This is a genomic window from Actinosynnema sp. ALI-1.44, from assembly GCF_001984155.1.
GTDB lineage: Bacteria > Actinomycetota > Actinomycetes > Mycobacteriales > Pseudonocardiaceae > Kibdelosporangium.
In genome coordinates this window covers 805,750-863,420 of the sequence record NZ_MTQO01000054.1, presented here as the reverse complement: position 1 = coordinate 863,420, position 57,671 = coordinate 805,750, and the positions used below count along the sequence as shown (strand labels likewise).

The 57,671-nt window shown below is 67.2% G+C and carries 42 protein-coding genes (2 of these 42 only partly in view); 18 read left to right on the top strand and 24 right to left on the bottom strand.

Annotation, left to right across the window (positions count from 1 at the left end; all coding sequences use genetic code 11):
* The 9 genes from ALI144C_RS50875 to ALI144C_RS50835 all read right to left on the bottom strand — a co-directional run.
* On the bottom strand, window positions 1–2,014 hold the 5' portion of the coding sequence (locus tag ALI144C_RS50875) for a DEAD/DEAH box helicase (protein WP_076994469.1). 92 nt of this gene lie to the left of the window's left edge; 2,014 of the gene's 2,106 nt are visible here — the first part of the coding sequence; it begins with the start codon at window positions 2,012–2,014; the stop codon falls past the left edge of the window.
* On the bottom strand, window positions 2,011–3,330 hold the full coding sequence (brxD, locus tag ALI144C_RS50870) for a BREX system ATP-binding protein BrxD (RefSeq protein WP_076994468.1): 1,320 nt from the start codon (window positions 3,328–3,330) through the stop codon (window positions 2,011–2,013). The genes ALI144C_RS50875 and brxD overlap by 4 nt, the downstream gene beginning before the upstream one ends.
* Window positions 3,327–6,008 (bottom strand): BREX-2 system phosphatase PglZ, encoded by a 2,682-nt coding sequence (pglZ, locus tag ALI144C_RS50865; protein WP_076994467.1) that lies wholly within the window; start codon window positions 6,006–6,008, stop codon window positions 3,327–3,329. The genes brxD and pglZ overlap by 4 nt, the downstream gene beginning before the upstream one ends.
* Window positions 6,005–9,868 carry a PglY protein gene (locus ALI144C_RS50860; protein WP_076994466.1) on the bottom strand — a complete coding sequence of 1,288 codons (3,864 nt, stop codon included), beginning with the start codon at window positions 9,866–9,868 and terminating at the stop codon, window positions 6,005–6,007. Before ALI144C_RS50860 ends, pglZ begins: the two co-directional genes overlap by 4 nt.
* A complete protein-coding gene (gene pglX / locus ALI144C_RS50855) occupies window positions 9,811–13,428 on the bottom strand; it encodes a BREX-2 system adenine-specific DNA-methyltransferase PglX (protein WP_076994465.1) in 3,618 nt (1,205 codons plus the stop codon). Before pglX ends, ALI144C_RS50860 begins: the two co-directional genes overlap by 58 nt.
* 26 nt (window positions 13,429–13,454) lie before the next feature.
* Window positions 13,455–17,795, bottom strand: a complete 4,341-nt coding sequence (gene pglW, locus ALI144C_RS50850) for a BREX system serine/threonine kinase PglW (protein WP_076994464.1) — start codon at window positions 17,793–17,795, stop codon at window positions 13,455–13,457.
* Between the two features lie 545 nt (window positions 17,796–18,340).
* Window positions 18,341–19,498, bottom strand: coding sequence for a hypothetical protein (locus ALI144C_RS50845; RefSeq protein ID WP_168211547.1), 1,158 nt, complete (start codon window positions 19,496–19,498; stop codon window positions 18,341–18,343).
* 220 nt (window positions 19,499–19,718) lie between these two features.
* Window positions 19,719–19,916 (bottom strand): DUF397 domain-containing protein, encoded by a 198-nt coding sequence (locus ALI144C_RS50840; RefSeq protein WP_076994462.1) that lies wholly within the window; start codon window positions 19,914–19,916, stop codon window positions 19,719–19,721.
* Window positions 19,913–20,764: a helix-turn-helix domain-containing protein gene (locus tag ALI144C_RS50835; RefSeq protein WP_076994461.1), complete on the bottom strand. Its 852-nt coding sequence runs from the start codon at window positions 20,762–20,764 to the stop codon at window positions 19,913–19,915. The genes ALI144C_RS50840 and ALI144C_RS50835 overlap by 4 nt, the downstream gene beginning before the upstream one ends.
* 136 nt (window positions 20,765–20,900) lie before the next feature.
* On the opposite strand from ALI144C_RS50835, the gene ALI144C_RS50830 reads away from it, so the two are divergent.
* The 8 genes from ALI144C_RS50830 to guaB all read left to right on the top strand — a co-directional run bounded on the left by ALI144C_RS50830 (window position 20,901) and on the right by guaB (window position 30,149).
* On the top strand, window positions 20,901–21,134 hold the full coding sequence (locus ALI144C_RS50830) for a hypothetical protein (RefSeq protein WP_076994460.1): 234 nt from the start codon (window positions 20,901–20,903) through the stop codon (window positions 21,132–21,134).
* A gap of 251 nt (window positions 21,135–21,385) precedes the next feature.
* Window positions 21,386–21,820: a hypothetical protein gene (locus ALI144C_RS50825; RefSeq protein ID WP_076994459.1), complete on the top strand. Its 435-nt coding sequence runs from the start codon at window positions 21,386–21,388 to the stop codon at window positions 21,818–21,820.
* Entirely contained in the window at window positions 21,820–23,190 is a 1,371-nt protein-coding gene (locus ALI144C_RS50820; RefSeq protein WP_076994458.1) for a putative T7SS-secreted protein, read from the top strand. The genes ALI144C_RS50825 and ALI144C_RS50820 overlap by 1 nt, the downstream gene beginning before the upstream one ends.
* A gap of 21 nt (window positions 23,191–23,211) precedes the next feature.
* Window positions 23,212–23,721 carry a hypothetical protein gene (locus ALI144C_RS50815; RefSeq protein WP_076994457.1) on the top strand — a complete coding sequence of 170 codons (510 nt, stop codon included), beginning with the start codon at window positions 23,212–23,214 and terminating at the stop codon, window positions 23,719–23,721.
* Window positions 23,721–24,203 carry a YbaB/EbfC family nucleoid-associated protein gene (locus ALI144C_RS50810; RefSeq protein ID WP_076994456.1) on the top strand — a complete coding sequence of 161 codons (483 nt, stop codon included), beginning with the start codon at window positions 23,721–23,723 and terminating at the stop codon, window positions 24,201–24,203. The genes ALI144C_RS50815 and ALI144C_RS50810 overlap by 1 nt, the downstream gene beginning before the upstream one ends.
* A complete protein-coding gene (locus tag ALI144C_RS50805; protein WP_076994455.1) occupies window positions 24,200–24,940 on the top strand; it encodes a hypothetical protein in 741 nt (246 codons plus the stop codon). Before ALI144C_RS50810 ends, ALI144C_RS50805 begins: the two co-directional genes overlap by 4 nt.
* 186 nt (window positions 24,941–25,126) lie before the next feature.
* Window positions 25,127–28,573 (top strand): TM0106 family RecB-like putative nuclease, encoded by a 3,447-nt coding sequence (locus tag ALI144C_RS50800; RefSeq protein ID WP_076994887.1) that lies wholly within the window; start codon window positions 25,127–25,129, stop codon window positions 28,571–28,573.
* A 70-nt stretch (window positions 28,574–28,643) separates the two neighbouring features.
* Window positions 28,644–30,149 carry an IMP dehydrogenase gene (guaB, locus tag ALI144C_RS50795; protein WP_076994454.1) on the top strand — a complete coding sequence of 502 codons (1,506 nt, stop codon included), beginning with the start codon at window positions 28,644–28,646 and terminating at the stop codon, window positions 30,147–30,149.
* On the opposite strand, the gene ALI144C_RS50790 is transcribed toward guaB, so the two are convergent.
* Entirely contained in the window at window positions 30,134–31,267 is a 1,134-nt protein-coding gene (locus tag ALI144C_RS50790) for a macrolide family glycosyltransferase (RefSeq protein ID WP_076994453.1), read from the bottom strand. The genes guaB and ALI144C_RS50790 overlap by 16 nt on opposite strands.
* A gap of 96 nt (window positions 31,268–31,363) precedes the next feature.
* Between ALI144C_RS50790 and ALI144C_RS50785 the strand changes: the two genes are divergently transcribed.
* On the top strand, window positions 31,364–32,050 hold the full coding sequence (locus ALI144C_RS50785) for a helix-turn-helix transcriptional regulator (RefSeq protein WP_076994452.1): 687 nt from the start codon (window positions 31,364–31,366) through the stop codon (window positions 32,048–32,050).
* A gap of 185 nt (window positions 32,051–32,235) precedes the next feature.
* On the opposite strand, the gene ALI144C_RS50780 is transcribed toward ALI144C_RS50785, so the two are convergent.
* Both ALI144C_RS50780 and ALI144C_RS50775 read right to left on the bottom strand, forming a co-directional pair.
* Window positions 32,236–33,024 (bottom strand): DUF2382 domain-containing protein, encoded by a 789-nt coding sequence (locus ALI144C_RS50780; RefSeq protein ID WP_076994451.1) that lies wholly within the window; start codon window positions 33,022–33,024, stop codon window positions 32,236–32,238.
* A 252-nt stretch (window positions 33,025–33,276) separates the two neighbouring features.
* A complete protein-coding gene (locus tag ALI144C_RS50775; RefSeq protein ID WP_076994450.1) occupies window positions 33,277–34,260 on the bottom strand; it encodes an ArsR/SmtB family transcription factor in 984 nt (327 codons plus the stop codon).
* A gap of 266 nt (window positions 34,261–34,526) precedes the next feature.
* On the opposite strand from ALI144C_RS50775, the gene ALI144C_RS50770 reads away from it, so the two are divergent.
* Window positions 34,527–35,348 carry an alpha/beta fold hydrolase gene (locus ALI144C_RS50770; protein WP_202819235.1) on the top strand — a complete coding sequence of 274 codons (822 nt, stop codon included), beginning with the start codon at window positions 34,527–34,529 and terminating at the stop codon, window positions 35,346–35,348.
* On the opposite strand, the gene ALI144C_RS50765 is transcribed toward ALI144C_RS50770, so the two are convergent.
* Entirely contained in the window at window positions 35,336–35,779 is a 444-nt protein-coding gene (locus tag ALI144C_RS50765; RefSeq protein WP_076994448.1) for a hypothetical protein, read from the bottom strand. The genes ALI144C_RS50770 and ALI144C_RS50765 overlap by 13 nt on opposite strands.
* Before the next feature lie 96 nt (window positions 35,780–35,875).
* Between ALI144C_RS50765 and ALI144C_RS50760 the strand changes: the two genes are divergently transcribed.
* Complete coding sequence (locus ALI144C_RS50760; protein WP_076994886.1) at window positions 35,876–36,601, top strand: MerR family transcriptional regulator; 726 nt, start codon at window positions 35,876–35,878, stop codon at window positions 36,599–36,601.
* The gene (locus tag ALI144C_RS50755; protein WP_076994447.1) at window positions 36,598–37,167 is read left to right on the top strand and encodes a hypothetical protein; all 570 of its coding nucleotides are present in this window, start codon (window positions 36,598–36,600) and stop codon (window positions 37,165–37,167) included. Before ALI144C_RS50760 ends, ALI144C_RS50755 begins: the two co-directional genes overlap by 4 nt.
* Here ALI144C_RS50755 and ALI144C_RS50750 read toward each other — a convergent pair.
* Entirely contained in the window at window positions 37,138–37,632 is a 495-nt protein-coding gene (locus tag ALI144C_RS50750) for a DinB family protein (protein ID WP_083754092.1), read from the bottom strand. The two genes, ALI144C_RS50755 and ALI144C_RS50750, sit on opposite strands and share 30 nt — an antisense overlap.
* A 16-nt stretch (window positions 37,633–37,648) precedes the next feature.
* Window positions 37,649–38,830: a glycoside hydrolase family 64 protein gene (locus ALI144C_RS50745; RefSeq protein ID WP_237774698.1), complete on the bottom strand. Its 1,182-nt coding sequence runs from the start codon at window positions 38,828–38,830 to the stop codon at window positions 37,649–37,651.
* A gap of 242 nt (window positions 38,831–39,072) precedes the next feature.
* Here ALI144C_RS50745 and ALI144C_RS50740 point away from each other — a divergent pair, with 242 nt between their 5' ends.
* Together ALI144C_RS50740 and ALI144C_RS50735 are read left to right on the top strand one after the other, a co-directional pair.
* Window positions 39,073–41,349: a tetratricopeptide repeat protein gene (locus ALI144C_RS50740; protein ID WP_168211546.1), complete on the top strand. Its 2,277-nt coding sequence runs from the start codon at window positions 39,073–39,075 to the stop codon at window positions 41,347–41,349.
* Window positions 41,346–44,435, top strand: coding sequence for an AfsR/SARP family transcriptional regulator (locus ALI144C_RS50735; RefSeq protein WP_237774697.1), 3,090 nt, complete (start codon window positions 41,346–41,348; stop codon window positions 44,433–44,435). Before ALI144C_RS50740 ends, ALI144C_RS50735 begins: the two co-directional genes overlap by 4 nt.
* Window positions 44,436–44,500: 65 nt before the next feature.
* Here ALI144C_RS50735 and ALI144C_RS50730 read toward each other — a convergent pair whose 3' ends face one another.
* Window positions 44,501–44,968: a hypothetical protein gene (locus ALI144C_RS50730; protein ID WP_076994445.1), complete on the bottom strand. Its 468-nt coding sequence runs from the start codon at window positions 44,966–44,968 to the stop codon at window positions 44,501–44,503.
* 22 nt (window positions 44,969–44,990) lie between these two features.
* Window positions 44,991–46,514: a BTAD domain-containing putative transcriptional regulator gene (locus ALI144C_RS50725; protein ID WP_076994444.1), complete on the bottom strand. Its 1,524-nt coding sequence runs from the start codon at window positions 46,512–46,514 to the stop codon at window positions 44,991–44,993.
* A gap of 195 nt (window positions 46,515–46,709) precedes the next feature.
* Between ALI144C_RS50725 and ALI144C_RS50720 the strand changes: the two genes are divergently transcribed.
* Window positions 46,710–47,330, top strand: coding sequence for a response regulator transcription factor (locus ALI144C_RS50720; RefSeq protein WP_076994443.1), 621 nt, complete (start codon window positions 46,710–46,712; stop codon window positions 47,328–47,330).
* On the opposite strand, the gene ALI144C_RS50715 is transcribed toward ALI144C_RS50720, so the two are convergent.
* The 5 genes from ALI144C_RS50715 to ALI144C_RS57010 all read right to left on the bottom strand — a co-directional run bounded on the left by ALI144C_RS50715 (window position 47,327) and on the right by ALI144C_RS57010 (window position 52,812).
* Complete coding sequence (locus tag ALI144C_RS50715; protein ID WP_076994442.1) at window positions 47,327–50,899, bottom strand: BTAD domain-containing putative transcriptional regulator; 3,573 nt, start codon at window positions 50,897–50,899, stop codon at window positions 47,327–47,329. The genes ALI144C_RS50720 and ALI144C_RS50715 overlap by 4 nt on opposite strands.
* 143 nt (window positions 50,900–51,042) lie before the next feature.
* On the bottom strand, window positions 51,043–51,603 hold the full coding sequence (locus ALI144C_RS50710; RefSeq protein WP_076994441.1) for a superoxide dismutase: 561 nt from the start codon (window positions 51,601–51,603) through the stop codon (window positions 51,043–51,045).
* 84 nt (window positions 51,604–51,687) lie between these two features.
* A complete protein-coding gene (locus tag ALI144C_RS50705; RefSeq protein WP_076994440.1) occupies window positions 51,688–52,278 on the bottom strand; it encodes a nitrile hydratase subunit alpha in 591 nt (196 codons plus the stop codon).
* Window positions 52,275–52,538, bottom strand: a complete 264-nt coding sequence (locus tag ALI144C_RS57015; RefSeq protein WP_076994439.1) for an SH3-like domain-containing protein — start codon at window positions 52,536–52,538, stop codon at window positions 52,275–52,277. Before ALI144C_RS57015 ends, ALI144C_RS50705 begins: the two co-directional genes overlap by 4 nt.
* Complete coding sequence (locus tag ALI144C_RS57010) at window positions 52,519–52,812, bottom strand: SH3-like domain-containing protein (protein ID WP_076994438.1); 294 nt, start codon at window positions 52,810–52,812, stop codon at window positions 52,519–52,521. The genes ALI144C_RS57015 and ALI144C_RS57010 overlap by 20 nt, the downstream gene beginning before the upstream one ends.
* A gap of 67 nt (window positions 52,813–52,879) precedes the next feature.
* Here ALI144C_RS57010 and ALI144C_RS50690 point away from each other — a divergent pair, with 67 nt between their 5' ends.
* Entirely contained in the window at window positions 52,880–53,065 is a 186-nt protein-coding gene (locus ALI144C_RS50690) for a hypothetical protein (protein WP_076994437.1), read from the top strand.
* A gap of 38 nt (window positions 53,066–53,103) precedes the next feature.
* Entirely contained in the window at window positions 53,104–53,871 is a 768-nt protein-coding gene (locus ALI144C_RS50685) for a potassium channel family protein (RefSeq protein WP_076994436.1), read from the top strand.
* Here the strand turns inward: ALI144C_RS50685 and ALI144C_RS50680 are convergent.
* Complete coding sequence (locus ALI144C_RS50680) at window positions 53,838–54,995, bottom strand: acyl-CoA dehydrogenase family protein (RefSeq protein ID WP_076994435.1); 1,158 nt, start codon at window positions 54,993–54,995, stop codon at window positions 53,838–53,840. The two genes, ALI144C_RS50685 and ALI144C_RS50680, sit on opposite strands and share 34 nt — an antisense overlap.
* Complete coding sequence (locus tag ALI144C_RS50675) at window positions 54,992–56,158, bottom strand: CaiB/BaiF CoA transferase family protein (RefSeq protein WP_076994434.1); 1,167 nt, start codon at window positions 56,156–56,158, stop codon at window positions 54,992–54,994. Before ALI144C_RS50675 ends, ALI144C_RS50680 begins: the two co-directional genes overlap by 4 nt.
* Window positions 56,159–56,301: 143 nt before the next feature.
* Here ALI144C_RS50675 and ALI144C_RS50670 point away from each other — a divergent pair, with 143 nt between their 5' ends.
* Window positions 56,302–57,671: the 5' portion of a serine/threonine-protein kinase gene (locus tag ALI144C_RS50670; protein WP_168211545.1), read on the top strand. 415 nt of this gene lie beyond the right edge of the window; the window shows 1,370 of its 1,785 coding nt (coding positions 1–1,370); it begins with the start codon at window positions 56,302–56,304; the stop codon falls past the right edge of the window.

The following is a 57,671-nucleotide window of genomic DNA, read 5'->3' as shown; positions in this document are numbered from 1 at the left end:
GGGGCGGCAGGGCCTCGGAGAACTTCAACCCGGCCAGTGCACGCTCATCGATCTCTGGCAGGCACAGTCGGTCGGGTGCTTCCTGCACGCCGGCACGCCACAACTCATGAGTCAAGTCGTCCCTCAGCCGGACTGATACGTCGTCGAACCGCTGTTTCCCGTCGACAAGCCCGTTCAGCGTTGCGGCGAGCGTGGCGTTTGCTCTGAACCCGGCCCAGGTCCACCAACGCACGTCAGCGCCGTCGCGAGTGATCACAGTTCCCGCAGGATGAACGGTGCGATACCGCTCGGCTCGCAAGTCAGCCAACACCTTCTGTGCCCGCTGCGACAACTGAACGGATGGGTCCTCCCCAAGAAGGACATCACGTGCAGCTCGGGCGAGCTCGAAGGTTGTGCCGCCAATACCCGGTGTCAACCACCGCGCTCGGCCACCGGAATCAGCCGACTCGACAAAGCAGCGCCGCCGCTTCCAGTCGATCCAGGTCACCTTCCAGCTTCGGCCGCCCAGCAGCAGCAATCGGGGACCGTCCACCTTCTCGGTCAGCAGCGCGGGATCGGTGCGTCCGATCTCCCGCCGCCCCTCGAACACGGTGAACTGGGGCGGCGCGGTGAACACCGCGGTCATGTCCATGAAATGCCGATGCCCGAATCTGCGCTCGGCCTCCGGCCCGACGAACATGTGCGGACCGTCGCGTTCGATGAACCCGTTGTCCAGCAAATGCCGAAGGATCGGCTCTGCCCGCTGGTCGAAGGGCGCCAGATCGTTCCATGCCCGCGCCCAGGATTGCTCATCCACCGCGCGCTCCTGCAGACACAACGCGAGGATCTGCTGGGCAACGATGTGACGTGGCTCCGGCGGCGCGGTGACCGGTTCGACATAACCTCGTCCCCATAGCACGAGCAATGCCGCGGCCCACAGCAACGAGTCTTCACGAATCGCCAGGAAGAGACAGTTGCGAGTGCTTCCTGGGCGGCGTCCACTGCGCCCCAGGCGCTGTAGAAACGATGCCACCGAAGTGGGCGCGTTGATCTGAATGACGCGGTCGAGATCACCTACGTCGATTCCGAGCTCGAGTGTCGATGTCGACACGATGACGCAGTCGCGGGCGTCGGCGAACGCCTGCTCGGCTTGGCGTCGTTCGTCGACCGACAACGAGGCATGAGATAGGAAAGTAGTCACGCCGCGAAAGCGAAGGGCTGCGCCGATCTCTTCGACCAGTTGCCGCGAGTCACAGAACACCAGGCGCTTCTCGCCGCGGTGCAAGGCAGCGATCACGGTCGCGGCATTGTCCACCGAGCCCACGTAGTCCAGTTCGATCTCGCCCGGCGGCGGGATGCCGACCACGCTCTCGACTCCCGGTGCGACGACTACCCCTGGCCGAACCACCCGGCCCGATCCCTGCAACCAGTCCAGCAGCTCCGGCGGATTGCCCACTGTCGCGGACAATCCGATCCGCTGGATCGACTGCCCGGTAATCCGGCTCAGTCGTTCAAGGACGGCAAGGAGATGCCAACCGCGGTCGTCTCCAGCGAAGGCGTGCACTTCGTCGACCACGATGGCACGTACCCCTGCCAAGAACTGCGCGTGATCCACGTTGACGCTCACCAGCATCGCCTCCAGCGATTCCGGCGTGGTCAGCAGGACGTCAGGGGAATCGCGCAGGATCCGCTGTCGCGCTGATCCCGTCAGGTCACCGTGCCAGAGTGCTACTCGCCGCCCCAACCACGCGGCATACCCCTCAAGGCGAGGAAGCAGGTTGTTCAGCAACGCTTTCAGTGGACAGACATACAGCACCGACAGACTTGTCCACTTCTGCTCCTCCATCTCGGTGAGGACAGGGAAGAACGCCGCCTCAGTCTTGCCACCGGCGGTGGGGGCGAGGAGCAACGCATCGTTGCCGTCGGCGATCGGACCGATCGCTTCCTGCTGCAGCGGGCGAAGCGTCCGCCAGCCCAGGGTGTTGACGACGTGATGCACGAGGACGGGGTGCAGCCGGTTGACCGCTCCGGTCACGGCAGATCCAGGTCGACTTCACCCGCGCTGGTGGCCACGGCGCGCTCTCCCGCAGTCAATTCGCTCGCGGTCACGGTCAGAGCATAGTCCTCACGCGGATTGAAGTCAGGGAAGTCGTCCACCCGGTCGAGGACGTCGGCGACCAGCTTGCGGAGGAAGATGCGCGGGGCCACACCGACCCTGCCGCCGAGCTCCCCGGTCAGTGCTCGCGCAAGCACGTCGATGTACGAATCGTCGACCAGAGCAGTGACCCGGTCCGGATGACGCGCTGCGCCGACGTACAGATCGCGAACTTTCCGCCCCAGCTCGCTGAGCCGGTCGACATCGAATCCGGGTAGCCGCAGTTGGACCGCTCGTGGCGAGTCGAACCGTGCGTCGGTGGTGAAGTCGGTCGCCAGTCGCTGCGCAAGGGGAGGCAGTCGCTGAACGCCTTGCTGGCCGTCGAAAAACGCGGGAGTGCCTGTCAGGATGAGGAAGAGTCCGGGAAACCTGCCTGCGTCGATCTCGTCGAGCAGTTGGCGCAGCGCGTTGAGTCCCTTCTCCCGAACATCGCCGCGGACACGCTGGAGTGTTTCCGTCTCGTCCAGTACGAGCAGAAGTCCCGGATGACCACAGTCTCTCAGTACGGCGAGCAATCCCTCGAGGAAGCCCAACGCTGCGAAATGATCGAGGTCCCCGCGAACCCCTGCGGCACGTCGAGCGGAAGCCGCTACCGATTTCTGTCCACCGAGCCAGGCGATGATCGCCTCGGCGGTCGCGCTGTCACCCGCGTCGACCGCCTGCCGGTAGCCGCGCAGAGCTGCGGCGAAAGCAGGTGTGGTACGAGCCACTTCCGCCAGTCGCTGCTCAAGCAGAGCGTCCACCGCGACCGCCAGACCGGCTTGGTCGTCAGCCTCGACCTCCCCTGCTTCGAGGACCTGCTCCTCCAGGGTGTACAACCACGAGTCGACGACGGCCCGCAGCGCGCTCGGGCGATGAGTCGCCGTGGCCAGCCGTTCGGTGAGCCGCCGGTACACGGTTTCCAACCGGTGTAGTGGAGTTTCCGTCTCTGAAATCTGGATTTCCGAAGTCGCCAGACCACGCCGTTTCGCGTGTTCCGCGAGCCAGCGGGCGAAAAACGTCTTGCCCGCTCCGTACTCGCCACGCACCGCGTGGAACGCCGCTCCACCGCGGGCAACAGTCGCCAGGTCGTCGCCCATCGCCGTATCGAATCGTTCGAGCCCGACGGCAAGCAGGTCCAGGCCGTTCTGAGGTACGGTTCCGCGCCGTAGGGCGTCGATCACCTCACGGCGTCGAACCTCGCTGACCACGGTCATTTCGCCCGCACTCCAAACTGCACCAACAGGACTTCCCGATCCAGCTTGACCCGGCTGCCGCCGTCCAGCAAGGACAATACGGGGTACCCATCGACGTTGAGCAACCGTTGCAACGTCGCCGCGAAATACTCGGGACGACGGGCGCCGCGGCCTGCCACTGCGGCGACTGCGGCGAGCGTGAGCACACCATCAGCTTCCAGCAGAGCATCGATGATCGCGGCGACGATCGGCCGTTCCGGAGGATTCCGAACGAAGCCGCGTTGCGCACCGTATACGTCTGTTGCGACCACTTGCGTTCCGAGAGAGTCGGCTGAGGTGCCCGGCGACTCCACAGTGAACAGCGGAACAGCGTCGACTTCCGGTTTGGGCTTGCGATCCTTCACGGGCTTCGGCACGGCCAGCACAGGTACCGGACGAGGACTCCACCATTCCGGCTCGGCATTTTCCTTGGGCAGAACGTGCCAGCCTATCGGAAGTTGTTCCAGTGAAGGGAGAATCACCATGACAGGAACGGTCATCTCGGCAAGTGACGCACCACCGTGATAGCCCGCTTTGCGTGCCGTATACCGGATGTCCTCACGCCATGGCATCACGAGTTCACCATTGCCGTATACCGCGCGAGGACCGGTGACTGCGATCTCACCCGCGCCCGGAACCCCGGTTCGCCATCGAGCGGACTCGATTCCGGTCGCGGAGGTCGAGCTGTTGCCGGGTCGGTCCAACACATGTCCATGATCGGACACGAGGACCACCGGTCGCCCGTATGCCCGGGCAGCGTCAAGCAACTCCGGCAAGAAGGTGACGGCGTTGAGGGACCAACCCGCGCGGTCCCCTTCCTGTCCATGGTCCAGTGCGTCGTCGATCGTGTTGAGGACGACACCGACCACGATCTCGCTCTCGGACAGCGCGGCCACCACCTGGTCAGCCAACCGGTGACCGGCATTGCCAGTGAGGTCGCCCTTGTGGAAAAGCACGGCACCCGGACGGCGTCGTTTGCGCCAAAGGCCGGCGAACCCTTCCTTTTCCCTGGCTTGATCCGCAGCCTGAGCCTCACCGGTGAGCAGGCTGGCACGACTGACCCTGGTCACCGAAGGCAGTGCTGCGACGGCGGCAACTCGCCGACCAGCCACCGGCGTCACCTCAGTCCACACTCGACCAGTCAACTGCTCACCCAGCTCCACGGCAACCGCGGCGCTCATCCCGTCCAGGACGACGACCAGAGGCGCTGCCTTTCCCGCGACCGGAACCGCGATCTCGGTCAGCACCTGTTCGACCAGTAGACACTCACCGCTGTTCGTGGCAGTCGCGTGCTTGGCCCAACTCGCCAAGCGATGTGCGAACTGCTCATCCAGTTCGTCTCGGCGAGCGCGCACCGCGTCGTGCAAGCCGCGATACGCCTGCCCGATGGCGGGGTCGCTCTCGGGATCGCCAACCGACAGAGTCGTCAGCGCTCTGTCGACCCAGGCCCAGATCGTCATCTGCCATTCCACGCCCGCGGAAACCGAATCGATCGCGGGCGTCGGCATGCGCCACCATCGAGCCAGCCGGACTGCCATTTCAGCCGCGGATACTCGCTGGTTCTCCAATCTGGCGAGTACGTGATCCCGAACAGCGGAAAGGGCGGACTCAAGATCGTCGTCTCCGTGCCGAGAAGAGCCGGGCAGAGCGGCAGCAAGCGTTCTCAGCCGACTCATGAAAGTTGAGGGCAGGAACCGGTTGTCGACGAGTGCATCGGTGAGGTGGGCCTCGGCGGCAATCCGATCGGCGCGACGCAGAACCTCGAAAACACGATGGCGAGCGGCTTCGTCGTTCCGGTTCGCCGCTTCGCTCACCCACCGTTCCAACGCCCCGGACACGGCATCGGTGAAGGTTCGAAGCTCCTCGCCACGGGTGCCACCGAGCAAACTACCGAAGGCGAACGCGGTGTCCACGGAAGCACCTGGAGCTGTCACGGCCGAGCCGACGATCCCAAGCGGCACCGCATCGCTCGCGCGTCCGTCGGCGACCAGGCGCATGACCACAGCGGCTACCTCACCGACCGTGTCGACCAGCCACTGCACCAGACCGTCCCGCTCGGCATCCGCCAGAGACTTGAACCGGCTCGGTCCGTCGGGGTCGCGGGACCATTCAAGCAATGCGCCCGCGTCCAGGGCGCCCTCAGCGGGGACGCGACCACCGAGCCGGGCGCCGATGAGCGCGCGAACTGCGCTGTCTCGTGTCAGGATCGAGCCGTTTCGCGGCCAACCGTCGGATGGCTCGGCGTCCAGGAGTGCATCCACCAGCCATGTGTCCCGCCGAATGCGGGCGTCAACATCCTTCGCGCCGAATCGCTGAGCCACGATCTTCGCCCTGTCGACCGTGCGAGTGGAGCGCCCGATCGCATAGGCACGCAAATCCCAGCCGAGTTGGTCGTCGGGCACGGTCGTCGTGACGACCAGCAGATCCTCGTCGTCAACGTGTCGCCGTTCGTGCTCCTGCCAGGCCTCGACCAGACCGAGCACCGAATGCTGGTCCGCGACGTGAACGCGGCGACGCCGTGCCCCGGCAAGGACTGGAAATTCCGTCACGGTGTCGACATAACGGCCGTACACCAGCAAGAGCCTGCGTTCACCAGCGTGCGGCAGCCAGTCCTCCACCATGGCTTCGACGATCCGGCGATCCACCGGCGGCACGTTCATCCGGCGGTATCCTCTCCGGCACCGTCGTCGCTCACCACTGACCAGGTCACCTCGAATTCAGTGCCAGGGTGTTGCTGGGCATAGGCACGGATCTCGCCGTCCATGTCGGCAATGAGTCGAGCCAACGCCTGGTCAACCGCACTTGCGCTGATCCTTGCCCTGCCGTTGCCTGCAGGGCCGCCATGCCCTGCGGTGGTCGCCACCACCGTGGAGCCCTGCCCCGTCGCGCTCGGCAGGGGCCCCCGCTCAGTCGTGGACTCCGGTTCCCGTGTGGTCGGTGTAGCCACGGCAGCCAGCCGAGCAGCTTCGTTGACCAGCGCCACCGCCCGGCGGCCGAGACCGTCCAGCACCGGAACGAGATCGCGGGTGAACTGGTCTGCCGCCGCTGTGGCGGCCAGGTCGTCGACCAGGCTTTCGGCTCGGTTACCGACCATATCGCCGCGGCCGGTGAACGCCCGTACGGAATCGAGCAGCGTCCATTCGACCCGTTCCAGTGCGTCGAGAACGGCCGGAGCGGAACTGATCGTGGCGGCCAGCACCTCGTCGGTCGTGTCGTAGTCGGCCGCGACAAGCTCCTGCACCAGCCCAGTGGAGTCACGCGCTGCGGTCAGCCTGGCGAGCAGGTCGGCCGCATCGCGCCCCGAGGTGACGCGTGGCACCTCCGTTTGCTCGGCGATGCCCAGTGCCGCGCCGTGTCGATCCATCGCACGCCGGACACCGGTGCATGCGCCCTCCAACTCCGCGGCCTTCTCACGTATCTCGTCCGCCAACCGGTTTACGTTCCTGGTGAACAACGTCTCCGGAATGTGCAGTCCGAAAAGGACTGAGGCACGCATGCGTGCCGTCGCGAACTCGTCCGCGGTGGGCAGTTCCTGCGCGCGCAGCGCATGGCCAGAGCCGATCTTGTCCAGATCAGGAGCCTCCCGCAGCGGCGAACCGTGCAGTATCCAGGCTCGGTCGGCGAGCAACGCGTAGGTCGCGATGATCAGGTTCGAAACTGCCTTGTCCAGCCCGGTGTAACCAAGCTCTTCGACCCAGACGCGAATGTCCTCGACGCGGTAGTCGCCGGTCACTCCGCGCTGAGTGGCCGCCTGCTCGATGCGCCGACGCCACTCGGTGGACACGTTGAGTGGACCGTCGGACACCTCGCCCAGTTCGAGCGGATGCACGATTCGCTTGACGAGCGGGAGCAGGGTCTTGTCGACGACGACTCGGCGCTGCCCGTCCTCCATTGCCCGGGTGATCCAGCTCAGCACAGTACGCAGATCGCCGACCGTGATGGCCTTGCGGTTTCCGCTCGGATCGAAGTTCGGGTGCTTGGGATACAGAACATCGAACAGTCCGTCGGTCAGCGCCAGCGCGTTGTACTCGAAACCGGCGCCTCCGGCCAGCCTCGGTTTGTGCCCGGGCTGCAGAGACAGAACGTGCCCGTCTTCGCCGACCTCCTTGCCCACAGTGGACTCTTCGGCCGCCGCGATGCCATAGAGCTGGCGCAGCGCGGCGGACAGCTGCGACTCCAGGTTGTCCCGCTGCGCCTGGAGCTGATGCTTGATCTTGACCCGGTTCTCCTCGGACATCGTGCCCGCGAAGTCGGCCAGCCGGTCGCGTTCGAGCAGATACTGGATCTTGAGCAGTCTGCCGAGCTGTGCTGACTTCTGCGGCGAGAAGAAATGCGGAATCCACACCAGAGTCGGCGCGCTGACGCCTTCCCTGCGCAGTTTGCTCACCCGCGCGGCATCGCTGAGCGGAGTCTGGTCGGCCTCGTCGAACGGATAGTCCAGGATGACCCGCACCCGCCCAGGCACAGTCGGGGCGAACTGCATGTCCGGCAGATCCCGGCTGTCACGGACATTGGCGAAGACGAACTCGGCAGTACGCCGTGTCCCCTTCCACACGATTTCGCGCTCGCAGACGAAGTCCTCGGTGACACGCACGCCGAGCTGGCTCCAGAGCTGTTTCTTCGTCCAGATCCGGCGCGCTCCGAGCGTGTCCTGTTCCCCCACATCGTCCAGCAGAGGCTCGATGTCCAAGTCGGACAGCTGAAGCCGGAAAACCGGGTCCTCGTCGCCTTCTGAGCGAAGTTCACCGAACTCGGCCTGCATGTCGCGGAGCCTGCTGACCACCATCGACCCGGGCGAGACCGTACGCGACCGGATCGACCCATGGTTCAACGCGGCGAGTCGTCCGCCAGTGAGCCGTGCCAGCGCGGGGACATTTGGAGCGAGCGCGGCGAGTAGCAGCGTCTTGACGAACCTGTCCATGGCAACGAACTGGGTGCTGCCTTCGCCGTAACGCTGCTGCAGGTACGCACGTGCCTTGACGTAGAACCGATGTCCGTCTTCGGCGCTCTTGCGAAGCTTGTCGGTGAACGCCTCCCCTGTGCCGTCCGCGAGCACGTCCCATAGGTCGCCGAGCGGGATCAGCTCACCGACCTTCATGTCTGCGCGCCGCCGGTACAGCATCTCCTGCAGAAGCTTCAGGCCAGTGCGTTCTCGCTGCAGTGCACCGGACAGCGCCACCAGCACGTTCAACAGCGCGGGCGAAAGCGGATACACCGCGCGGAAGTCCTGCCAGTCCGCCCCGGTGGCACCACCCGCGTCGAGCAGGACGTCCCGGTCCGCGGCCTTTGTCGACTCGATACCGGCAAAAGCCTGATCCAGGATCTCGCGCCCGCCGGGCAAGGGCTTGAGCACGCGTTCCTTGATGATGGCTGGCAAGTTGCGATCTTCCAGCGAGACCGTGTCGAATCGCTCGGCCAGGTAGTGCAACTGCGCTTCGAGGTTCTTCACCTCCGAGCCGGTGACGTCCTCACCGACCAGCTTGGTCAGGTCACGCTGCCGGGAGATGAACGAGACGATGGGCAGTACCCGGTCGGCGTCACCGGATTCGATCAGCTTGACCAGCTTGCTGACCTGGGTGTTGACGAATTGCTGGTTGGTCATGTTGCCCTGGAGCCAGAGGATCAGCTCGTCGAGGAACAGGATCAGCCCGTCGTAGCCGAGGTCGCGTGCGTGTCGGCTGATCACCGTCAGACCGTTTTCGAGCGGGATGAACGCCGCCGCGTCACCGGTCGCACCGCGGATGTATGACGACATCGGGCCGGATAGCAGCGCGGAGATCAACGCGTCGCGCACCGGATCACCGGCAGGGGCTGTGAACGCGCGGTCCAGCTCGGCGCTCGTCCATGCGGAGATCTGCGCCCCTTCGATCACGTCAAGGTCGTCGACGTCACCGGCACCCGCGGTGGACGGAGCGCTGGTGCCGATCCAGTCGGCGAACTGCTTGTCATCGTTGAGGAATTCACGCTGTCTGCGTGCGTCTGCGAGCATCGCGTCGGCCTTGTAGACCGGAGGAGTCGGATGGTCGGGGTGTTCCTTGCGGACCCGCGCGACGTATCCGCCGAGGATCGCGGAGTCGATGTCGCTGGCGCCGACCAGGTGGTAGGGCACCATCAGGAACTTCTTGCCGCGCAGCCACTCGTCGTGCTCCGCGATCACAGGCTGCAGCCCTGGCTTGGCACGCGCCGCCGGGTGCCCGTTCAGGACGGCGTGCAGAACAGTGAGGAAGTGGCTCTTACCGGAACCGAACGAACCGTGCAGGTACGCGGCATGCGACGCTCCGTCGCGCGTTGCCGCCCGAACGACATCCAGCGCGTCGTGGAAGGCACCGCGCAGCTGGTCGGTGACTACGTACTCGGACAGGCGAGCTTCGACGTCGGTGAAGCCACCGGTCAGCTCGACTTTGAAGTCACCGGCGTGCACCGATTTCGGGAGGTCGAGGACCTCGCGGAGGTACTTGTCGCTCACTGCTCGTCCTTTTTGCCGCTGCTCCGGCCACGCCGGGCGGGTTCCGGCCGCCATGCCTTGAGGTCGTCCTCGGTGAGCTGGTGCTTGGTGCGCTGCTCGTCCAGGAACGCCTGGTACTCGTCGGCTGGGACGCCGCCCCATTCCTCGTCTTCTTCACCGTGCCACTGCCTGACCCACGGCATTATCTCGGCCAGCCCGGCGAGCAACGGGGTGAGCCTGGTCGTGTCCCAGCCTGCGTCCGTGGTGCGGTCGTTGACAAGGTCGACCAGAGCTTGGGCCTGGTCTTTGTGGTCCCAGCCTGCCCAGCCGAGGAGGAGAGTCGGGTCGGAGTCCGGGTTGGCGTTTGGGTAGGAGATGAACCGCTCTTTCGGCACGTCGAGCTTGCCGCGCTGCTGCCAGTAGCTTGTCTTGCGGAAGTCTGCTGAGGAGTACTTCGGCGGTACCGGGATGTCCAGGCGTTGTCCGGTGCGGTCCTCTTCCCGCTGCTGCTCCCAGACTTCTTCCCACTGGGCGCGCTTACTCAGTCCGCTGTCCTTGTAGCGCAAGACTGCCAGGTGGGGGACGTGCTGGTCAGCGACGACTCGGTCCAGCACCTGTGCCAGTGTGAGGTCGGGTTTGCCGAGGTGATCGGTCGCGTAGAGCTGTGCTACCGAGTGCATGTCTTCGTCGTTGCGGAACGCGTCGGCCAGTTGATTGATAGTCAGCGGGCGCGGGTGCTCGAAACCGTCTCGCATCCCGAACCAGATGTCCCGTTGCTCGCAACGGTCAAGGAGCCAGGTCCGCAGCGCTTCGGCTTCCTTCTTCTCCCATGGTTCGGATGACCAGCGTCGCTTGCACTCCGGTCGTTCGATGAGCGCGATGTCCCGCCGCTTCTCGATCGTGTCTATCCGGGCCTGGACGATGTCGCGGTACCAGCCGGGCCAGTGGGCGGGGATCTCGGTGATCGGTGTCGACCTGTGTCGTTCGAACCAGGCCGTCTCAGCTTCACCCGCTACCACTTTCCGGGCCAGCACGATCTCGAAGGCGCGCTCACCCAGTTTGATCTCCGGCAGGCTTTCGTGATCTTTCGCCACGAGCTGGGCTCGTTCCGCGTCGCCAATGAGACTGTAGGAGTGGTAGACGTTCCAGTCGAGCTCTTCCTGTGTGGCGATCATCCGCCCACGGATCCGCTCATGGTCAGCCCGCGCCGCATCAAGTCGGTCCCTGGTCGGAGCTGCCTCAGCCGCGATGGCTGTAGGAGCCTGCGCGGCGAGTCGCTGGGCCATGAAGTCGAGCGCACGTCCGAACTCAAGTGGGAGCGCATCCGGAAGCGGATACTCCTGCAGCTTTGTACCGGTGAATTCGTACCGCTCTTCCCACTCTTCGTCTTGCAGGCCACGCCCGAGCCCGCTACCGCCCTTCCCCTGGCTCACCTGCTTTAGCCAGAAGCAGGCCGTTGACGAGTTCAGCACCCCCAGCAACGCCATGTGCTCATCCTCACTCGCCCCCTTCGGCAACTTGATCACCGGAGCAGATCGGTTGAACACCTTTCCGCCACGATCCAACACAAAATTGTTATGTGTAGCCACAAAAGCAAAGGCAATCAGGCGACTAGCCGCCCATCGATTTGGATGAAAGTCTGAATACACAAACCAATCAATTCCTCGGTCACTATGATAACCGGACAAAGCTCGCCTACGGAGGAGCAACACCCGGTTAGGCCATAGGTGACGACCAGACTGTTCAGTTAGCCGAGAATTTTGACCATCAGCGGTGTAGGGAAATACCGTAAAATCACCAACAGAGCTCACCCAGTCTCTCACATCGGCACCAATACCGAACGCGCACACTGCGTCCATCAGCCCCAATCGGCGAGCGGCAGCTAACGGCAACACATATGCATCGTCCTCACGAGTCAAGGCCAAGAAGCCGATGAGCTCTACACTATCCGCCAGTTTACGTGTCGCCACCCCATTCAAAGCGCGGAGAATTTTATCCGCACCACCACCACTCAGCGACCAAGGGTGTTCAGCAAACTGCACCCTAACCACATCGTCTACCGATACCCACTGGGATTCGCTTCCCGGTTTTTTGACCTGGCTTGTAATGGCCGACCACACCAGCCCTTCGGCAGGAATTTCGGGCTGCCTTGGCTCGCCACGTACCCCAAGAACTGCTCGGATCGGATCGTTTGAGCGGCCAATATGATTGCGGCCGACCAGGATCACCGTCGGCGTTCCATGGCCAGGAATATAGGCGCCTGAGGTGTCGATGATATGCGTGAGGTGGACTTTCTGGGCGAAGTAGTTCTCGATCAGCTTCTTGCCGAACTCACGTTTCATGAATGAGTTCGCAGTGATCTGCCCGACATGACCTGCGTTGCGATCCGATCCGTAAGCAGGAATAGCGAGGTCGAACAGCCGCTTCACAAAGGGCACCGACAGAGCATACGTCCCCGAGCAGACATCCTTGTAGGAGGCTCGATAGTTTTCGTTCTCCCGATTGTCCTTCACAGTGATATAAGGCGGATTTCCGACGACCGCGTGATACGAGGATCGACCGAGCAAGTCACAGGAGCGCACATACTCGTTCACGTCCTCGGTGACATAAGTATGCGCCTCCTCGGTTTCGAACAGTTCTTCCTGAATTCCTGGGGCGCCTCGGCCGTGGATCAGTGAGTCTCCGACCGCAATGTTGATGGGGAACTCCGGCGCACGGTCCAGCCGCGTGGTTTCTGCCGCCTTGAGCACCTCAACAAGCATCCGGAATCGGGCGATCGACGCGGCAAACGGGTTCTTGTCGCAGCCGTGCACCGATCCCAACGTCCGTTGAATCAGTTCCCAGTCATCGGTGCCAGGTTCGGTCTCCCGCCACTTTGACAGCACCCGGCGGAAGATGCCCAACAAGAAGTGCCCGGAACCACATGCCGGGTCGATCGTGCGCAGGCCCTTCAACCCGAATTCCTCAACCGCGGGCTCCAGGGTGAGATCGAGAATGAACTCCTCGACGAATTCCGGGGTCTGCAGGAGGGCGTACTTCTTGCGCGCATCCTCGGACAGGTCCTGGTAAAGGTCGCCCAGAAACCGAGTGTCCCAACCGGTGAAGTCGTAGCGAATCTCGCCGTCATCACCACGCCGACGCCAGAACTGAAGCAGCGCCGCCGCAGCCTCGAACGAGGGCGTGATCTCCCACAGCGGGTTGTGCTGCCGGTCGAACAGCCCGGCTGCTGTCGGGTGAGCCGACGCGAGGTGGTTGAACGACTCGACGATCCAGTCGCGGTCGTTGTCCTGCGGGCGTTCACGGAAGTACGCCTCGTGCCGTTCCTCAGCGTCGGCTAGCCGCTCACCCGGTCCGGCGATGAACGGCGCCGCAATCAAGCCGTTGTCCTCGCAGTACCGGACAAACACCATGCCCAGGATCCAGGCCGCCGCTACCTGGGTGACGCGTTCCTTCTGCCACGACCCGTACGTCGCCGCCGTGCGTTTCGCCTCGAAAGCCTGGTCGTACTCCGCGCGTAGCTGCTTCGCGAACTCGGGCTCCTCGTCGCTGCGCGCCAGCAAGTCGCCTTCGAGCACGGTGACCTGCTTGCGAAGGTCCTTCACCAGTTCCTGCAGCTTGGCATCGAGTGCCACCATCTACCGCATCCCTCTCCACAGATCCGTCATGCCGCGCCTGCCCGCAAAGTCGTCAGGAACTCGCTGTTCAGGATGACCCGTTCGGCCTCACCGAGCACCTCGACCAGTCTGGTGTCCAGGTGGGGTGCGTCCAACGCAGAGTCAGCGGGACACAGCAGCCACAGTCCGTGCGGGGCTTCGTGTGGTCGTCGAGCCGCGTTCTGGAGCTCGGTCAGCAGGGTGCGTCCGCCTTCGTCGAAGTAACGCCCGAGCAGGCTCGCGTGGTGCAGGAACAGCACACTGTCCGATCCCGCGAGCTCCAGCAGCCGGTGCCGAACCCGTTCCCACGCGGTCGCCACGTAGGACGCCAGGCCACGGGAGACGTCGCCGGTCTCGGCAAAGCGGGCATCCAGCTTTCGCACCTTGTCCCAGTCCTGGTCCCGCTCGGCGACAAGGGCCTGGAACTCCGACAGGAACTCCTCGTCCACGTTGACCGAACGAAGGGGATGGTTGGCCGCGAGCGCCTCCGCCGCGCCGGGCAGGTTGGCTCCGCGCAGGGTAAGAGCGAGGAACCCGCCTTTCTCCACCGCAGAGGCGAGCTTCGCCGCCACGACATCCCGGGGGTCGATGCCAGCCGCGCGCAGACGGCCGTGTCCACTCATCAGAGTGCTGGACGAATCGGCCACTCTGGACAGTTCCACCGCGGGTGGCCGGAACTTACGCGCCGACGTGTCGTACTCCAACGGGAAGCCCGCAGCGTGCAGAGCTTCCTCCAGACGCACGTGGGTGAGTCGCTTGCCGAAGTCGACCGCGGGGAAGCGTGCGCGCACCTTGGCCAGCAGGTCTTCCATCGTGATCCCGGGATCACGCCGGACCCCGGCGGCGGCTTGCGAGATTCGCAACGCGCGCACCAAGTCGAGTTCCCGGGGATACAGCTCGAGCCGCGGTGACGCAGCCGCATGAGCGGACATCTCGGCGGCGAGCTCGACCAGACGGGTGTCCGCCTGCGAAGCGAGCCCTTCCGGTGAAGTCACAGACCGCAGTTCTCGGACAACCACACCACGTCCAGGCAGTGGTTCGGTCTGCACCAGCTCGTCCGCGCGCTGGCCCAGCGCGACGGCGTAGTCGGCGAGCTCGGGCGCACTCGGATCGTCTGAGCCTGCCAATGACTCCAGTGCGATGAGCACACGACGGCCACGACGAAGAACAGCGAGCCGTGGCTGCTCATCAGGGTCGTCGGACTTCGTGCCGACCCACCCCTCTGTGTCCACCGCAGCCCGCACGACTGCCATCGCATGCGCCGCCGCGCGCTGAGCGTCTTCTTCGACAGAGCCGTACCGGGCTCGCACCGCATCGGCGAGCTCGCCCGCGGCCATGATCCGGCCCGCCTGTGCGACCAGTGCCACAAGATCGTCCCGTACGTCGGCCAGCCACGGCTTGGCTGCCCACTCCTCTGCCGCCTCACGGTAGTTCCGGGAGACCGAACTCTGTTTGATGCCCAGTTCGTCAGCGACCTCCGACTGGGTCGGCCACGCCTGTGGCACGCCGCCCCCGCTGGGCAGACCCAGCATGCGGCGTACCGCATCGGCTTTCCTCGAGCCCCGTCGATTGACCTCCGGCACCAGGAGAGCGGCAAGGTCGTCGACAGTCTGTTGCCCCTCGCCAGACAGAGCGGGTCGCTCGGATGCGGTGCCACGGAGCAACGCCTGAGTCCACTGCTTGTGCCGACGATTGAGTTCCTTGCGGACCACCATTCCCGCGCCACGGGCCTTGGCAATCTGATAACGCTGGATATTGAGCAGCTCGCCCACCGTCGCCGCACCGAAGGACTGCGCGACCGACACCGCCCGTGGAGACAGACCTGCAGCCTCAAGAGGAGTGTCGAGCTTGGCGGCCGCTGCGTGTGCGTCGCGAGTCTCGTCGAGCGTTGCCTCGTCGATCCCTACTGTTCCAGGCGTGGTGACTGGTGACGTAGCGTCCGCTGCCGTGAACACCGCCCGCCAGGCGTCCTCCATCTGCCGGAACGTGTCGAACCGATGGTTCACGTCACGGTGAAAGGCGCGCAGGAAGAACGCGATCAGCTCGTCCCGCAGCGCAGGCTCGAAAAGGTCGGCCGCCAGGCCGGGGGCCTCATCGGTGGTCATTCGCGGGTCGGTCATCCCGTCGCCCCACACCGGCCGCTGCCCTGAGGCCATCTCGTGCAAGGTCACTGCCGCCGCATAACGCTCGGCGTGATCGTCGAACGCCGGGCGGCGGGCGGTGTCCAGGAACGGGTCGATATATCCGCGCGTGCCCGCTTTGACGTCCCGCTCCGGTGCGTCGGCGAGCGAGAAATCGAACAGCATCAGCTGCGTCGATCGGTCCACCCGCCGGCAGACCCCGAAGTTGTCCGGCTTCAGGTCCCGGTGCCGCACCCCTTTGCCTGCGAGCTGATCGAGCGCGGTGAACAGGTCACGCCCGTACCGTTCGAGATAGTGGTAGCTGAGCTTGCCCTCGGCTCGCAGCAGCTCGCCCAGAGTCCCGCTCTCCGGGTCCGCGCCACCCGCGTACTCGAGGTCGAGCACGGTACGACCAGCCAACTGCCTTGGCGGTTCGAGCAGCTTGATGACCACGCCCCCACCGACCAACTCCAATGCGTGTGCTTCGGCGTGCAGCCGAGCCGCCTTGGCTTCGTCGAGAGCGACTTTGAGAACCCGGCGTTCGACGTGGGGATCGCCGTTGTCGTCCTCCAGCGTGCGGGTGACCAGCAACGCGCGAGCAGTCGCTCCGGTGCCCAGCACCCGTTCGACCGTCCACTCGGAATCGAGCAGTTGGCCCGCGGACACTGTGAGTGGATCGGCAACAGCCGCTGTCGCCGACGGCAGCGCGTCGCGTTCGGCGTTGTCCAAGCGCTTCAGAAAGACGTCCGCCGAGCCCATCCGATCTGCCACATCGGCTCGAGTGGCGTCGAAGACCAGCGCGTCGAGCTTGTCGGAGATCCCGTCCAACACGGCGTACGGATGCAGGCCCTGGCTTTCGGTCAGCCGTTCGATCAGCCCACTGCGCTGTGTCGCGGGCGACTGCCCAGTCAGGATGAGGTACGCCAGCGCACCGAGTCCGAAGATGTCGAGGTCAACCGGGTCCGCGTAAGGCTGGTCGAACTCGGGAGCAAGGTAGACCTCGACAGAGCCGGCGAGGTGTTCGGCGTTCAGCAACGAGTTGCCGAGCGAGGTGAGACCGGTCGTGTCGAAGTCACGAGCGGCTGCTTGCCAGTCAATGATGCGCAGCACTGGTTGGGCACCGCCGTCACGTGCCGACACGTAGACCGACCGTGCGGACAGGGCCCGATGGTAAAGCGATCTGCTGTGGGCGTACTGCACGGCTTCGGCCAGCTGACGCACCATCTCCACCCTGGTCTCGGTGGTCAGTCGCTCGCCGAACACATCAAGGTACGAGTCCAGCCGAAGGTCCGACTCACGATGGTGGAACAGAATCGCCGGGCCACCCTGGTGGTCACGGATCTGCACTGCCTGTGCGATACCCCGGTGGGCAACGCCCTGCAGGAGCTGGTACTCGCGGCGCGCGGCCCGCTCGACGGACAGACGTCGTTCCTCGGTCGCCTGCTGCTCAGTCAGGTAGATCCGGACCCGGCCCTGCTCACGCACTATGCCGGTTCGCTCGGCGAGACGGTCTTCCCAGGTGGGACCGGCGTCGAGGACATCGGAGGACAGGGTCCACTCATCGTCGAACCGCAGATGTGCGGTGGCCGCGCGGATCCCGATCTTCGCCAGCAGTCTGGGCAGGTCACGGCTGGAGAAGTCCTGGGTGATCCGCCGGTTCCCCTGTTGCTGCGGTTTGGCCAGCAGATCACGCCAGATCCACGGCAGCCCACTGTTCACCTCGTCACGACCGTAGACGTTGGTGCGCTGGACGGCGTCCAGTTGGGAACGGAGATCGGTCGCGGACAGGAAAATCGCGGGCTCGACCCGAGGGATGTGGGAGCTGATGTTCAGCTGCTTGGCCGCCCACTCGAGCCTGGTCTTCAGTTCCTTGCACTTCAGGTCGGTCAGGTGCAGTGGATTCCGCAGCGTCCGGGTCCGGCTTGAGGTGTTGTCGTGGAATCGCCAGGTGTCACTGTTGCCGACGACGCGTCCGGGGTGTCCCTTCAACTCGACCAGGTAGAGGCCACGGGGGACAGCGATCAGCAGGTCGCACTCGTTGACTCTGCCGGATGACGCCGTGAAAGAGAACGTGGCCCACGCGCGATAGGGCTCAGCCTGCGGCATCAACCGTTTGACGTGGTCGAGGCCGTCCTGCTCCCACGGGAACGGCGACGGCCGTTCCTGAAACCACCGCTTCACCGTGGGCGGCGGGCCAGGCTTGGGCACCGGCTGTCGACCGTTCGGCAACGATCCCCTCCTTCTCGGTCGTTGCGCACCAACGAGTGATCGTAGTGGTCGCTCGCCCGTACGGGACTTCCCGCTACGGCGGAACCAACTCGTTCAGGGGAAGATCACCCGCACGCGCTATTTCGAGATGACGGGCCGCCACGTTACCTCTGCCGCGGTTTCTGAAGACACTCAATATGTCAGCCGGAGCCGTGAGGCGGGAATCGACGAAGCAAAGATGCCATCCGGTGACCGAATGCTGTCGTTGACAGACTGTAGGAACGCGAGTCCCTGCTCGACGGTCGGGGTGAGTGCCTGGCCGTTGGCGTTCTCCGAATCCGGGACGCCGAATCCAACTCCGGCGCGGACCCACTCGACGCACGAACCGGTGTCGGCCTGCGGTCACCGTGGATGTCGCGCGAAGCGTTCGGGTCATGATGCGGGTAGGGCCTCTGACTCGAACCTCTGGCCAACCGACGTATGCGGTGAGCCGCTTCGCGAGGTGCGCACCGAACCGCAGGCCGAGGGTATCGGACCTGCGGTTCGGTGGGTTCTTCAGTAGAGCGTCAGCCGGTCACGATCGACGCGCCCAGGCGGGGCAGCGTCTTGCTGATGTCGGCGAAGAAGAACACCGACGAGCACCGGCGGTTGCCCCCAGTGGGAACGCCGTTGCAGGGTTTCTCCGCATGGAGGTCGATCGCGGTGAGCGTGCCCTTCGCGATCACCCGGCTCCAGTCCGGAACCAGGTCGAAGGCGGGCCCGCCACTGTCGCCATTGCCGACGGCCGCATGGTGGTCCACTTGGTGGGCCCGCACCTGGCCGTAGACCGTGTAGGGGATACCGATGGTTACGTTGATCTCGTCAACGACGTTGTTGCACGTCACACCGGAGTAGGAACCGGAGACACAGATATAGTTGCCGACCCAGTTCGCCGCCGCGTGGTCCACCGGCTTGGAGAACTCGTTCACACCGACGCCACCGTCGTAGATGCGCCCGGCCGAAGAGGTGTTGATCAGCAGCGTGTCCCACGGATCGTCGTCGTGCTCGATGTAACCCATGAAGTCGCCGCCACCGTCGTGCGCGGTTTGACCATTTTTGCCGCAGTGCCCCGCCGACAGCATTTTCGTCGTGCCGCCGTGCCAGACGGCGAACCCGGTGGAACAGCCACCGTCGGGGCTGCGCCACCGTGCGCCGCCCCAGTACGGGGGCGAGTCGTTCTCCCGGGAGGCGGCTGGGGCCGGTGCCGCGTCGGTCTGCTCGATCGGCACCGAACTGTTCAGCGTCTGAGCCCGAATCGACCGGTCAACGCCAACCGACAGGCCACTGCCGTCGGCCTTCGGCGCCACGGATTTCACACCGGCCTGTTTGATCAACCGCGCTGACTCCGCCGACAGTTCCTTCAGGCTGTACGCGGCGGGTAACACCTTCACCGGAACGGTCCGGTTCAGCTTCGCCACCAATGCGCTGACTTTGCCTTCGGTGGCACCCTTCCAGTAAACCCGCAGTTCACGATTTTCCGGTGCCGCGATGATCCCGGCGAAACCATCGCCGTTCGCCGCGGCGATCTGCTCCGCTGCCCTGTTCAGTTTCTGCTGCATCGCCAACAGGTCACCCCAGGCAGCGAAACCCCCGGGTACCGGGCCGTCATACCCGCTCTTGGGAACCGGCCCGATGCTCTTCGGCTCCGCCGCGGCGGCACCAGAGGTCAGCGAAACAGCAACCACGACCGCCCCCAGAACGGCGAGCAATCCGCGGTTGGATGTTCTTCGTCTCTTTTCCTTGATCTCCATTCGATCCTCTTCTCGAATCCGTCATTACCGACAAATTCGAGTGTTCCGCGATGATCTAGTAACGGCCTGCCCCGAAGGTCAGGTCATCGGGCGATTGGCCGACCGAACGTCGGACCGGCCGTGCGGGCGACCGCGGAAGAGGTGAGGTAGCGAATCAGCTGAGGTTGTCGCTCATGACAGCGCGGAGGAACGCGAGTCCCTGCTCGGTGGTCAGTGCGAGCACCGGACCGGTGGCGTTCTTCGAATCACGGACGCCGAACCCGGCCTCGGTGCGGGCTAACTCGACGCACGAACCGGTGTCGGCCGAACGGCTGGACTTGCGCCACACTGGCTGCTGGAGTCCGGAAGTCATCGAATTCCCTTCCTCATGCGGTCGATCAGCCGTTGGGACTCCTTGGGCGACTCGGCCAGGACTCGGAGGTGACTGACCACCTTCCGGTACTCCTGAAGCTCGCCTGGCTCTTCGAAGAACACGCCACGCACACGCGTCTCGACGTACACCAGGCCAGCATCGCCCGGAATCGGGAACGTCATCATGGTAAACGGGCCGTGCAGCGCCGAGTAGGGCACAACGTCGCGTGAGATGACCTGCAAATCGACGTTGGGCAGCTCCGCCAAGTCCAACAGGCGAGAGAGTTGGCCGCGCAGGACCTCAGGCCCTCCGACCGGAAGCAAAAGCACCTGCTGGGGCACGATCAGCCACAGCTGCGTCGGCAACTCCGCGACCAGCAATTCCTGGCGGCGCATGCGCAACCGAAGCCTGCGCCGCACTTCGGCTTCCGGAAAGCGTCGCGTGGTGCCACGCAGGATGGCTTCGGCGTACTCGGCAGTCTGGACCAGCCCGTGGAGCACGAGCGCGTCGTAGGACTCGATCTGGGTGGCTCCGGCTTCCAGGCCGATGTACAGGTTGAACTGCTCGGGGTCTGCCGCCGCGGCCTCGCTGGGTGTTCGTTTGCGGGCCAACGGCAGTATCGCGAGCAGTTCAGCGGTGTCCTCGGTCGCGCCGTACGACTCCAGAAGCCGGACCAGGTCTTCGTCCGGGGGCACGCTGCGCATCACTTCGAAGTGGTAGATCCGGTTCGCCGCGATGCCTGTCCGCCTGCTCACTTCCTTCTGCGTCATGCCGGTGTTCTCGCGGTGCTGGCGAAGTGCGATGGCGATGCGGCGGCGCAGAACGGCAACAGACGTCGACACGGGCATTGGGCGCTCCCTGAGATTCAGTACACGAACGTGTCGATGACTTGACGTGATTCCTACGGGTCAAGCCATACTGAGGGCGCGATTTTAATCGCTCACGAGCGCCTGTGAGTGCAGGCGCGCCGATCAAGGAGGCATCATGCTGCTGTTCGTGAACGCCGGGGTGACGGACGACGTGCCCATGAAGCTGTCCATGCACCCGCCGCGCGACCACATCGTCTCGATCCTGTTCGGCGAGGAACTGATCACGCTCGACTTCTTCGACGTGCAGAGCCTCGAACGGCTGCGCGACCTCGCCGCCGAGGGCGCACGGCGGCTGCACGGAGTCATCGAGGGCGCGATCGAACCCCAGCCGCCGTCGGCCGCCGTGTAACCGGGTACCGACATCCCGGGACGGCTGGCTCGTGTCGTGACACCTGACATCCGAACGGGTTGTTCACCCTCCTCTGAAACCACCAGGTCGGCGGCCATTCGGCGGTGTGAAAAGGGCCGTTCGTCCCATCAAGGGCTACCGTGTTCTGGTACAACACCTCAAACGGGTGAAACTCCGATGGAACCGCGGCCGGGCGGGGCGCGTCGGAGCGATCGCACGGGGCATTCGATTCGACTGGGGTGAAGGCCGTCATGCCCGATGGGTTTGGGACAGTTCCCGAGGAGCTACGCACCGCCGCCAACAAGATCGGTGACGTGGTCGGCAAAGTGGCCGGCGCCGTCTGGCAGCCACCGAGCGGCGACTACGGCCATCCTGGTGTCCAACAGGGATGGTCGGTGTTCATCGAGGACATGAAGAAGTACGTCGACGACCTCAAGACCAAGGCGGACGGTCACGGCGACAACCTGATCACCGCCGCCACCTCCTATTTGGAGCGGGAAACCGGGGTCGGGGACGTCCTCGGCAAGGTCGGCGACCTGTTCGACGGCGGTGGCACCAGCGAAGGCGGGCTCACCGGCGGCGCGATCGGCATCGCGCCGAGCATCTCCGGGCGGCTCGACCCCGGCAGTCACCAGGAATCAGCTCCGGGCGGCAACCCGGCCGGACCCGGACGGATGGTGTTCTGATGGCCGCCGAACTCGGACAGACGATGGATCCCCGCGCGCTCATCCCCGGGATGCCGGAGGCGATCTCGTCCGACCTGCAGGCGCTGGTCGAGACCGTCAAGCAGGTCGGATCCGTCGGCCAGGACCTCGGCTCGGTCGACGTGGTCGAGTGGACCGGCCAGGCCGCCAACAGCTTCCTCGAGATGTTCGGCCAGGAACCTCCCAAGTGGATGCAGGCGGTCGAGGACATGGGGCTCGGCGGCCAGGCGCTCGCCGACTTCGGCGACACGCTCACGTGGGCGCAGGGCGAGGCCCAGCGGGCGATCGAGATGTACACCGAGGCCATGGCCGCCTCCCGCGCCGCCGCCGCGGACGCGCTGACCGCCGCCGAGAACGGTGTGGTCACCCCGTTCACCGATCCGGCCGCGGCCGCGTTCCACAACGCGCAGACGGTCCTGCAGAACGCGCGTGAGCAGCTGGCGTCCGCCGGCGGCTCGATCGCGGAGATGTTCGGCATGCAGGACAACGGCGAAGGCAAGTACACCAAGCAGGTCGGCAACGAGCGTGGTTTCGGTGTCGACGGCCACAACCCCAACAAGCCCGGCTGGCACAAGGGGCCCGGCGGCAAGAGCTACAACCGCGAGTTCGGCAGCCAGAACCAGAGCGGCATGGGCGACGTCTTCGGCGGCCTCATGTCCGGCGCGCTCAAGCAGCTGGGCATCGACATCCCCGAAGGCGAGTGGAAGGCCCAGGCCGAGGCCAAGGTCTGGGGCGCGGAGGCCGAGGGCGAGTTCGACAACGGCACCTTCAACGGCAAGGGCAAGGCCAGTGTCGACGTGCTCGGCGCGGGCGCGGAGGCCCATGCCAAGTGGGGCCCCGACGGCCTGACCGCCGGTGCCAGCGCCGAGGCGTACCTGGCCAAGGCAGGCGCCGAGGGCACGGTCGGCTGGGGCGACCACGCCAGCGTGTCCGGCAAGGGTGAGGTGTTCGTCGGCGCCAACGCCGAGGCCGAGGCCAACATCGGCTGGGGCGGCGCGGACGTCAGCGCCGGTGCCTTCGCCGGTGCGAAGGCCGAAGGCGACATCGGCGCCGAGGTCGGTGGCGTCGGTGCCGGTGTGCACGGTGAGGCGTGGGCCGGTGCGGGCGCCGAGGCCTCCGCCCAGCTGGGTATGGGCAACGACGGGAAGTTCCACATCGGCGGGTCGGTCGGCCTCGGGCTCGGTGTCGGTGCGAAGGTCGGCTTCGACGTCTCCGTCGACCCGGGCAAGGTCGTCGATACGGTTGGCGACGTGGCCGGTGCTGTCGGCAACGGCATCAGCAGCGCGGGCAAGGCGATCGACGAGGGCGTCGGCAACGCCGCCAAGGGCGTCAAGAACTTCTTCGGACTGTAAAGCGGATGGAGATTCAACGGTATGGCAACGACGATTCCGGTACCGATCGAGTTCTCGCTGCCGGACGGCTGGCGGGCCGCCCCGCCTGACGAGGTCGGGTCGCCCAACGTCGCGTTCGTCGCGCTGAAACCACCGGCGGTCAACGGGTTCACGTCGAACATCACGATCTCCGGCGAGGTCAGGCCGGACGTACCCCTCGGCCAGATCGCGGACGAGGCGCTGGCCAAGCTGCAGACCGAGGTCGTGCAGATGAAGGTCGGCAACCGCAGCGAGCACGGCACGGCGGACAACCCCGGCCTGACGCAGGCGGTGCGGATGCTGATCGTGGCCAACGGCAGGCAGATGGACGTCGCCCAGCTGCAGGTGTACCTGGGCATGCAGGACGTGCGTAACCCGCAGCAGCAGGCGGTGCTGCACCTGGTGCTGACCGCGGACTCCGACGAGTTCGAGCGCGTGGTCAGCGACTTCCAGCAGTTCATCGAGACCGTGCGGCCGGACACCAAGGCACAGCAGAACAACGGAGGCTACTGATGACCGAGTGGCCACAGCGCCTGGCGCAACGGATCCAGGCGATCGACCAGGCGGCTGCGGACAACCGGATGCGTGCCGAGTCGTACAAGCAGATGACCGAGGAGCTGAAGGCCGTCGACGGGACCGCGTCGTCGCCCGACGGCATGGTCACGGTCGTCGCCGGTGCGGGTGGTTCGGTCAAGTCGATCTCGTTCGACGAGTCGTTCAAGACCGCGACGGCGGACCTGCTGGCCAAGACGGTGATGCACGCCATCGCCAGGGCGCAGGCAGACGCGGCACGGGCACAGGCCGAGGTGGTCCGGCGCGGGCTGGGCGGGTCGGAACTCCTCGACCGGGTGCTGTCCGAGGAGGAGCGGACGTTCGGTGACAAGCCGACGCCCGATCCCGGCGTGCAGGTGCTGCGGCAGGCACCCGCGTCGTCCCGGGCCGGGTACGACGACTACGAGGACGGATTCGACATCTACCAGGGGATGCGCCGTTGAGTGCGGCAGCGATCATCGCGATCGTGGTCGGCGGGCTCGTCATCGTCGGCGGCCTGCTGACCTGGATGATGATCTGGCTGCGCAAGGACTACAAGGAATCGGTCGAAGGCGTCCTCACCCGCCTCAACGAGGAAGCGCCCCGGCGTGGCTGGCGCTACGAGGAGCGCGAGGACGCCTACAACCAGGTGTTCGACGAGGTGCAGCAGTACGCCCCGCTGTCCGCGACGGTGATCGGCTACGACCGGCAGCCGAACGCGGTGCGGGCACACGAGGTGGTCACCGGTCAGCACCGCGGCAGGCCGTTCCTGTCCGCGCGGTTCCACATCAAGGATCCACCGGACAGCAACGGCCCGGGAAGCATGCACGACGAGCATGCGATCTGGGTGCGGACCCCGGCGCCGCGACCGACGTTGGACGTGCGGTCGGTGCCGAGGCTGCAGAGCAGCATCGGCTCCGCGATCGGCGCGGGCGACCTGAAGATCGGGCACGCGGAGTTCGACGCCCGCTACCAGGTCACCGCGGAGAACGACCAGTTCGCGCGGGACGTGCTGTCGCCGGGGCTGATCGACTTCCTGCTCACCGACTCCCGGACGTTCCAGGGTTTCTGGATCCGCGGGCAGCAACTGGAGGTGGTCGGCGACATCGTCCCCGACCACCGCGATCCTGGTCCGCTGTCCGCCGCGCTGGACCTGCGCTGCGACATCCTCGACCGGATCCCGCAGCAGGTCTGGACGTAACAGCAGGCCGCCCCGCCCCGTTCTGAGTGCAACCAATGTGGCCTTCGTTGCGTTTTTGGCTACGAAGGCCACATTGGTTGCACAAGCCAGGAGTCGGGGTGCTCTGGACACGCGGGGTTCGGGCTCCCGGGTTTTGGCCACGAATGGCGTAATACTGCGTCGGTGCTTGTCACTCCAACCGGCCTGGTGATCTCTCCTGGGGATCTTGTCGACCTGCTGGAGTGCGAGCACCGCAGCGTTCTCGATCATGCGCTTGCCATGGGTGTCGAGGGTGCGCCGCAGCCGCAGGATCCGCAGAACCTGCTGGTCGCCAAGCACGGCATCGCGCACGAGCAGGCGACGCTCGAGCGGCTCGAGGCGCGGTTCGAGGTTGTGAAGATCGATCTGCCCGCCCCTCGGCCTGAGGCGCTGGCGGCGGCCGCCGAGCAGACCCGGAAGGCCATCGAGTCCGGCGCTCCGGTGATCTACCAGGCGGTTTTCTACGACGGCTCGTTCTACGGCCGTGCGGACTTCCTGATCCAGGACGCGAACGGCGATTACGAGGCGCACGACACGAAACTCACCCGGCACGCCAAGCCGTCGGCCGTGCTGCAGTTGACCACGTACGCCGCCGCGTTGCGGGACGCCGGGTATCCGGCGGGCCCGCAGATGCACCTGGTTCTGGGTGACGGGTCGACGCATTCCTATCGTGTCAACGATTTCCTGCCGCTGGTGTTGGATCTCCGCGCCCGGTTGGCGGAACGGCTGGCCAAGCCCGCGCGGTTGCCCGTCCAGGTCTGGGCGGACGAGCGGGCAGCGTGCGCGACGTGCAAGTTCGGTACGCACTGCGCGTCCGGGAGGGAAGGCGACCGGGACTTGTCACTGGTCGCCAACATCCGGGCCGACCAGCGCCGGAAGCTGGTCGCCGCAGGCATGTCGACCATCGACGACCTGGCCAACGCGACCGCGATGGACCGGCCGTCGACCATGTCGGCCGCCACGTTCCACGGCCTACGCTCCCAGGCCGCGATCCAGGTCATCCAGGACGACTCCCGCACGCCGGACGACCCTGTCGGCAAGGTGGCCTACGAGGTGCTGTCCGCCGAGGTGCTCGCCACGTTGCCGCAGCCGAGTGCCGGTGACGTGTTCTTCGACATGGAGGGCGATCCGTTCGCCTTGGCGGGCCAGGGTTTGGAGTACCTGTTCGGCGCGGTCACCGTCACCGATGACGGCACGGAGGAGTTCCGGCCGTTCTGGGCACACACCCGAGCGCAGGAGAAGCGTGCGTTCGAGGACTTCGTGGACTTCGCGTTGGAGCGCACGACCAAGCACCCGGGGTCGCACGTCTACCACTACGCGCCCTATGAGGTGAACGCGCTCAAGCGCTTGGCGGCGTTGCACGGCACCCGTGAGGAAGCCGTGGACACACTGCTGCGGGTGGGCGCGTTGGTGGACCTGTACGCGGTGGTGCGCAAAGGACTTCGGGTCTCGCAGCGGTCGTACTCGATCAAGTACCTGGAACCGCTGTACATGCCGGACAAGCGAGATGGTGACGTGGTCAACGCCGTGTCCAGCATCGAGGCGTACGAGGAGTACCTGACGCTGCTCGCCGCCGACGACGTCCCCGAGGCGGAGGCCGTTCTCGACGGGATCAAGGACTACAACGAGTACGACTGCGTGTCCACGCACCGGCTGTACCGGTTCCTGTTGCAGGTTCGCACCGAGGCGGGGATCGAACCGCACCAGCCGGACGAGTCCGAACTGGATGTCCTGATCAACGAGACCGCGGAGGCCGAGGCCGCGCAGCGCCGCGCCGAACGCGCGGCCCGGATCGCCGCCGTGGTCGACCCGCTGCTCGCCGACCTGCCCGAGGATCCCGCGCAGGCAACGGAAGACGAGCTGGCACGGGCGCTGCTGGCGGCCGCGGTCGGCTACCACCGGCGGGAGACCAACCCGGCGTGGTGGGATTTCTTCCGCCAGGTCGGCGCGCCGCTGTCCGACCTCGAGTCGGACACCGCGTGCACCGTCCCGGTTTCCCTGCGCTCCGAGGACTGGACCGCGCCCCAAGGCCGGGTGCGCAACGCCAAACGCGTCCTGCACGCCCGGTGCGATCCCGACCGGCCGCACCCGTTCGACACGAACGAACAGGTCCGCCTGCTGTACCGGGGCACGCCGGTCAACTGGACCCGCAACGCGAAGGTCGTCGAGGCGACCGCCGACACGCTCACCCTGGAGGAGAGCGCGAAGCCGGACGAGACCTCCGACGACGTCCCGATCGCGGTGCTGCCCGGCGACCCGGTGAAGCCGCAGCCCAAGGACGAGGCGGTGTACTCGCTGGCCGAGGGCGTGGTCGGGCTGCTGCCGATGCTGCCCGCGCACCCAGGTCTCGACCTGCTGCGCAGGCTGCCGCCGCAGACCATCCGCGGTGACCTGCCCCAAGGTGACGACCTGGTCGCCACGGTGATCCGCGCGGTGGACGCGCTGGACGGCTCGACGCTGGCCGTGCAGGGACCACCGGGCGCCGGGAAGACCTACCTGGCCGGGCGGTTGATCGCGCACCTGATCGGCAAGGGCAAGTCCGTCGGGGTCACGTCCAACAGCCACAAGGCCGTGGAGAACGTGCTCAGCTCCGCGCTGGCCGCGGGACGGGATCTCGGTGTGGCGATCCCGTGCGCGAAACGCGCGAAGGGCGGGAAACCCGACAAGGACTGCCAGTGGGACCAGCCCAAGGACAACACCTCCTTGGTGCGCTGGCGGTCCGACCAGGGCGGCGGGCACCTGGTCGGCGGCACAGCGTGGACGTTCGCCAACGCCGCCGTCCGCGAAGAACGCTTCGACGTGCTGATCATCGACGAGGCCGGTCAGTTCGCCCTGGCCGACGCGCTCGCGGTGTCGACGTGCACCCGCAACCTGGTGCTGCTCGGGGACCCGCAGCAGTTGCCGCAGGTCGTGCAGGGCACGCACCCGGCGGGTGCGGACGCGTCCGCGTTGGGGCACCTGCTGGGCGAGGCGGACGTGATCCCGCCGAACCTCGGCTACTTCATGGACCAGACCCGACGCATGCACCCCGGCGTCTGCGACCCCGTGTCCCGGCTGTCGTACGCGGGCCTGCTGCACGCGCACGAGACCGCCTCCGGCAGGCACGTCGACGGCGTCGAGCCCGGCCTGTACACGCACTACGTCGAGCACAACCACAACATCACGAGCTCACCGGAGGAAGCCGACGCCGTCGTGGCCGCGGTCCGGGCGCTGGTCGGCCGCACGTGGGTGGACGGGTCGGCCGAGCGGCCGCTGACCGACGCGGACATCCTCGTTGTGGCGCCGTACAACCTTCAGGTCAGGGTCGTGCGCCGGGCGCTGGCGGAGGCCGGGTTCGAGCAGACGCGGGTCGGCACGGTCGACAAGTTCCAGGGCCAGGAAGCGCCGGTGGTCCTCGTCACAATGACGTCGTCCGCCGCGGTGGACCTGCCGCGGGGGCTGGACTTCCTGCTGTCGCGCAACCGCTTGAACGTGGCGCTGTCGCGTGCCCAGGCCGTGGCCGTGTTGATCTGTTCGCCGCGACTGGTGCAGGCCGACATCCGGGACGTCGACCAGATGCGCCTGGTGTCCGGAATGATCGGTTTGCAGCGTGGCGCCCGCCACTGGAACCCCTGACGCTTTCTTTGGTGGCTCTCCGTGGCGGCTAAGATGGGGGTCACCGTCCTGAGAAAGGCGTCATAGCTCCATGACCAGCGATTTCGACGCTGCGCCGGCCAAGTTCACCACACTTGGGCTCACCTTCGACGACGTTCTGCTACTGCCCGCCGAATCCGACGTTGTGCCGAGCGGTGTCGACACGTCGACCCAGGTCTCGCGCAACATCCGACTGCGTGTCCCGCTGCTGTCCGCGGCGATGGACACCGTGACCGAGGCACGGATGGCGATCGCCATGGCCCGCCAGGGCGGCATCGGCATCCTGCAGCGCAACCTGTCCATCGAAGACCAGGCCAGGCAGGCCGAAACGGTGAAACGCTCCGAGGCGGGCATGGTCACGGACCCGGTGACGTGCTCCCCGGACGCGACGCTGGCGGAGGTGGACGCGATGTGCGCCCGCTACCGGATCTCGGGCCTGCCGGTCACCGACGACAACGGCAAGCTGATCGGCATCATCACCAACCGCGACATGCGCTTCGAGGTGGACCACACCCGCCCGGTGCGCGAGGTGATGACCCAGGGCCCACTGGTCACCGCGCAGGTCGGCGTCTCCGCCGAGGTCGCGTTGGGTCTGCTGCGCCGCCACAAGGTCGAGAAGCTGCCGATCGTGGACGCGGACGGCAAGCTGCACGGCCTGATCACCGTGAAGGACTTCGTCAAGACCGAGCAGTACCCGCTGTCGACGAAAGACCCGGACGGCAGGCTGCTGTGCGGCGCCGCGGTCGGTGTCGGCGAGGACGGCATCCAGCGCGCGATGGCGCTGGCGGACGCGGGCGTCGACGTGATCATGGTCGACACCGCGCACGGCCACCAGCGCAACGTGACCGAGACGGTGGCGCGCCTGAAGAAGGAACTCGGCGACTCCGTGGACATCGTCGGCGGCAACGTCGCCACCCGCGCGGGTGCCCAGGCCCTGGTCGACGCGGGTGCGGACGGCGTGAAGGTCGGCGTCGGCCCCGGTTCGATCTGCACCACGCGCGTGGTCGCTGGCGTGGGCGTTCCGCAGATCACCGCGATCTACGAGGCCTCGCTGGCCTGCCGCCCGGCGGGTGTGCCGGTGATCGGTGACGGCGGCATCCAGTACTCCGGTGACATCGCCAAAGCCATCGCCGCGGGCGCCAGCTCGGTGATGATCGGCAGCCTGCTCGCCGGGACCGCCGAGTCCCCTGGTGAGCTTGTCCTGGTCAACGGCCAGCAGTACAAGACCTACCGGGGCATGGGGTCGCTCGGTGCGCTGCAGGCACGTGGCGAGGGCAAGTCGTACTCCAAGGACCGCTACTCCCAGGACGACGTGCTGTCCGAGGACAAGCTGGTGCCGGAGGGCATCGAGGGCCGCACGCCGTACCGCGGGCCGTTGAAGAACGTCGTGCACCAGCTCGTCGGCGGTTTGCGCGCCGCGATGGGCTACACCGGGTCGCACAGCGTCGCCGAACTGCAGGACGCGCAGCTCATCCGGATCACCGCCGCGGGTCTGAAGGAAAGCCACCCGCACGACGTCACGATGACCGTCGAGGCGCCCAACTACAGCGCTCGCTGAGTGCCCCGGGTGCCGACGAGGTAGTTCTCGATCTCGTCGGCGCCCCGGGCCGCTCCGCCGCTGTTCCCGATCACGTCCCGGATCCAGCCGAGGTCCTTGGTCCTCACCCGGTCGACCGCCGCTTTCAGGCTGTCACCCGGGAGCACGCGTTCCCCCAACTCCAGCTGGACAACGCGGTCGGCGTTCGCCGCCTGCTCGGGCGTCAGCGGGAACGCGACGATCGGCACGCCGTACGCCAGTGCCTCCATCGTGGAGTTCATGCCGGTGTGGCTGATGAACACGTCCGCCTGGCGCAGCACGGCCACTTGCGGAAACCTCGGCCGGATCTCGATGTTCGACGGCACCGGGCCCAGGTCCGCCGGATTGGTTTCGCCGATGGTCATCGCCACCTGCCATTCGGTGTCACCGAACTCGTTGAGACAAGTGGTGTAGAAATCTACATCGTTCAGGACAGATCCTAGAGATATGTACAGCAGTGGTCGACTCGGTACAGGTGGCGTCCACTGCTCGTGCCGCGCTCGGTCGCCCAGCATCGGCCCGATGAACCGGAAGTCCTCGCCGAAGCTGTCACCCTCGGGCTGGAACTCGCGGGGCAGGAACACCAGGTTCAGCCGCTCGGCCGCGTCGAGTGTGCCGTCGAAGTCAAGCGGTACACCGTGTTGTCTTGAGAACGCGGCACATTCCGCTTCCAGCGCTCCGCGGGCATCAGGCGTCAGCATGGCGGTCATGGTGCGGTGCAACGGGAATGCTTCGTTGGCGGCGAAGTTCGGGATCGTTCTGACGGCTGGGATGCCGAGTTTCCCGGCGACCAGGCGGGCGGGCCAGTTCGTCGAGTCGTAGACGATCACGTCCGGCCGGGACCGCGTGCAGTGGTCGAGCAGTACGGGGTAGGTCGCGCTCATCGCTTTCAGGAAGTGCTTGAACCACCCGGCCATCACGTCGTCGTCTTCCGGGACGTACGGCGACATCAGCGGCAGTTCGACCCAGTTCTCTTCCGCGCCAACGGGTTTCTCACACGCGTAGTCGACTTGGTTGCCGCGTCGGACGAGCTCGGCCACGAGGGGCAGGGTGGGTGCGATGTGGCCTTGGCCGGTCAGGACGACGAAAAGCATCCGCATCGGCCGATTCTAGGACCGATGTTCAACTGTTTTCGCCGTCGACAGGTTCAACCGTTCACGGTGCCTGTGGCCGCTGTTACCTGGTAGAACAACCACATGCCGGACTTCGGGGGAATGCTCTCGCGGTTGGCCGCCCAGCGAGGGCTGGACGCGCGAGCGTTGGCGCGGGCCGTTGACCTGCCGAACACGGAGTTGACGGCAGTGTTCGGCGGGCGGCAACCGTCCGCGTCACTGCTGCGTCAGCTCGCACCGGCGTTCGGGTTGCACACGTCGGCGGATGTCCGCCCAGGTGGTGAGCGGGAGTACGACAGGTGGTTCCAGCCGGGCTTCGGCGCCGTGCTGATGCGGTTGTTCGGCAACCGGAACATGCCCGCGATTCAGGCGGTCAAGGCGCTGTTCATGCTGGCGTCGTTCGGCCCGTGGTCGCCATCGACGCTGAACCTGGTGGGCCACGGCCGCAAGGACGTGTCCGCCGAACTGGTTGCGGCGTCCGTCCTCGTACTCGGCATTCCGGCATGTGACCTGGCAGCCATGGCCGACGTGCGGCTCGACGAGCAGGCAGGGCCCCCGGAGTACGCGATATCCGACGCCAGCGCGCTGATCTGGGAAGCGCGCTGCATAGCCGGTGCACAGATGGCGCAGTTGAATGAACTGTCGCATGTCCTCTACCACCACTGCAGTGAATTCCTGCATCCACTCAAGGCGTGCAGTTGTTCTTTGCTCCGCGAGCCGCTGACATCGGGTGCCGAAGATGAGTCTGACCCGGAGCACGCGGCCGGATGATCGCTGACAGCCCTTGGCGGTCGGCGATGGAAGCCGGTGCGCGTGCAGCCGATTGCTACAGCGAATACCGGGCAGGTTCCCACGCCGATGCTGATCCACGTGTGCGCTACCGGCGCACCGGAAGCGGGGGTGTGCCCGCCGGGGAGCGCATGTCGCGCACCATCACCCGGCGGGGCACCCGCCGTTCACTTCACGCTGCCTGGCCGGGGCCGGTCCACGTCGATCTGCTCCTTGCGGACCTTGTCGCGGACCTGCTGCTGCTCGGTCACTTCCTCGGTGCGCATGCGGACCTGCTCGACCGGCACGGACTCCTTGCCGATCACGGGCTTGTCGGCGTGCAGGACGACTTCCTGCTCCTCTTCGCCGATCTCGGTCTTGCCCGCGTTGCGAGGGTCGATCGGTTCGCGCTCGATGCGCACCTCCTCGTGCGAAACCGGCACGGTGACCTGCTGCTCCTCGGTCACCACGTGCTTGCGCAGCCGGACGCGGCCGGTTTCCACGCGCTGGGTGCCGACCTTCAACTGCTCCTCGGAGCGGGTCATCACCTGATCGTCCGCGCGGCCCCGCTGGTCGCCCTTGGCCCTCGCCCGCATCTCGTCCTGGCCCCGGCCCTGGGTCTGCCGGTCCTGGGGCATCCGGCCCTGCTGGCCCCGGCCTGGTTCACCGGCGCGCTGCACGGGAATCCCGTAGTAGTCGTACAGGTTCATGCTCTCCTGCGCGGAAAGCCTGCCGTCCGCGTCGATCCGGGGTGCTTCCTTGATCTTGTCCTTGCCCCAGTTGACGTGCAGGCCGTCGGTCGCGGTCTGCGCGCCCGCCAGCGGCACGAAACTCTCCTTGTGCCCGAACAGGCCGGTGTGGACCGTCACCCATTCCGGCTGCTGTGACTCCTCGCTCAGGTACACCGTCGCCACTTTGCCGACGCGATCTCCTCGCGTGTCGTACACCTCAGCGCCCACGAGCTCCTGCGGTCGCATGGCTTCACCTTCCGTGTCTATAAAGGACAACGTACGGAAGTCCACAGTCCACCGTGTGCAAGGCACCCGCAAACCGAACGCCCGGCGACCACGGTCCGACGTGGGCGAATCAACCACGCACAGCGAGACCGGGACTGCCTGAGCGGGTGGTTTACGCCGAGCTTCGGCGGGTATCTGGGCACTACCACCCAGGGGGTCGCCCGGGTCCTCTTGTGAGTGACACCAGACCCGGACGCGGGTTCTTTCGGGGAATCATCCCGCCGCGAGCAAACTCACCCCTCGCGAGGACAGTTTGTGCACGGCTGAGCCGTTCGACCGGTGTGTGATGACCAGACCGGCGTCACGAAGCACTGTAGCGTGCTGGGAGGCTCCCGCCACCGATATCCCGATCGTCCTGGCCAGCTGCGAGGTGTTGACTCTCGGTGCCTCGGCGATCGCGCGCAGGACCGACGCCCGTGTCCGGCCGAGCAACGCGCTCAGCGACTCCGGCCGTGGCGCGCAGTGTTGCCCCTTGATCGGTTCACACCACCCCAGCTCCCGTTCGACCGGGTAGACGAGGATCTGCTCGCGATCCGGGTCGGCGAGGGCGATCGGCCTGCGCCAGCAGAAGAACGACGGCACCATCACCAGTCCTCGCCCGTCGAGGTGGATGTCGCGGTCGATCGGGTAGTCCACCTCCAGCACGGGCGCGCGCCATTTCATCGTCGGGTGCAGCATCGTCAGCATCGCCTCGATCCCGCAGTCCGTGGCCAGCGATGCGCGCTTGTCACGGTCCGCGCGGACGTGGGCACGGATCGTCTGCCAGTGCGGCCTCAGCGCGTCTTCGTGGTAACGGCTGACGCTGCTCGCCAGTTGGCGCATGGCTTCGGTGTCGCCGTCGGCGATGCCGACCACCCAGCTCGGCGGGGCCACCTCGGTCGCCAGTCGTTCGATGTCGGCCCGCAGTACCGACTTCCCGGTGCCGAGCAGGGCTTCCAGTGCGGTGTCCAGGTCCGCCGTGTCCACTGTGGGCGTGAGGAAGTCCGGCGAGTAGCCCTTGGGGCGCGCGAGGGCGGCCAGGATCGTCGCCGACGGGCGGACCGACGCGCGTGCCTGCCGCCGCCACGCGTCGAACACCAGGGAGCCGTCGCTGGTCTGCAGCATGTGGATGCTCAGCAGGACTTCCCATAACGGATGCGGTTCGGCGCGGACCCTGATCCTGACCAGATCCTCCGCCGTGAAGTGGATGCGCAGCACTCGTCCCCCAGCAACACGAGTCGGTACGCCGGTTCCCCCCGTGCACCGGCACAGCGAACGATAGCCAGCGGCAGGCCGCGCGGATATCCACTGGGCGACAAGTTCGCTGTCGTCCAGTGGACAGCGGCCCAGCGGACAGCGACACCGTGGACATCGTCCCATGATCGCCTCTTCCGGCGCATCCGGCTTCACGCTGACCTGAAACCACGCGACCAGTTGACTCATATACCCCCTACCCGTATGTTCGCCACATACCATCACCCGGTATGGAGGAGCCGAGGCCGATGCCCGAAGACCGCCACTTCACCAGGGACGGCGCCAGAATCGCCTACCAGTACACCGGCAGCGGTCGGCCGCTCGGCTACGCCCACGGCGTCTTCCTCAGCCGGGACGCGGTGCGGCGCATGGGGTTGTTCGATTTCGACACGTTGTCAGCCGGTCGCTCCCTGCTCACGTTCGACCAGCGCGGCCACGGGCAGTCGACCGGCCGCCCGGTCGACGCCGACTACGGCTTCGCCAACGTCGGACTCGACCTGCTCGGCGTGCTCGACGACGCGGGCGTGGCCGAGCCGATCGACTTCACCGGCTCGTCGTGGGGCGCCGCGGCCGCGCTGCACGCGGCCGTCATCGCGCCGGAGCGGTTCGGCAGTCTGGTGCTGATCATTCCGCCCGTCGCCTGGGAGGACGGACCGGTCCAGGCGCGGCAGTGGTACACCGACACCGCCGACGAGGTCGACCGACTCGGCGGAGCGGCGTGGCGTGCGAAGTGGGCGGCCGCCGACCCGTTGCCGATCTTCGCCGACTACCCCAAGTTCGACCTGACCCCGCAGGTCCCCGACGAACTGCTGCCCGCTGTGCTGCGCGGGATCGGCCAGTCCGATCTGCCGCCGCAGGATCTCGTTGCCCGCCTTCGGCTACCGACGCTGATCATGACGTGGGAGACCGACCCGCTGCACCCGCCCGCCACCGCCCAGCGACTGCACGACCTGATCCCGGGCTCGCGGCTGCACATCGCTGCGTCCGTCGCGGACGTCCGGACGTGGACCGCCAAGACCGCGGAGTTCCTTCGGGGGACTCAGGCGGACTGAAGCTCGTCGAGCCACATCCGCAGGGCGACACGGGACTCCCGCAGCGTGCGGGCGTGGTCGCCGAGGCCGCTGTGGGAGTGGCCCCGGCGCTGCGCGTCCGGGCTCCAGTGCTTGGAGAACGCGAGCCTGATGCAGCTCTCGACGGTGACCGCGTGCCAGAGCAGCAGTTCGGCGACCCGTTGCTGCAACGAGCCCTCAGGGCACCCCAGGTCCATGGCCTCCAGGTGCAGCCGGGCGTACTCGCTGACGATCCGGCCACCCCGGCGGGCGACGTCGGCGGGCGGCGCGCCGGGTCTGCAGCACTCGGCGATGGTCTCCTCGGCATTGGGCTGCGCCCGGACTCCCTGGTCGACCAAGGTGATCAGGACCGCCAGTGTCCGCGCGAGATCGCGCTCCGGCCCGGCGGCCTTCGCCTTGCGCCACATCCCCATGGCTCCTCCACCACCGACGCTGGTGCATGGAACGGATCGGCCAAGACTAGCGGTTCGGCTTGACCATGACGCAGCGTCAAGGTTTTTACTGTGGTCATGCGCATCGGGGAACTCGCCGACCTGGTCGGACTGTCGACCCGGGCCATCCGGCACTACCACCACCGCGGTCTGCTCCCCGAGCCCGAGCGGCGCGCGAACGGCTACCGCGAGTACGGGCTGCGTGACGTGATCGTGCTCGCCCGGATCCGCAGGCTGACCGAACTGGGACTGAGCCTGGACGAGGTGCGGGACACGCTCGCCGACGACCGTGGCCTGGACCTGCGGGAGATGCTCACCGCGCTGGACGCCGACCTGGCTCGCCAGGAAGCCGCCATCCGCGCCCGCCGGACCCGGCTGGCGGCCGTGCTCGAACAGGTCGGCCGACATGAGGACGCCACGATCTCACCGGAAGTGGCCGATCTGCTCGGCGAACTGCCCACCGCCACCGGGTCGATCGGCGCACTGGAGCGTGAACTGTTCACGCTGCTGGACATGACGCCGGACAGCGAGCAGATCGTCTCCACGTTGCGTGCCCACGTGACCGACCCGGCGACGCTCGCCCTCGGCCAGGACCTGGCGCGACAGCTGGAAGAGCTCGCCGAGGCCGCCGTCGACGACCCGCGTATCGCCCCGCTCGCGACCAGGGTCGCCCAGAGCATCCCGCCCGGGATTGTCCCGTCGGAGGTCGACCTGGACCACCCGTTCAGCGCCGCCGTGCTGGAGTCGCTGGCACCCGCGCAGGCCGAGGTGTTCCGTCGGGCGATGCGGCAGGTGGGCCCGTGAAGCGACTCCTGACCAGCCAATGGCGCGGCCTGACCAGCCTGTGGTTGTGGGTCCGGCGTCGCCGCGCCGGTGTCGGACCGTCGGACACCGCCATCGGTTACGCCCGCGACCAGGTGCCGACGTTGTCGGTCCTGACCGGAGCGCTCGCGCTGGAGTCGTTCGTGGTCGGCCTGCTGGTGCCGTGGTGGTGGGTCCACGTGCTCGACGTGCTGACCCTGCTCCAGGTGTTGGGGATCGCGGCGGTCATGGTGACCAGGCCGCATTGTCTGACGAGCGACACGCTGGTGCTGCGGGAAGGCTCGATGTTCGAGGTGCGGGTTCCGCTCGCGTCGATCGCGTCCGCCAGGGTGCACCGCAAAGACCACAATGGACCGACGATCGAATTCGACGACGACACGCTCAGCATCGTGATCGGCAACCAGACCGACGTGACAGTCGTGCTCTCTGACCCGTTGTCCGTCAAGGACAGCCAGGTGTCGGCGATCCGGTTCCGCGCCGACGACCCACGCGAGGCCGTGCGGGCGATCAACGACGCGTCACGCGAGCTGGCGACGAATGTCCATTAGGTGGTGGCGCACCTCGTGCAAGGTGTGCACGGCAACCCACCGCACTGCCCGCTTCACCGGCGAGGGCGCATTGTAAATCAGCGTCCGCTGCCAGCCCGTCTCTTCGAGACGGTCGAGCACCGTCGCGAACAGCAGCGCGGAGTCCGTGATCTGCCGGGCGACGGCTGCGGGCTCCTGCTCGTTGTAGCCCTCCTGTTCGACCCGCTCGTCCCGGCCCATCGGCTCGCAGTCGGGCGTGTCCAACCGTTGCGCGAGCAAAACGCGTTCCCGTTGCACCAGCAGGACATCGCGCACGTGACTCGAGTACTCCAGCGGCGACCAGACACCGCTGCCCGGCCTGCGGCGCACGTCCGCCCCGCTTCGCAGGATCACCGCGAAGTCGTCGGCGCCCGCGCGGATCGCCCTGGCCGCCGCTGGAGACTCGTTCAGGTCATAGGTGAAGCCACACTCCGGGCAGTGGTCCATGGCTCCACGCTACCAACTAGCTCATCGGGTCGAGCGTCATGTACGCCTGCTGCGGATTCCCGTCGTGCACAAGGGATTCGTGCGCGCCGACGTCGTCGAACGCGAACCCGTACGCCTTGCCGTCGGCCATCTGGGCGTGGATCAGCCGCGAGTAGTGGTTGGTCACGGAGTCCTTGTAGAAGTTCGTGTTGTTCGGATCCGGCTGGTTCGGGTTCGTGATCAGCGTCGACCTGTTGTACCCGGCGCACAGCGTGCGCGAGATGGGCCCGCGGACCTGGTCGTTCGGCGCGTCCAGCAGCTTGTAGCAGCCGAACACGCTGTCGGAGTCGGGTTTCTGGAACGAGGTGGCGAACCCGCCCGAGGCGTTGGTGAACGTCATCGTGTTGCCGGAGACCCGGCCGGTGTACTTCACGTTCGGCTGGTTGGCGAACGGGGTCACCGTCAGCGTCCGTGTCGAGTAGTGCGACCAGACGCGGTCGATGTAGTTGCTCATCACGTTGGCGGGCAACGCACCCACGCCGACGCCGTGACCAGGCGCCAACGCCCGGATGCCGTTGTTGCGGATGAGGTTGCCCCAGCCCTGTGACCGCAGGCCGTTGAACACCGCGCTGTACCCACCCGGCTTGAGGTGCCCGGTGGTGCGGACCTGCCCGCCCGCCGCCTGGACACCGACCGCGTACGGCGCGGTGAACATGTCGACCTGCGTGCTGTTGATCCACAGGCCGCTGTCGTTGAGCGTGTACTCCGACCAGCTGAAGAGGATGTTGGCGTTCGGGTCGGACGGGTTCTGCACCGCGGGCTGCACCAGGCCGCCGGTGGTCAGCTTGAACACGAGCTTCTGGCCGTAGGAGAAGTAGACCCGGCCGGAGAACTTCGGGATCCTGATGGTCCTGGTCTGGCCGTTGGCCGGACCGGCGATCGACGCGTCCGGCGCCGGTGTCGGCGGGTTGCCGCCCGCGGGCCACGGGTGGAATGTGCCGTTGGCGTCGGCCCAGCCCTGCCGCCCGGTCGAGAGCTCGGTGCCGAGGTTGTAGATGTACACCGCGTCGCCGCGGCCGGAACTGTTCTTGATCTGCAGCGGGATCGTGGCCGGTACGGCCCGCGCGGCCGGGGCCAGTGCCGTCAGGCCGGCGGTGATCATCACGGCGACCGAGGCCGCCGCGACCAGGGCCGCGAGTGTCCTGCGTGGGGTGAGCACCTGCTTGTCCTCCTCAGGTTTGTCCCGGGTGGAGCGTCGGCGCCCACTGCAGGGGCGGTGTCGTACGGACACCGGGCAGGTACTTCCAGGCGCCGACGTGCGCTTTTCGCGTTCAGGACGTGAGAGCGCTCTCACTAGCATCGACAGGCGCCCGTCGTGTGTCAATGGCCGTCACCACGCGGTTGCCGGAGCCGCCGGTTGTGGGAGAATCCAACGCTGAGTCCGTGCTTGGGGGAGACGACGTGCGCATCACCGATGAACTCGACGACCCCCCACGCAACCTGCCGCCGGACAGCGGCGAGCTGATCGGACGCGACGCAGACGTGGCCGCGATCATGCGGACCGCCACAGGCTCGGGCAAGCGCGTGGTGGCCGTCTCCGGGTTCGGCGGCATCGGCAAGTCCGCACTGGCCGTCCACACCGCGCACAAGCTGGCCCGCCATTTCCCCGACGGCCAGTTGTTCGCCGACCTGCGCGGCGCCACCGGCCGCGAGGAGGCCGACGCGCACGACGTCCTCGGTCGTTTCCTGCAGGCGCTCGGCGTCCAGGCGGCCGACGTCCCGGCGGGCACGGCCGAGCGGATCGAGCAGTACCGGTCGATCACCGCGGGCAAGCGGATGATCGTCCTGCTCGACAACGCCCGCACCGAGCAGCAGGTCAGGCCGCTGCTGCCGGGCGGCGAGGACAACCTCGTCATGATCACCACCCGCTCCCGGCTGGCCGGGCTGGACAACGCCGAGTCGATCGAACTGGCCTTCCTCACCACCGACGCCGCGATCGTGCTGCTCGGCCGGATCATCGGGCCCGGCCGCGTGATCGCCGAGCGCGAGCAGGCCGAGCAGATCGCCAAGCTCTGCGGCGGGCTGCCGCTGGCCGTCCGCGCGGCCGGGGCGAAGCTGGTGGCCAACCCGGACTGGCCGCTGGAGTCGCTCGTCGTGCGGCTGTCCGACGAACACCGCAGGCTGGACGAACTGACCGTCGGCGACCTGGCGATCCGCTCCAGCCTCGGCCTGACCTACGCCGAGCTCGACGAGAAGCAGCGGCGCGCGTTCCACCTGCTGTCCGTGCTCGACCTGCCGGACTTCGGCTGGTGGCCGGTGGTGCCGCTGCTGGACGTGTCGCCACGCGAGGCCAGGGACATCGTCGAGCACCTCGTCGACCTGCGGCTGATCGAGGTCGCCGGGGCCGACGCGCTCGGCCGGGTCCGCTACCGGCTGCACGACCTGGTCCAGCTGTTCGGCGCGGAGCAGCACGAGTCCGGTGTGGGCATGCCCGCCGCGGTCATCCGCACGCTGGCCACGTGGATGGTGCTGATCGACGAGAGCAGCCGTGACCTGCCGCGGGTCACCGTGACGCTGGGCTCACCGGTGTTGCCGGACGTCACGGTCGACCCGGCGCTGATCGAGGACGTGCGCGCCGACCGCGACGAGTGGCTGAGGGCCGAGTCGGCCGCGGCCGTGCGCATGGTCGAACGCGCCTACGAGCTGCGGATCAACTACAACACGATCGTGTCACTGGTGTCCCTGCTGGCCATCCCGTTCGCGGCGCGCAACGAGTTCGACGAGTGGCAGCGGACGCAGGAGATCGCCCTCGAGGTGTCCCGCGCGGTCGGCGACCGCGGCGCGGAGGCCGTCAGCCTGGCCCGGCTCGGCCAGCTGTACGCCGAGAAGGACGACTTCCCCGCGGCGATCACCCACTTCCGCGAGGCCGCCACGCTCGCCGCCGTGCTCGGCGGCGACAGCACGTTCGCCGCCGCGCTCGTCGGGATGGGGACCGTCCACCGTGAACTCGCCGTGACCGATGCCGCGATCGTCGACCTGGGCACGGCCGCCGCCGTGGCCGAGGAGATCGGCCACTTCGGGGTGGTCGCGGCCGCGAACTACGGCCTCGGCGCGATCAGTCGCGACCAAGGCGACATCACCGCGTCGACCGCCCAGTTCCAGCGCTGCGTCGAGATCTACCGGAAGGCGGGCGACCAGCGCGGCGTCGCGATGTCGTTGCGTGGTCTCAGCCTCTGCCACCGGGCGATCGGCGAGTACGCCGCAGCCGCGGACCTGGCCGACCAGTCGGCCGCCATCCTCGACGACCTCGGCGACGAGCTCGGCGCCGCCTACGCCCGGCAGTCGTGGGCCAAGGCCGCGCTGCGGACCGGCCTGCACGCGCAGGCCGCCGCAACGCTCGACCACTGCCTGGGCACCTGCACCCGCAGGCACGACCGGTTCGGCATCGCGCTCGTCACCCGTACCCTCGGCGAGGTCCATCTCGCGTCCGGCGACTACCCGGCCGCGCGGCAGACGCTGGAAACGGCACTGGCCCTGTGGACCGAACTGGACCTGCCGCTGTGGCAGGCTCGCACGCTGCGTGACCTCGCGGCGTCGACCGTCACCGATGACCAGGCCGCCGCCGACGCCCACTGGGCACGGGCCCGTGCGCTCGTCGACGGCACCGAAGCCCGCGAGTCCGCGGAACTGGCGGTCACGACCCCAGCGGAGTGGCTGGCGACAGTTCGCTCACCATGACCAACCTCCACTACGGCGTGCTCGGCCCGCTCGAGGTCGTCCGTGACGGCCATCGAGTCGCGATCAACGGTCCCAAGCTGCGTGTCCTGCTGGCCACGCTGTTGTTGCAAGCCAACGCCACGGTGTCGATGGACCAACTCGGTGAGCGGATGTGGGGCGAGCGGCTGCCTCCGACCGCGCGCAAGAGCATCCAGCTGTACGTGATGCGGCTGCGCCGGGTGCTCGGCGACGACTCGCTGATCGAGACCCGACCGGACGGGTACCTGATCGCCGTCCAGTCCGACCAGGTGGACCTGCTGCGGTTCCGGCAGCTGGTCGCGGCGGCGCGCACGGCGGCGAGGACCGGCGACCTGGACGACGAGCTGTCCAAGCTGGACGACGCACTGGCCTGCTGGCGCGGGCCCGCGCTGTCCGACGTCCCGTCGGAGTCGCTGCAACGGGAGGCCGTGGCCGAGCTCGCCGAGGACCGGCTGCGCACGGCGGAGCGCCGCATCCGGGTCCACCTCGACCTGGGCAGGCACCGCGAGGTGATCGGCGAACTGGTCCAGCTGACCAAGGACCACCCGTGGCACGAGCAGTTTTGGGCCCAGCTGATCGAGGCGCTGCACCGGTCCGACCGGCTGGCCGACGCGCTGGACACGTACCGCACAGTGCACCGGAAGTTCCGCGACGACCTGGGCATCGCCCCGGGCCCGCACCTGCAGCGGGTCCAGCGCACCATCCTGGCCGGGCGTTCGGACCCGCAACCGGTGCTGACGACGCCGATCAACCAGCTCCCCGCCGCACTGCGCGGGTTCGTCGGCCGGGAGGACACCGCCGCGCGGCTGATCGACATGCCCGGGCCGATCACGGTCGTGTCCGGACCACCCGGCGTCGGCAAGACGGCGTTCACGCTGCATGTCGCACACCAGCTACGCGGCCGTTTCCCGGACGGCCAGCTGTACGTGAACCTGCAGGGGTACGCGACGGACCCACCGCTGGCACCTGGAACCGTGCTGACCCGGTTCCTGCGCACGCTCGGCGTCGGACGTGACGAGATCCCCGCCGACCTCGCGGACCAGGCGGCGTTGTACCGGAGCGTGTTGACCAGCAGGAGGATGCTCCTGGTGCTTGACAACGCTGTCAACGCCGAACAGGTCCGCCCGTTGCTGCCCGCCGAGCCGGGCTGTCACGTGCTGATCACCAGCCGCGGCGACCTACGGGGTCTCGCGGTCAATCCAGGCGCCGACCACATCCCGTTGGACGTGCTGACCGAACAGGAGTCCCTGGCCGTGCTGACCGGGCTGGTCGGCGCGGCGAGGGCCGAGGCCGAGCCGGAAGCGTTGCTGGACTTGGTGAACGCGTGCGCACGCCTGCCGTTGGCGTTGCGCATCGCCGGCGCGAACCTCGCGGCGGGCCCACACCGGCGGATCGCCGAGTACGTCGCGGAGATGACGCAGTCCGGGCGATTGGCGGAACTCGCGATCGACGGCGACGAGGCGTCCGCCGTGCGGGTCGCGTTCGACCATTCCTCCGTGCGGCTCTCGGAGTCCGACCGGTCGTTTTTCCGGCTGCTCGGGCTCGTGCCTGGGCCGGACATCGGGGTGGACGCGGCCGCCGCGCTGGCTAGCTCGTCGGCGGCGGAGGCCGGTCGGGCGCTGGACCGGTTGACCGCAGCGGCCTTGCTGTACAGGGATTCCAGTGGGCGCTACCAGTTCCACGACCTGATCCGCGAGTACGCCGTCAGCCAGGACACGGCCGCCGACCCCGTCGACGCGTTGACCCGGCTGATGGACTTCTACCTGCACACCGCGAACTCCGCGGTGCGTCTGCTGTATCCGGCCGCGCCCCGGTTGCCGTTGCCGTCGTCACCAGTCCCCGCGTCCGCGTTGACTGAGGCGACCGCGTTGTCGTGGCTGGATGAGGAACGCTACAACCTCGTCGCCGTCGTCGCGTGGGCAGCGACACATCCTGTGCTGCGGCCATACGCGTGGCGCCTGGCGGATGTCCTACGTGGATACCTTCAGGCGCGTGGACACGCCCGGGAGACGGTCACCGGCTTCGAGGCCGCGTTGCGGGCCGCACGGCAGGCAGGCGAACCGGCGGCACAGATCTCGATGCTGGACGTGCTCGGCATGATCTGCTTCAACCTCGGTGACTACCACCGGGCGATCGACTACCACACCGAGGCATTGACCGTGGCCGAACGGGCCGAGGACCTGGACGCCGCCGCGCAGGCACTGCACAACCTCGGCCGCATCCACCTCCAGCGCGGGACTCCGAAGCTGGCTGAGGACTGCCACCGGCAGGCGTTGGACGTCAGCCGCAAGACCGGCAACCACGCCGCTGAGATCCTCGCGCTGAACTACATCGGTGTCGCGCACACGTCGGCGGGGCGCCCGGCGACCGCGTTGAACTGGCACGAGCAGTCACTCGCTTTGAGCCGTTCGACGGGAAACCAAGCCGCCGCGTTCCGAGCCATGAACGGGCTGGGCATCGCGTACTGGCACCTCGGCTCGCTGACGAAAGCGGCTGAACTGCAACAGCAAGTGCTGCGCTACTGCCGCCAGATCGGCGAGCGGTTCGGCGAACTGACCGCGCTGGTGTGCCTGGCGGAGGTCGAGTGCGACCTCGACGACCTCGACACCGCGCTGGGACACGCCGAAGAAGCGATCACCCTCAGCACCCAGACAGGCGACCGGCGAGGCGAAGCCGGGGCGCTGGAGGTCACCGCGACCATCCACAGCAGACAGAGAGCCTTCCACCCGGCGATCTCCGGATACCACGCGGCACTGGCACTGTCCCGGCAGATCGGCTTCCGCTACGGGGAAACGTCGGTCCTGATCGGACTGGCGGGCGCTCATCGCGGGGCAGGGAACGCGGAACTGGCTGTGACCTGCAGCGAGCAGGCACTGGCCAAGCTTCGCACCGGTGGCCAGTTGTTGCTGGAGGCCAGGGCTTTGACCGAGTTGGCACACGGTCAGATCGCGCTGGGGATGTTCGCCAAGGCCAGGGCCACCGTGCAGGAGGCTTTGGTATTGGCTTCGGAACGGGGTCAGCTGTTGGTTTCGGAGCGGGCACGGGGTGTGGCGTCGTTGCTGGTCTGAACCGCAGGCTCGGCACTTGGTCGCGCTTCAGCCTTGAGTTCTCGGTGACTGGGGCGGCAGGTCCGCTAGAACAGGTGTACTCGCTCGTCCACGTGCCGGACCGGAGCCGTTGTCAGGAAGACTGTCGGGTCTGCGTTTCCGTACGCCAGGTTCAGCGTGTCCTGACGGTAGCGCCATTCCCCTGTGCGGCAGTGGAGCACCATACGGTAATTGATCTGCCAGCGGATCCACTGCCCTTTTTCGATTCGGACCGCCGGGTGGCGGTTTCGCTGCGGCAAGCCGTGTACGTACTCGGAGAGTTGGACTCTGAGGCGACCTGTGTCTTCTTCGGTCAGGTCCACTTCATCTCTCTTCAGCTCGGCTGCCGACTGCCAGACCGGGGCGAAGTCCGTGTGCTCGTGCATCGTTACTTCGAAGATTCCGTTGTCGGGCAAGGCGAATGCTGTCGGGACCGCGTTCCTCCTCGCGGCTGCCTTGCCGCCTCTGGACTTCTTCGTCCAGTTCGTTCTCACCCACAGGGCTGACAGTTCCACTCCACCATGGTCTCATCGCGCGCTACCGATTTTGGGTCAGCGCTTGCCTTGCTGCTGGGTGGTGGAACTTGAAGAGGTGTCCCACCTCCGTCAGGAACCCTGCTTCCGCTGCTTCCTCGACCGCGCCTACGAGATCCGTCACCGGTACGCCCATCGCTGTCGCCGCGTCGGCCAGGTCGAACTGGTCCGCCAGGATGGCGGCTGCTCGGAGCAGGGCCTGGGTTCGGGATGACAGCAGGCTGGTTCGCCGGAGTACGACTTCTTCGGTTGAGGTGGCCGGGTCGACGAGTTCGGCCAGGAACTGCGGGTTTCCCGCTGCCAGGTCCACAAGGGACTGATCGGTTCGGTTGCCTGCCAGCTGTGCGGCTTCCTCGCTCGTCAGACCGGTGAGGCGTAGGACATCGCCTCCACCTGGACCGACGCCCGCGCGCAGCCGGTCGACTTCCGTTCTTCGGGGTAGCGGCCTGCATGCTCCTACCACGAGCAGAGGTTCTCCGTGCGCGATCTTGCTCAGTCTGTGCCAGGCCAGTAGTTCTTGCTCCGATGCGTCGTTCAGGTCGTCGGCCACGATCACCGCTGGGCCTGCCGACTCCACTTCGTTGATCGTTCTCCGATCCGCCCAGATCACCGGGATCTCGGTGTCCGCGAAGGCTTCGGCCAACAGCGCCGATTTACCGATGCCGTGTGGTCCTTCGATCCACACGCATCCGCCATGTCCTTGCCGCACTTCTGCCAGGCGTCTTCGCAGTACCTCCAACTCTCGCTTTCGCCCCACGAATGCTTTTGGTTTGTTCGGGGCTCCTGTGCGGGCTCTTGTTGTCGCCGCGATGTCGTCGTGGATTCTTCGTAGTGCCGCGCCTGGTTCCATGCCCAGGGTTTCCACCAGTCTGCGTCTGGTCGAGTCGAACACGTCGATGGCCTCCGTGTCACGGCCGAGGCGGTGCAACGCGGTCATCAGCAGTCCGGCGAGTGACTCGCGGAGTGGGTGCTGCCGGACCAGGTCACGGAGGTCAGGCACGGCTTGGGGATCCGCTGCCGCTGTCATCACTTCCGCGCGCTGTTCCCTTGCCGCCAGTCTCAGTTCCGCCAGGCGTTGTCGGTGCAGGGTCGCGAACGGCGAGTCGACGCCGCCCAGCGCGTCGTCTCCCTGCCATAGGGCCAGTGCCGTGTCCAGTGCCGCCCTGGCTGCTGTTGTGTCGCGTCTGTTCCATGCCAGCTGGGCTGCTTCGCGTAGTGCGTCGAATTCGTGGACGTCCAACGCCTGCGGGTCGAGCCCCAGTGTGTAGCCCGAGCGGGTTGAGGTGAGGGTTTGACTGGAGCGGCCCAGCACCAGCTTGAGGCGGGAGATGTAGCTGTAGAGGCTGCCGTCCGCTCCTGCGGGCGCCGCGTCGCCCCAGACCGCGTCGATCAGCGCCTCACGGGACACGACCTGGTTGGCGCGCATGGCCAGCACCGCGAAAACGGCACGTTGCCTGCCTGGCCCCAGGTCCAGCGCCACGTCGTCACGCCACGCCGCCAGGTCACCCAGCACACGGACCCGCAGCACTCTGCCGAGCGTACTGGGTGCTTCCGGGCAACATTCGGCCCCCGAACGCCCTCGAACCGGGCCTTTCCCTGGTGGACCGGTCCATTGACGGCCATCATCGGCACGCGGCCGTCTGCCGCCTGCCGTCGACAAGACTTCGTTAAGACTCCTCGCCCAGACTCCCCCGCACACCCGATCCAGCGTGTGGAGGAGTCGATGGAGCAGGTGCGAGTCGCTGTCCGATCGTCGGACCCGATGTCCCGTGTGGGCCTGACCAGCTATCTCGGGTCTCACGGTGACCTGACCGTCGTCGACGGCCCCGATGACCGACCCGACGTGGTCGTTGTCTCCACCGACCGGCTCGGCAGCGACTCGATGGCGCGGTTGCGGCAGGCCGCCACCGACTTCGCCAAGCCGACCGTGCTGGTCACCGGCGACCTCGCCGAAGTCCCGCTGCTGACCTTGGTCGAATGCCACGTCGTGGCGATCCTGCCGAAGAAGACCGTCACCGGTACCCAACTCGTGGACAGCGTGCAGGCCGCCGCCGACGGCAACGGGGTCATGCCGCGTGACGTGCTGGGCAAGCTGCCGCGGCGGATCGAGGTGCTGCACCGCGAGGTGCTCGGCCCGAAAGGGTTGAACGGGTCCGGGCTGCGACCGCGTGAGGTGGACGTGCTGCGGCTGATCGCCGACGGCTGCGACACCGAGGAAATCGCGCAGGAACTGAGTTACTCGGAGCGAACCGTCAAGAACGTCATCTACAACTTGACCGCACGCCTGCACCTGCGCAACCGGGCTCATGCCGTGGCCTACGCCCTGCGGGCCGGAGTCATCTAGGACGCCATCTGGATCTGCGCGCGGGTGTCCACGCCGAGCTTCGCCATGATCTGCACGACGTGGGCCTGCACGATCCGCCGCGGCAACGACATCCGGGTAGCTATTTCCGGATTGGACAGTCCATTCGCGACCATCGCGGCGATCTGCCGTTCGGCCGCGGACAGCGTCTCCCAGTCGCTGATCCCCGCGCCTGGCACGGCGTGCATGGGCTCGCGGATCCCGAACTCACTCATCCTCGTCTTCGCGCGGGTCCGGTCCCAGTGCGCGCCGAGTTCCACGTACAACCGGACTGCTTCGGCGTACGCGGTCGTCGCGTCCTTGTGGGCGTTCCGCGCGGCCAGCAGCACCGCGGCGTCTTCCAGCGCGACCGCGAGCTCCACCGGACGGCCGACCGTCCGGTAGTGGTCGACGGCGACAAGCGCCGGTTCCGGGTCGTTGGTGGCCAACGCCTTGCAGCGGTGCAGCGCGGCGTAGGCACGCGCGGGCACTCGTTCCCGGCTCGCCTCCAGCTCGGCGATCGCGATCGCTTCGTCAACCTGGGCCGAGTCGTGCTCCAACGACAACCTGACGATCTCCGGCAGCCACTGGTGGCGCAGCATCATCTCGGCGTACGCCGGGTCGAGCACGGGCGCGAACTCCGCCAGCGCACCCGGGACGTCACCGCGCCGCACGGCCGCCAGCGCACGGGCCGCCAGCAGGAAGTCCTGGCTCTCCCGTTCGGAGTCGGTGATCACCAGGTAGCGCTCGGCCGCGTCGAGGTTGGCCGCGAGCGCGGTGTGGTCGTCACGGCGACCGGCGATCAGCGCGGACACGCCGTGCAGCAGCAGCCCGGCCGGACCGGCGTCCATCAGGCCCGCGTACGTGATCGCCGGGCCGTCCTCGGTGATCGTGTCCAGCTCGTAGAGGGCCTCGTCCCACCGGCCTGCCCAGTAGTAGTGCACGGCCGCCGCGACCTGCGGCCCGACGGGCAGCCGGTGCTCGACGACGAGTTCGTTGGCCGCGCGGAGGTTCTCGTCCGCGTCCGCCATCCGGTCCAGGTTCTGCAGCGTGAAAAGGCGGTTGTCCAGCAGGTTGAAGTGCATCCCTGCCAGATCCGCCGCGCCGCGCACCACGTCGATGGCCGCCTCGATGTGCCCGAGCGCCGCCACGTGGTCGCGGCGGACCGACTCGACGATCCACCTGGTCTGCAGGGCGTGCGCCATCAGACCGGTCTCACCCTCGGCCACGGCCTGGTCGTATGCGTTGCGCGCCATGGTTTCGGCCGCGTCGACATCCGTGACGTCCCGCACGAGGTGGGCAAGCAGGAACTTGCGACGCTGCCGCCACGCCGACGGCAATGATCCATCCACATCGGACTCGGTGAGCACGCGGATCGAGTCGGCGCGACGGCCGTCACGGTAGATGATCGCGGCCAGCAGCTGCCGCAGTTCCTCGGTGCGGACCGGGTCGGTGGACGCGGCAAGCGCTTGCTCGATCTGGTCGGCGGTGACCCTGGTCAGCCGGAACAGCACCTTGACCCGCGTGGCCAGCAGGACCTCACGCGCCGGGTCCGCCGCGTCCATGGCCTCGAGCACGCGTTCCAGCAGGTCGGCGGCGATCAGCGGGGCGTGGTTGGCGACCTCGGTGACGTGCTCGGCCAACCAGCCGGGCACCCACTCCTCGACACCGGGCGCCGACGCCGACGCGAGCTGCTCGGCGACCCGGATCGCCTGCGCGCCCGTGGCTGCCAACGCCTTGGCCGCCGCGCGGTGCAACGCCAGCCGCACAGCCGGGGAGATCCCGCCGAGGATCGCCTCGCGCATCAACGGGTGCCGGAACACCAGCCGCGCCCCTTCGCCGAAGACGACGTTGGCGTCCACCGCGTCCGCCAGTGCCGCACGCAGGTCCGGCTCGGCACGGCCGGTCAACGCGACCACGTTGTCCATTGTGGCCTCCGGCCCGAGTACGGCCATCCAGCGCAGGACTTCGTGCGTCCGCTGCGGCAACGCGCCGCAGGTGCGTTCGACGGCGTCAGCCAGCGATCTGGGCGCCGCTTCGGCGTGTGCCTTGTCGATGTGCGCGACGCCGTCGACCAGGTCGATCGCTTCGTCACGCACCAGGCTCGTGACCATTTCCCGCAGGTAAAGGGGGTTGCCAGCGGCCCGGTCGGTGACCCGGCGCAGCAGCTTGCCGGGGTGTGCGCCGACCAACCTGCTGGTGAGCGACTCCACGTCGTTGGACGGCAACGGTTCCACCGCGATCAGCCGGCCGCGTGAGCGCAGCTGGTCCAGCTCGGCGCGGCCGTGGCCGGTGCGCGAACACGTCACGAGCAGCAACGGCAGTTGCCTGGTCGCCGCGGACAACCGGCGCCAGACGTGCACACTGGCCTCATCGGCCCACTGCAGGTCGTCGATCACCAGGACGACGGGCCCGTGCGCGCACATCCGGTCCACCAGCGCGAGCATTCGGTCGACCGCGCCCGTGATCGGGTCGTCGTCCCCGCCGGGGTGCGCACGCAGTTGCGCGGCGAGGTCGGCGCGGTCCGCGTCCGGCGACTTCACCGTGATGCCAAGGCATTCCATGATCAGCCGGAGCGGGAAGCGGATGTCCGGCTCGTCGGCGACCGCCCAGCCGAGCTGGCACACCCCGGGCGTGAGGTCTGCCAGTGCCTCGATCAGCAGTTCCGACTTGCCGATGCCCGGGTCGCCCTCGATCCACACCATGCCGCCCCGACCGGCCAGCACCTCGGCCACGCTGTCACGGACCTTGGCCACCTCGGCCGCCCGGCCGACGTAGACGCGCTTGTCACTGCGGATGACGGCCGCGATGTGCGCGGGCATCACCGACAGGGGCACGGCTGCGCGGTCATCGCCTGCCAGGATCTGGGCGTGCACCTGGCGCAGCCCTGGTCCCGGTTCGATGCCGAGCTCACGGCGCAGCGTGTCGCGGGCGTCCCGGAAGACCTCCAGCGCGTCGGCATGCCGTCCCCCGCGAGCCAACACCTGCATCAACAGCTCACGCAGAGACTCCCGAAGCGGGTGCTCACGGGCGAGGACGCCCAGATCGGCCACGAGGTCCCCGTGATCACCGAGTTCGATGCGAGCCTTGGCCGACGCCTCCACCGCACGCAGCCAGGACTCGGTCAGGCGGGTGCGCTCCTGGGCCGCGAACGGGCCCGGGATCCCCGCCAGCGGTTCACCACTCCAAAGGGACAGCGCCTCGGTCAAGGTCGCCGCTGCCGCAGCGGCTGCGGGCTGACGTGCCGCCTTGGCCGTCAACCTGTCGAAGGCGGAAACATCCACCTGGTCCGGCCGCAACAGCAGCGCGTACCCGCTGTCCACCGACGCGAGGACATCCTTGCCCAGGACCTTGCGCAGGTTGGAGATGTAGAGGTAGATCGCGCTCGACGCACTGGGCGGCGCCACCGGGCCCCAAACGGCTTCGATCAGCTCAGAACGAGTCACGGCTTGCCCCGCCCGCGCGGCGAGAACCGCGAGAACCGCACGTTGGCGGGGCGGCCCCAGGTTCGGTTCCTCGTCGCCGTCGGTGACGGTGATGTGGCCGAGCAATCGGACTCTTAGCCTCGACACGAAGCCCAGACTACCGGGCGTGAGAGCGTTTCCACCCAGAGTGCCGGTACAGGTTCCGGAAGCCGGGTTCGGCTACCTGGCGTACGGGGCGAGGCCCCCTCCCGTCGCGGTTGGAGACCCTTCGGGGCGTCCCCTGCCCGGGGCTAGAAGTCGGCGTTGAGGCAGGCCAGCCGAGCACCAGCCGTACCAGCGTGACCCGGCTCAGTGTGCGTGTGCGTCTCGTGAACCACCAAGGACGAAGCCTCCCGGTCACCGAAACCCCACGGCACCCGAGCAACGGCAAACCCAACACCTGCCTGGTCGGTCGTGAAATCCAGCCAGATCTCGTTGCGCGGATTGGCGTAGGCCGGATCGACCGACGGCTGCACCGGGTCCTTCTTGTCCTGGAAATGCGGCCCGGAGTCCGCGGGCGCGGGCCCACACGGCTTCACGTGCACGTGCGCGCCGTATTCACGTCCGGGCAGCAGGCCACGCGTGGTGAGCAGGACCGTGCTGCCCTGGGGCGCGGACACGGCCAGCACGGACAGGGTCGCGCCCGCCGGCGCGAGCTTCTCGTTGTAGGTGACACCGCTCGTGCCCGGTTTGTAGGGCTCGATCTTCGAGGATGCCGTGGTCACGTGCAGAGCGGGGATCTCGGCTGCCGAAGCTGTAGTCCCGGCCAGCAGTACGGCGGGCACGATCGTGGCCAACGCCAGGTAGCGCATATCGACTCCCGGAGAGTGTGGACGTCACTACGGATAGTGGACCACCGTGCGGCCGACCGCTCCACGGCGGGGCGGCCGTTCGGGCTACACCAGCGCCGTCCCGATCAGGCCGTTGCGGGTGACCAGCGCGGCCAACTGCTCTTCGGTCAGGTTCCCGGTACCGGGCGGGCGGTTCGGGACGACCATGTAGCGGATCTCCGAGTTGGCGTCCCACACCTTGATCTCGACCTCCGGCCGCAGGTCCACGCCGAACTCCCTGAGCACTTCCCTGGGTTCGCGGACCACTCGCGACCGGTAGGCCTCGCTCTTGTACCAGGTCGGCGACGGGCCGAGCAGGGCGAGCGGATAGCAGGAGCACAACGTGCACACCACGACGTTGTGTTCGCGTTCGCTGTTGGCCACCACCTGCAGATCCTGCGCGCGCAGCCCACCGCCCATGGACATCTCGAGCCCGGCGATCGCGACCTGGGCGTCCACCAGCAGGTGCTCACGGAAGGCCTGGTCGATCCACGCCCGTGCGACGATCCGGGCGCCGTTCGTCGGGGACGCGCGGTTGAGGAACGCGGCCAGCGTCTCGTCGAGGACGCCGGGCACCACCAGACCGCGCTGTTCCAGCAGGTGTTCCATCCGGCGGACGCGGGCCGCGATCGGCGCGTCGGCGTGGTCGCCGCTCATGGTTTCTCCAGGTAGCTCTCCCACAGGCTCAACGTCACCGTGTGGTCTCCGGCTCCGAACAGTTCGCGGGCGCTGAACCGGACCTCGTAGACCGCCTCCGCCTGCGAGGTGATCCCCCGTACGACGTCATCGGGCAGCGTGTGCGCGCCTTGCGGGCGCACGATCGTGCCGAGTGCGCCGCGTGCGTATCTGGGCAGGCGAGTGTGGTGCGGTGGGTCGGTGTTCTTGGTCCTGACCTGCTCACCCGTCGTGAACGTCATCCAACTCCCCCTCGGTGAACACGCCCTTCTCGATCAGCAGCGTGCGGATCGCCAGGAACCAGCGTTCGTAGTACGAGGCCGCCAGGTACTGGCTGGGCGGAAGGCGTTCGACCGCGTCGCGGAACTCGTCCAGGTGATAGATCCGCTGCCGCAGCAACGCTGTGTTCACCGCGAAGACATGAGCTTCCCAGTCGGTGTGGAACGGCGGCTCGTCCTGCTCGACGATGATCTCGCCGAAGCCCTGCACCCCGCCGACATCGTTGATCCGGCCCATGATCCGATGGTAACGCTGGGAACAAGAGGGGGGTTTTCGCCGCGTGTCCGTGAGGTAGCCTCTGCCCATGACGATGCGGGCACGGCTGCGAGAGGCGGCGACGCTTTCTGCCGTGCTCTGCTTCATTTACCTGATCGCCATCTTCTTCACCGCGACCGGCGGCGACATCAGCTACGTGTACGCCTGGATCTCCGGGCCCGCCGCGATGCTGATCGGTCTCGGTCTGATTGTGCGGTGCCGTCCCGGCCGGTAGGGCCTGTATCAAAGCCCCCGCGGGCTTACAGTGTCGCGGTGACCGAGCAGCGACTGTCCGCCTGGGAAACTCGCACGGAATGGCCGATGACCGCGTTCGCGGTGGCATTCCTGGTCGCGTACGCCTGGCAGGTGCTGCACGTGAGCGCCCCGGCGTGGTGGCGGTTGACGCTGGAGATCGCGCTGTGGGCGGTCTGGCTGGTGTTCGCGGCCGACTACCTGACGCGGCTGGCACTGGCCGAGCGGAAACTGCGTTTCGTCTGGCGTCACCTGTTCGATTTGCTCGCGGTGGCGTTACCGATGGTCCGGCAATTGCGGGTCCTTCGACTCGTCACCGTTTTACGAGTGCTCAATCGCAAAGCCTCGGGGGCGTTCCGCGGCCGGGTGGCGATTTATGTCGCCGTGGTGACCCTGTTGGTGAGTTTCGCGGCCGCACTCGCCGTGCTGGACGCCGAACGGAGCAATCCGGACGCCGGGATCGATTCGTTCCCGAAAGCGCTGTGGTGGACGCTCACCACGATCTCCACAGTCGGCTACGGCGACGTGTACCCGACGACGTGGGAAGGCAGGCTGGTCGCGGCCAGCCTGATGATCGGCGGCATCGCACTGCTCGGTGTGATCACCGGGATGATCGCGTCGTGGTTCCTCGAACGGATCCAGCAGAACACCGAGGACGCGGTGCACGGCGCGATCCACACCGAGACCGATGAGCTGCACGTCGAACTGGTCACGCTGCGGGAGGAGGTCCGCAGGTTGCGTGAACAGCTGGGGGATCACGAGTCCAGCCCGCCCCGGGCGATGAGCTGACGGGTGATCACGGTGCGCTGGATCTCGTTGGTGCCCTCGCCGACGATCATCAACGGCGCGTCCCGGAAGTACCGTTCGACGTCGAACTCGGTCGAGTAGCCGTAGCCGCCGTGGATCCGCACGGCGTTCAGCGCGATCTGCATCGCGGTCTCCGAGGCGAACAGCTTCGCCATCCCGGCCTCCATGTCGACCCGGCGGCCCGCGTCGGCCTCCCGCGCCGCGTGCAGCGTGAGCTGGCGGGCCGCGGACAACGACGTGGCCATGTCGGCCAGGTAGTTGCCGATCGACTGGTGCTGCCAGATCGGTTTGCCGAACGACTCCCTGCTCTGGGCGTAGGCCAGCGAGTCCTCCAGCGCGGCCCGGCCGACGCCGAGCGCACGCGCGGCGACCTGCAGCCTGCCGGTCTCCAGCCCGGCCATCATCTGGGCGAACCCGCGCCCTTCCGCGCCACCGAGCACGGCGTCCGCGGCCGCGTGGTAGTCGTCGAAGGACAACTCGCAGCTCTCGACCCCCTTGTAGCCGAGCTTCGGCAGGTCACGGGAGACCGTGAGGCCCGGACCGTGCTCGGCCAGCAGGATCGACATGCCGTGGTGGGACGGCTGGGCGCCCGGGTCCGTCTTGCACAGCAGAGCGATCAGCCCGGACCGCCGCGAGTTCGTGATCCACGTCTTCGACCCGTTGACGACGTATCCGCTCCCGGACCGGCGGGCGTGCGTCCGGATGGCCTGCAGGTCCGACCCGCCGCCCGGTTCGGTCAACGCCATCGTGGCACGGCATTCACCGGTGGCCATGCGGGGCAGGTAGCGCTGCTTCTGGTCCTCGGTGCCGAACTCGAGCAGGAGTTTGGCCACGACCGTGTGGCCGCCCATCGCCCCGGCGAGGCTCATCCAGCCGCGGGCGAGTTCCTCCGTGATCAGGACGTAGCAGGGCATCGAGACCGGGGTTCCGCCGTACTCCTCGGGGACGGCCAGGCCGAAGATGCCGAGCTCCTTCATCCGCTCGATCAGCGCCTCGGGGTAGGTGTTGGCGTGTTCGAGCTCGCGGACGACCGGTTTGACGTCCTTGTCGACGAACTCGCGCACGGTCCGGACCATGAACCGCTCGTCATCCGACAACTCGGTCATATGATCTTTTCCTCCCGCAGCCGCTGGATCTCGCCAGCGCTGTAGCCCAACGTGCCGAGGATGTCCGCGGTGTGCTCGCCGACGTCCGGTACCGGGTCCATCCGCGCGGTGATCCCGTCGAGACGCGCGGGCGGCGGCAGAGCCGTCACCACCCCGCCGGGGATGCCGACGTCCTGCCATCGTCCGGCGAGCACCGGGTGGTCGAGGAAGTCGCTGACCGAGTTGACTCCCGCGTTCGCGATTCCCGCTTCGTCCAGCAGTGCCATCACCTCGGCGCTGTCGATGTCGGCGAACCGTTGGGCGACAATCCGGTTGACCTCGTCGCGACGTTCGACCCTGGCCGAGCCGGTCGCGTAACGCGGGTCGTCGACGAGTTCGGGACGGTTGAGGAACTGCTCGCACAGCGCGGCCCATTCGCGCTCGTTCTGGATGGAGAACAGCACGTCCTTGCCGTCACGCGCGGTGTAGGCGCCGTAGGGCGAGATCGTGGCGTGCTGGGTTCCGACGCGTGGTGGTTGTGTTCCGCTGTACCGGGTGTAGTACGCGGGCTGCCCCATCCACTCGCCGAGCGCGTCGAACAGTGTCACGTCGACCGAGCGTGCTTTGCCTGTCATGGCACGGGTGTAGAGCGCGGTGAGGATTCCGGAGTACGCGTACATCCCGGCCGCGATGTCCGCGACGGACACACCGACGCGCGCGGCGCCCTCCGGCGTGCCCGTCAGGGAAACGAGACCGGTTTGGCACTGCACCAACAGGTCGTAGGCCTTGCGGTCGGCCCACGGCTCGCTGTACCCGGAAATCGTGCACGTGATCAGCTTCTCGTAGGTCAGACTCCGCTTGTCCAGGCCGAGCCGGGCCGCCGCGCCGGGCGCGAGGTTCTGCACGAACACGTCCGCGTCGGCCAGCAGCCGGTGCAGGATCTCGCGGCCGCGCGGGGATTTCAGGTCCAGCGTGAGGGACTCCTTCGAACGGTTGAGCCAGACGAAGTAGCTGGACTGGCCGTGCACCGTCGTGTCGTAGCGGCGGGCGAAGTCACCACCGCCCGGACGTTCCACTTTGACCACCCGGGCGCCGAGGTCGGCGAGCTGCCGTGTCGCGAACGGCGCGGCCACGGCCTGTTCGACGCTGACGACGGTGACACCTTCGAGCGGGCGATCAGTCACCTGATCACCTTAACGGCCGCGCGTGGCAGGCGACGGTCACACTCTTGCGGAGGTGTGAACGGCGCGTTTCACACTCGGGGTCTTTGACGAATCCGCTTGGGCTTATGGTTGGCGGGTACCGCACTGGCTTCCCGGAGGAATCGGTGGGCGCTCGTCGATTGGTCAACGGCCGTTACCGGCTTGAGGAACAGCTCGGCTCCGGCGGAATGGGCGTGGTCTGGCGTGCCACGGACGAAGAACTCCACCGCACAGTCGCCCTCAAGCGCGCGCTTTACGTCGACGGCGCGCATGATCGGAAACGAGCGCAACGGCTCAAGCGCGAAGCCCGCGCCGTCGCGAAGGTGAACCACCCGAATGTCGTGACGCTGCACATAGAAGTTGTCGCAGGTGACGAGTTGTGGCTGGTGATGGAGTACGTCTCCGGCGGCACACTCGCCGAGCAGGGAGTTCTGCCGCCCGACCGGGTCGCTCGGATCGGCGCGCAACTCGCGGACGCGCTTGACGCGGTGCACAAGGCAGGCGTCCTGCACCGCGACGTGAAGCCGAGCAATGTGCTGATGACCGAGGACGACCGCCCGAAACTGAGCGATTTCGGCGTATCCCGAAGTGTCCACAAAGACATCACTCTCAGCCGGACCGGCGGTTTGGACGGAACACCCGGATATCTCGCGCCCGAGGTGGCGCAGGGTATGGAAGCGACGACGGCGTCCGACGTTTTCTCGCTCGGCGCGACCTTGTTCGCCGCCGCCGAAGGCGTGTCACCAGTCGGCACGGCGGACAATCCGCAGGTGTTGGTTTGGCGCGCGGCCAAGGGTGACATCGGCGAATCGCACGGTCCACTGCGGCCGGTGTTGGCCAGGATGCTGCACCTGGACCCGCGCCAACGCCCCACCGCGGCGCAGGCCAGGCAGATGCTCCAGGACGCGGCGAACGGCATCAGGCAGCGCCCGATGAGCTGGTTCAGGAGCCGTCCCCGGCTGATGGGCCGGGCGGCGATCCTGGCAGTGCTGCTGGCCACCTGGGGGTTGCTGACGGTCACCGGACCCGAACGCGTCGCCGAGACCACCGCGTGGCCCGCGATCGGCGAACCACGCACGGCGGACCCGTGCTCGCTGCTCGACCCGGCCAAGCTCGACAAGTTCGGCAACACCGAACTCGACCCGGACTACGGCAACTTCAACCGGTGTGACGTGTTGATCCGGCCGCCGCAGGGCCCCGGCGAGGTGGATGTCCGGCTGGAGTTCACCGCCTTGTCCGGGATCGACGAGCGGGTCGGCTGGGTGGATCACGCGGGGCCGATCCAGGTGGTCCGGTACCCCAGCTACAACTCGCAGTGCGAGCGCCGGCTGATGCTGCCGGACAAGCGGCACGCCATCCCGGTGATCACGAAGTACACCAAAGGACGGTTCCCGGTCGATCTGTGCGCGGTCGCCGACACCGCGGTCACGGCAGCGGTGGACCGGTTGCTCAAGTACGGCACCGTCCCGCGCCGCCCGCTGCCGCCCGCGCCGGA

What these genes read in the sequence shown, in the direction of transcription:
- brxD (WP_076994468.1), bottom strand. Translation starts at nt 3,330, where the DNA reads ATGACCGTGGTCAGCGAGGTTCGACGCCGTGAGGTGATCGACGCCCTA.
- pglZ (WP_076994467.1), bottom strand. Translation starts at nt 6,008, where the DNA reads ATGAACGTGCCGCCGGTGGATCGCCGGATCGTCGAAGCCATGGTGGAG.
- ALI144C_RS50860 (WP_076994466.1), bottom strand. Translation starts at nt 9,868, where the DNA reads ATGGCGGCCGGAACCCGCCCGGCGTGGCCGGAGCAGCGGCAAAAAGGA.
- pglX (WP_076994465.1), bottom strand. Translation starts at nt 13,428, where the DNA reads ATGGTGGCACTCGATGCCAAGCTGCAGGAACTGGTGAAGGACCTTCGC.
- ALI144C_RS50840 (WP_076994462.1), bottom strand. Translation starts at nt 19,916, where the DNA reads ATGACTTCCGGACTCCAGCAGCCAGTGTGGCGCAAGTCCAGCCGTTCG.
- ALI144C_RS50835 (WP_076994461.1), bottom strand. Translation starts at nt 20,764, where the DNA reads ATGCCCGTGTCGACGTCTGTTGCCGTTCTGCGCCGCCGCATCGCCATC.
- ALI144C_RS50830 (WP_076994460.1), top strand. Translation starts at nt 20,901, where the DNA reads ATGCTGCTGTTCGTGAACGCCGGGGTGACGGACGACGTGCCCATGAAG.
- ALI144C_RS50825 (WP_076994459.1), top strand. Translation starts at nt 21,386, where the DNA reads ATGCCCGATGGGTTTGGGACAGTTCCCGAGGAGCTACGCACCGCCGCC.
- ALI144C_RS50820 (WP_076994458.1), top strand. Translation starts at nt 21,820, where the DNA reads ATGGCCGCCGAACTCGGACAGACGATGGATCCCCGCGCGCTCATCCCC.
- ALI144C_RS50815 (WP_076994457.1), top strand. Translation starts at nt 23,212, where the DNA reads ATGGCAACGACGATTCCGGTACCGATCGAGTTCTCGCTGCCGGACGGC.
- ALI144C_RS50810 (WP_076994456.1), top strand. Translation starts at nt 23,721, where the DNA reads ATGACCGAGTGGCCACAGCGCCTGGCGCAACGGATCCAGGCGATCGAC.
- guaB (WP_076994454.1), top strand. Translation starts at nt 28,644, where the DNA reads ATGACCAGCGATTTCGACGCTGCGCCGGCCAAGTTCACCACACTTGGG.
- ALI144C_RS50790 (WP_076994453.1), bottom strand. Translation starts at nt 31,267, where the DNA reads ATGCGGATGCTTTTCGTCGTCCTGACCGGCCAAGGCCACATCGCACCC.
- ALI144C_RS50785 (WP_076994452.1), top strand. Translation starts at nt 31,364, where the DNA reads ATGCCGGACTTCGGGGGAATGCTCTCGCGGTTGGCCGCCCAGCGAGGG.
- ALI144C_RS50780 (WP_076994451.1), bottom strand. Translation starts at nt 33,024, where the DNA reads ATGCGACCGCAGGAGCTCGTGGGCGCTGAGGTGTACGACACGCGAGGA.
- ALI144C_RS50770 (WP_202819235.1), top strand. Translation starts at nt 34,527, where the DNA reads ATGGAGGAGCCGAGGCCGATGCCCGAAGACCGCCACTTCACCAGGGAC.
- ALI144C_RS50765 (WP_076994448.1), bottom strand. Translation starts at nt 35,779, where the DNA reads ATGGGGATGTGGCGCAAGGCGAAGGCCGCCGGGCCGGAGCGCGATCTC.
- ALI144C_RS50760 (WP_076994886.1), top strand. Translation starts at nt 35,876, where the DNA reads ATGCGCATCGGGGAACTCGCCGACCTGGTCGGACTGTCGACCCGGGCC.
- ALI144C_RS50750 (WP_083754092.1), bottom strand. Translation starts at nt 37,632, where the DNA reads ATGGACCACTGCCCGGAGTGTGGCTTCACCTATGACCTGAACGAGTCT.
- ALI144C_RS50735 (WP_237774697.1), top strand. Translation starts at nt 41,346, where the DNA reads ATGACCAACCTCCACTACGGCGTGCTCGGCCCGCTCGAGGTCGTCCGT.
- ALI144C_RS50720 (WP_076994443.1), top strand. Translation starts at nt 46,710, where the DNA reads ATGGAGCAGGTGCGAGTCGCTGTCCGATCGTCGGACCCGATGTCCCGT.
- ALI144C_RS50710 (WP_076994441.1), bottom strand. Translation starts at nt 51,603, where the DNA reads ATGCGCTACCTGGCGTTGGCCACGATCGTGCCCGCCGTACTGCTGGCC.
- ALI144C_RS50705 (WP_076994440.1), bottom strand. Translation starts at nt 52,278, where the DNA reads ATGAGCGGCGACCACGCCGACGCGCCGATCGCGGCCCGCGTCCGCCGG.
- ALI144C_RS57015 (WP_076994439.1), bottom strand. Translation starts at nt 52,538, where the DNA reads ATGACGTTCACGACGGGTGAGCAGGTCAGGACCAAGAACACCGACCCA.
- ALI144C_RS57010 (WP_076994438.1), bottom strand. Translation starts at nt 52,812, where the DNA reads ATGGGCCGGATCAACGATGTCGGCGGGGTGCAGGGCTTCGGCGAGATC.
- ALI144C_RS50690 (WP_076994437.1), top strand. Translation starts at nt 52,880, where the DNA reads ATGACGATGCGGGCACGGCTGCGAGAGGCGGCGACGCTTTCTGCCGTG.
- ALI144C_RS50680 (WP_076994435.1), bottom strand. Translation starts at nt 54,995, where the DNA reads ATGACCGAGTTGTCGGATGACGAGCGGTTCATGGTCCGGACCGTGCGC.